45 protein-coding genes are annotated in these 45,863 nt (G+C 37.1%); 15 read left to right on the forward strand and 30 right to left on the reverse strand.

What is annotated here, in order from left to right; all coding sequences use genetic code 11:
- Nucleotides 1–328: 328 nt before the first annotated feature.
- Nucleotides 329–1,816 carry an alpha-amylase family glycosyl hydrolase gene (locus JUJ52_RS12630; protein WP_121604873.1) on the reverse strand — a complete coding sequence of 496 codons (1,488 nt, stop codon included), beginning with the start codon at nt 1,814–1,816 and terminating at the stop codon, nt 329–331.
- Nucleotides 1,817–2,242: 426 nt separating this feature from the next.
- On the reverse strand, nt 2,243–2,602 hold the full coding sequence (locus tag JUJ52_RS12635) for a YisL family protein (protein ID WP_026680623.1): 360 nt from the start codon (nt 2,600–2,602) through the stop codon (nt 2,243–2,245).
- Nucleotides 2,603–2,763: 161 nt separating this feature from the next.
- Between JUJ52_RS12635 and JUJ52_RS12640 the strand changes: the two genes are divergently transcribed.
- Nucleotides 2,764–3,960 carry an ornithine--oxo-acid transaminase gene (locus tag JUJ52_RS12640; RefSeq protein ID WP_026680622.1) on the forward strand — a complete coding sequence of 399 codons (1,197 nt, stop codon included), beginning with the start codon at nt 2,764–2,766 and terminating at the stop codon, nt 3,958–3,960.
- Nucleotides 3,961–4,218: 258 nt separating this feature from the next.
- On the opposite strand, the gene JUJ52_RS12645 is transcribed toward JUJ52_RS12640, so the two are convergent.
- Nucleotides 4,219–4,779 carry a GNAT family N-acetyltransferase gene (locus tag JUJ52_RS12645; RefSeq protein WP_026680621.1) on the reverse strand — a complete coding sequence of 187 codons (561 nt, stop codon included), beginning with the start codon at nt 4,777–4,779 and terminating at the stop codon, nt 4,219–4,221.
- A 14-nt stretch (nt 4,780–4,793) separates the two neighbouring features.
- Nucleotides 4,794–5,975 carry a DUF418 domain-containing protein gene (locus JUJ52_RS12650; RefSeq protein WP_026680620.1) on the reverse strand — a complete coding sequence of 394 codons (1,182 nt, stop codon included), beginning with the start codon at nt 5,973–5,975 and terminating at the stop codon, nt 4,794–4,796.
- Between the two features lie 118 nt (nt 5,976–6,093).
- Between JUJ52_RS12650 and JUJ52_RS12655 the strand changes: the two genes are divergently transcribed.
- The 6 genes from JUJ52_RS12655 (at nt 6,094) to JUJ52_RS12680 (ending at nt 8,019) form a co-directional block, all read left to right on the forward strand.
- Complete coding sequence (locus tag JUJ52_RS12655; RefSeq protein WP_026680619.1) at nt 6,094–6,315, forward strand: spore germination protein; 222 nt, start codon at nt 6,094–6,096, stop codon at nt 6,313–6,315.
- 2 nt (nt 6,316–6,317) lie between these two features.
- Nucleotides 6,318–6,518, forward strand: a complete 201-nt coding sequence (locus JUJ52_RS12660; RefSeq protein WP_026680618.1) for a spore germination protein GerPB — start codon at nt 6,318–6,320, stop codon at nt 6,516–6,518.
- 75 nt (nt 6,519–6,593) lie between these two features.
- A complete protein-coding gene (gerPC, locus tag JUJ52_RS12665; RefSeq protein WP_026680617.1) occupies nt 6,594–7,181 on the forward strand; it encodes a spore germination protein GerPC in 588 nt (195 codons plus the stop codon).
- Nucleotides 7,178–7,351: a hypothetical protein gene (locus JUJ52_RS12670; protein WP_026680616.1), complete on the forward strand. Its 174-nt coding sequence runs from the start codon at nt 7,178–7,180 to the stop codon at nt 7,349–7,351. The genes gerPC and JUJ52_RS12670 overlap by 4 nt, the downstream gene beginning before the upstream one ends.
- A 14-nt stretch (nt 7,352–7,365) precedes the next feature.
- Nucleotides 7,366–7,734, forward strand: coding sequence for a spore germination protein GerPE (locus JUJ52_RS12675; RefSeq protein ID WP_026680615.1), 369 nt, complete (start codon nt 7,366–7,368; stop codon nt 7,732–7,734).
- Nucleotides 7,735–7,800: 66 nt separating this feature from the next.
- Complete coding sequence (locus JUJ52_RS12680; protein WP_026680614.1) at nt 7,801–8,019, forward strand: spore germination protein; 219 nt, start codon at nt 7,801–7,803, stop codon at nt 8,017–8,019.
- Nucleotides 8,020–8,201: 182 nt separating this feature from the next.
- On the opposite strand, the gene addA is transcribed toward JUJ52_RS12680, so the two are convergent.
- The 4 genes from addA to JUJ52_RS12700 form a co-directional block, all read right to left on the reverse strand.
- Entirely contained in the window at nt 8,202–11,927 is a 3,726-nt protein-coding gene (gene addA, locus JUJ52_RS12685; RefSeq protein WP_121604872.1) for a helicase-exonuclease AddAB subunit AddA, read from the reverse strand.
- Nucleotides 11,921–15,418 carry a helicase-exonuclease AddAB subunit AddB gene (gene addB, locus JUJ52_RS12690; protein ID WP_205388406.1) on the reverse strand — a complete coding sequence of 1,166 codons (3,498 nt, stop codon included), beginning with the start codon at nt 15,416–15,418 and terminating at the stop codon, nt 11,921–11,923. Before addB ends, addA begins: the two co-directional genes overlap by 7 nt.
- A gap of 78 nt (nt 15,419–15,496) precedes the next feature.
- Nucleotides 15,497–16,048, reverse strand: a complete 552-nt coding sequence (gene lepB, locus JUJ52_RS12695; protein ID WP_121604870.1) for a signal peptidase I — start codon at nt 16,046–16,048, stop codon at nt 15,497–15,499.
- Nucleotides 16,049–16,104: 56 nt separating this feature from the next.
- A complete protein-coding gene (locus JUJ52_RS12700) occupies nt 16,105–16,761 on the reverse strand; it encodes a TVP38/TMEM64 family protein (protein ID WP_121604869.1) in 657 nt (218 codons plus the stop codon).
- Nucleotides 16,762–16,970: 209 nt separating this feature from the next.
- Here JUJ52_RS12700 and JUJ52_RS12705 point away from each other — a divergent pair, with 209 nt between their 5' ends.
- Nucleotides 16,971–17,354, forward strand: coding sequence for a YhjD family protein (locus JUJ52_RS12705; protein WP_121604868.1), 384 nt, complete (start codon nt 16,971–16,973; stop codon nt 17,352–17,354).
- Here JUJ52_RS12705 and JUJ52_RS12710 read toward each other — a convergent pair.
- The 6 genes from JUJ52_RS12710 to JUJ52_RS12735 form a co-directional block, all read right to left on the reverse strand.
- Nucleotides 17,293–17,820 carry a competence protein ComK gene (locus JUJ52_RS12710; RefSeq protein ID WP_121604867.1) on the reverse strand — a complete coding sequence of 176 codons (528 nt, stop codon included), beginning with the start codon at nt 17,818–17,820 and terminating at the stop codon, nt 17,293–17,295. The two genes, JUJ52_RS12705 and JUJ52_RS12710, sit on opposite strands and share 62 nt — an antisense overlap.
- A 99-nt stretch (nt 17,821–17,919) precedes the next feature.
- Nucleotides 17,920–18,063 carry a hypothetical protein gene (locus JUJ52_RS12715; protein WP_161629266.1) on the reverse strand — a complete coding sequence of 48 codons (144 nt, stop codon included), beginning with the start codon at nt 18,061–18,063 and terminating at the stop codon, nt 17,920–17,922.
- 265 nt (nt 18,064–18,328) lie between these two features.
- Nucleotides 18,329–19,492 carry an IS110 family RNA-guided transposase gene (locus JUJ52_RS12720; RefSeq protein ID WP_228088992.1) on the reverse strand — a complete coding sequence of 388 codons (1,164 nt, stop codon included), beginning with the start codon at nt 19,490–19,492 and terminating at the stop codon, nt 18,329–18,331.
- Between the two features lie 561 nt (nt 19,493–20,053).
- Entirely contained in the window at nt 20,054–21,589 is a 1,536-nt protein-coding gene (locus tag JUJ52_RS12725; RefSeq protein WP_026680609.1) for a fatty acid--CoA ligase family protein, read from the reverse strand.
- A 458-nt stretch (nt 21,590–22,047) separates the two neighbouring features.
- Entirely contained in the window at nt 22,048–23,043 is a 996-nt protein-coding gene (gene lplA, locus JUJ52_RS12730) for a lipoate--protein ligase (protein WP_205388405.1), read from the reverse strand.
- Nucleotides 23,044–23,127: 84 nt separating this feature from the next.
- A complete protein-coding gene (locus tag JUJ52_RS12735) occupies nt 23,128–23,859 on the reverse strand; it encodes an MBL fold metallo-hydrolase (RefSeq protein ID WP_205388404.1) in 732 nt (243 codons plus the stop codon).
- Between the two features lie 100 nt (nt 23,860–23,959).
- Between JUJ52_RS12735 and yhfH the strand changes: the two genes are divergently transcribed.
- On the forward strand, nt 23,960–24,088 hold the full coding sequence (gene yhfH, locus JUJ52_RS12740) for a protein YhfH (protein WP_080668645.1): 129 nt from the start codon (nt 23,960–23,962) through the stop codon (nt 24,086–24,088).
- A 460-nt stretch (nt 24,089–24,548) separates the two neighbouring features.
- Here yhfH and hemY read toward each other — a convergent pair whose 3' ends face one another.
- The 5 genes from hemY to JUJ52_RS12765 all read right to left on the reverse strand — a co-directional run bounded on the left by hemY (nt 24,549) and on the right by JUJ52_RS12765 (nt 30,821).
- Nucleotides 24,549–25,952, reverse strand: a complete 1,404-nt coding sequence (gene hemY, locus JUJ52_RS12745) for a protoporphyrinogen oxidase (RefSeq protein ID WP_026680606.1) — start codon at nt 25,950–25,952, stop codon at nt 24,549–24,551.
- On the reverse strand, nt 25,949–26,890 hold the full coding sequence (gene hemH, locus JUJ52_RS12750; protein WP_205388403.1) for a ferrochelatase: 942 nt from the start codon (nt 26,888–26,890) through the stop codon (nt 25,949–25,951). Before hemH ends, hemY begins: the two co-directional genes overlap by 4 nt.
- A 38-nt stretch (nt 26,891–26,928) precedes the next feature.
- The gene (hemE, locus tag JUJ52_RS12755; RefSeq protein WP_026680604.1) at nt 26,929–27,969 is read right to left on the reverse strand and encodes a uroporphyrinogen decarboxylase; all 1,041 of its coding nucleotides are present in this window, start codon (nt 27,967–27,969) and stop codon (nt 26,929–26,931) included.
- 102 nt (nt 27,970–28,071) lie between these two features.
- Nucleotides 28,072–30,243 (reverse strand): transglycosylase domain-containing protein, encoded by a 2,172-nt coding sequence (locus tag JUJ52_RS12760; protein WP_121604865.1) that lies wholly within the window; start codon nt 30,241–30,243, stop codon nt 28,072–28,074.
- 161 nt (nt 30,244–30,404) lie between these two features.
- A complete protein-coding gene (locus JUJ52_RS12765; RefSeq protein WP_026680602.1) occupies nt 30,405–30,821 on the reverse strand; it encodes a hypothetical protein in 417 nt (138 codons plus the stop codon).
- A 250-nt stretch (nt 30,822–31,071) separates the two neighbouring features.
- On the opposite strand from JUJ52_RS12765, the gene JUJ52_RS12770 reads away from it, so the two are divergent.
- A complete protein-coding gene (locus JUJ52_RS12770) occupies nt 31,072–31,566 on the forward strand; it encodes an antibiotic biosynthesis monooxygenase family protein (RefSeq protein WP_026680601.1) in 495 nt (164 codons plus the stop codon).
- Nucleotides 31,567–32,150: 584 nt separating this feature from the next.
- Here the strand turns inward: JUJ52_RS12770 and JUJ52_RS12775 are convergent.
- The 8 genes from JUJ52_RS12775 to JUJ52_RS12810 all read right to left on the reverse strand — a co-directional run bounded on the left by JUJ52_RS12775 (nt 32,151) and on the right by JUJ52_RS12810 (nt 38,354).
- Nucleotides 32,151–32,402, reverse strand: coding sequence for a hypothetical protein (locus JUJ52_RS12775; protein WP_121604864.1), 252 nt, complete (start codon nt 32,400–32,402; stop codon nt 32,151–32,153).
- A gap of 379 nt (nt 32,403–32,781) precedes the next feature.
- Nucleotides 32,782–33,261, reverse strand: coding sequence for a thioredoxin family protein (locus JUJ52_RS12780; protein ID WP_026680600.1), 480 nt, complete (start codon nt 33,259–33,261; stop codon nt 32,782–32,784).
- Nucleotides 33,262–33,696, reverse strand: a complete 435-nt coding sequence (locus JUJ52_RS12785; RefSeq protein ID WP_026680599.1) for a disulfide oxidoreductase — start codon at nt 33,694–33,696, stop codon at nt 33,262–33,264.
- A 243-nt stretch (nt 33,697–33,939) separates the two neighbouring features.
- Nucleotides 33,940–34,572, reverse strand: a complete 633-nt coding sequence (locus tag JUJ52_RS12790; RefSeq protein WP_026680598.1) for a response regulator — start codon at nt 34,570–34,572, stop codon at nt 33,940–33,942.
- Between the two features lie 15 nt (nt 34,573–34,587).
- Nucleotides 34,588–35,619, reverse strand: coding sequence for a sensor histidine kinase (locus tag JUJ52_RS12795; RefSeq protein WP_026680597.1), 1,032 nt, complete (start codon nt 35,617–35,619; stop codon nt 34,588–34,590).
- Nucleotides 35,620–35,631: 12 nt separating this feature from the next.
- Nucleotides 35,632–36,363, reverse strand: a complete 732-nt coding sequence (gene liaF / locus JUJ52_RS12800) for a cell wall-active antibiotics response protein LiaF (protein WP_026680596.1) — start codon at nt 36,361–36,363, stop codon at nt 35,632–35,634.
- 13 nt (nt 36,364–36,376) lie between these two features.
- The gene (locus JUJ52_RS12805; protein ID WP_205388401.1) at nt 36,377–37,615 is read right to left on the reverse strand and encodes an MFS transporter; all 1,239 of its coding nucleotides are present in this window, start codon (nt 37,613–37,615) and stop codon (nt 36,377–36,379) included.
- Nucleotides 37,616–37,703: 88 nt separating this feature from the next.
- Complete coding sequence (locus tag JUJ52_RS12810) at nt 37,704–38,354, reverse strand: phosphatase PAP2 family protein (protein WP_205388400.1); 651 nt, start codon at nt 38,352–38,354, stop codon at nt 37,704–37,706.
- 108 nt (nt 38,355–38,462) lie between these two features.
- Between JUJ52_RS12810 and JUJ52_RS12815 the strand changes: the two genes are divergently transcribed.
- Entirely contained in the window at nt 38,463–38,900 is a 438-nt protein-coding gene (locus JUJ52_RS12815) for a ferritin-like domain-containing protein (protein WP_026680593.1), read from the forward strand.
- 198 nt (nt 38,901–39,098) lie between these two features.
- Nucleotides 39,099–40,274, forward strand: coding sequence for an amidohydrolase (locus tag JUJ52_RS12820; RefSeq protein ID WP_304956764.1), 1,176 nt, complete (start codon nt 39,099–39,101; stop codon nt 40,272–40,274).
- Nucleotides 40,275–40,536: 262 nt separating this feature from the next.
- On the opposite strand, the gene JUJ52_RS12825 is transcribed toward JUJ52_RS12820, so the two are convergent.
- Nucleotides 40,537–41,748 (reverse strand): ABC transporter permease, encoded by a 1,212-nt coding sequence (locus tag JUJ52_RS12825; RefSeq protein WP_026680591.1) that lies wholly within the window; start codon nt 41,746–41,748, stop codon nt 40,537–40,539.
- On the reverse strand, nt 41,741–42,487 hold the full coding sequence (locus JUJ52_RS12830) for an ABC transporter ATP-binding protein (RefSeq protein ID WP_121604860.1): 747 nt from the start codon (nt 42,485–42,487) through the stop codon (nt 41,741–41,743). Before JUJ52_RS12830 ends, JUJ52_RS12825 begins: the two co-directional genes overlap by 8 nt.
- A 682-nt stretch (nt 42,488–43,169) precedes the next feature.
- On the opposite strand from JUJ52_RS12830, the gene JUJ52_RS12835 reads away from it, so the two are divergent.
- From JUJ52_RS12835 to JUJ52_RS12845, 3 genes are all read left to right on the forward strand, one after another.
- Nucleotides 43,170–43,601 carry an HIT family protein gene (locus JUJ52_RS12835; protein ID WP_121604859.1) on the forward strand — a complete coding sequence of 144 codons (432 nt, stop codon included), beginning with the start codon at nt 43,170–43,172 and terminating at the stop codon, nt 43,599–43,601.
- A gap of 153 nt (nt 43,602–43,754) precedes the next feature.
- A complete protein-coding gene (locus tag JUJ52_RS12840; protein WP_166530602.1) occupies nt 43,755–44,276 on the forward strand; it encodes a tryptophan transporter in 522 nt (173 codons plus the stop codon).
- Nucleotides 44,277–44,396: 120 nt separating this feature from the next.
- The gene (locus JUJ52_RS12845) at nt 44,397–44,756 is read left to right on the forward strand and encodes a YtxH domain-containing protein (RefSeq protein ID WP_026680587.1); all 360 of its coding nucleotides are present in this window, start codon (nt 44,397–44,399) and stop codon (nt 44,754–44,756) included.
- A gap of 133 nt (nt 44,757–44,889) precedes the next feature.
- Here JUJ52_RS12845 and JUJ52_RS12850 read toward each other — a convergent pair whose 3' ends face one another.
- Nucleotides 44,890–45,804, reverse strand: coding sequence for a glycine betaine ABC transporter substrate-binding protein (locus JUJ52_RS12850; RefSeq protein ID WP_034678821.1), 915 nt, complete (start codon nt 45,802–45,804; stop codon nt 44,890–44,892).
- Nucleotides 45,805–45,863: the final 59 nt, after the last annotated feature.

Genomic DNA, 45,863 nt, shown 5'->3' on the forward strand with positions numbered 1-45,863 from the left:
TTCAAAATAACTACTTGGCTTAACGCAGTCATTGCGCTGATATTATACTTTCTTAACTTAGAACAAAAGCGCAAGCGCCCGATTAGAAATGTAGCGACTGGAGCAAGTCAATCGATATAAAGGAATCTATGTGTGCTTGCGAGTCGTTGATAACTTATTGGGTGATTCGTGAAGTCGCCTCGTTTCTGGGCGCTGGGGCTGAACATGACTCAACACTCCATATTTATCCATGTGGGCATATTTTATAATTTCCTAGATAATTAAAAAGCTTGTAGAGAAAAATCACCCTACAAGCTTTTACGAATAACCACAAAACAAATCTCACTAGTTATTTACTTTTCCTTTGTTTTTGTTTACGACTGAGGATAATTACAGCGATAATAAATAATAAAAATACGCCAATAATAAACCCAATAAATAACCAATTATAGCCTGTATCATTTTCTACAGCGAACACTTCTGCTGTCTCTCTGGCTAAACCAATTTTGTATTCTCCCTTATCATTTTCCCGAACAGTATTATCACCAAGATATCCACGTAGCTGTTTTCCTGACTCTAAATCACTTATTGAAACCGCCCTAGAGTGTTCATCATTATTTATTGCAATATACATCGTCTCATCTTGATAGCTCCGTTTAAATACACTCATTGCTCCATCAGAGCCAACCATTTCGAAATCGCCATGCGTTAGAACAGGAAATTTATTACGTAACGATGAGATACGGTTATGAAATTCAGTCAAGTCTGGATCACCGCTATTAAATTTCACCATTTGCTGTGCTTCAGCTAAGCCTGACCCATACATTGGCAATTCGGATCCTTGATACAATACTGGTACACCAGGAATCGTATACATATAAGTTAATGCTAGTGACCATGTCGTAAGAGCGTTTCTTCCGTTCTCTGCTAAAGTCTGCGTGAACCGCTCCGTTGATTTATTATCTACAAATATCATAGACGCTTGATCAGTTTGTTGCCAAGCTCCATATATGTCAGAAACCGGCTTTCCTGCTTCGGCGAATACCTCTGTCATTCTATTATATAACGAGTAATTTTCGATAGCATCCAATAATTTATTTTCTTTTAAATGTGTTATATCTGTTTCAGGGTCGAGAATATCTGCTAGGATATAGAAATCATCGTCCTTTGCTTTAATATTCTTAGAAAGTGTATTCAGGAATTCTGAAGATGCTTGATCAGCCGCATGTAGCTTATAACCATCAATATCGGTTTCATCCATCCAATAATTAGCCACATTCAATAAGTAAGCTTGCACTTCTGGGTTGTTCTGATTAAGTTTTACTGTATTTTTAGACCAATTGGTTTGTGGCTTTTTATTCTCGATTACCCAATCCTTCTTTGCTGTATCCTGTGCAATGGGATGACTATCTGCAATATAATTGGTAACAAGCTCCATAACTACTTTTATGTTTCGTTTATGTGCCTCTTTAATTAGTGTATGTAGATCATCCATCGTACCAAATTGTTCCTCAACAGAATAAAAATCCTCAATCCAGTAACCATGATATCCGTCCGGTGCATTCGCCATAATGGGTGATAGCACCAGTGTTGTATAGCCTAATTCTTCAAAGAAATCGAGTTTGTCTATAATCCCCTTTAGGTCTCCTCCATGATATGCCATTGGATCATCTAAACGGACTTGTTTATCTCGTTCATGGTCCAGATTATTATAGCGATCCACGGTGATACTGTATAAAATCTCTTCGTTTATATTTGCACTTTCTGCTTGTATATCATTTGGCATCGCTACAAGAATAGCAAGGATAGCAAAAAAAATACTTAGGATACGTTTCATATAATTCCTCCATCTAGTAAAAGTACTCTTGTTCTATTATTGAGCTTTTATCGGAATAGTCAATATTAATCCTTACATTGTAAGAAATCATTCAAATTTTTAACCCTTGCCTCCATAGTCAGCTATAATGATAGCATAATAACCTGTTGTCGAGCTATGATAACCAACACGTTGTCAAAACAGAACAAAAGCGCAAGAGCCCGATTAGAAACGTAACGACTGAAGCGAGTCAACGGAGATAAAGGAATCACGGTGAGCTTGCGAGCCGATGATGACTTAGATTAGGGCGATTCGTGAAGACGCATCGTTTCTGGGCGTTGGAGCTGGACGTGACTTAATACGTATATTTATCCATAGGCTCAAATTTTGTAATTTCCTAGGCTATAAAAAAAGATTGCCCCAAACATAAGGACAATCTTTCTATACTTATACAGACATAGGGAGTCTAAAGAATCCCAATGCAAGTACAATAATAACGGCAATCACAAATTGGATCCACAAACCTTTAAGTGGCTTCTGCTTTCTTAACTTCACAAGCATCATTTCCATCACAGCAATAATCCAAACTCCAGCAAGTCCCTTAATGATTGCTTCAGGTAGTAATGGACTGCCATTAAAATAATACGCAATTAAATCTCCACCGGTATAAAGTATAAACAAATAGTCTAATCGCAAAATCATTTGTGTAATTTTTGCAGGCTTTTCCTTACCTTGTTTTAACATCATGTAAGCTAGAGCAAATAAAATAAAACCAAGCGCCCATGCAGTAATATGCATATGTGTCATCTCTAAACAACCTCCTGTCCAAATTCAATGACTATCGCTATCATACCATGATCACTTTAATAAATCATATAAAAAAATCATGACAAATTTTCTGTATCTATTCAGCAAGAAAAACTGTTATACTATTTTTGTAGATTATTTTTAAAATTCGGAGGGATCATATGGTACAAACGAGTCAGGAAATAATTGATCAGACACAGGAATATGGTGCGAAAAACTATCATCCTCTACCTGTTGTTATTGCAAAGGCTGAAGGAGTTTGGGTAGAAGATCCAGAAGGAAACCGCTATATGGACATGCTGAGTGCTTATTCAGCAGTAAACCAAGGACATCGTCACCCCAAAATTATTGAAGCCTTAAAAAAACAAGCTGATGCTGTAACATTAACCTCAAGAGCTTTCCACAATGATCAGCTTGGACCTTGGTACGAAAAAATATGTAAACTAACTAATAAAGAAATGGCCCTGCCAATGAATACAGGGGCTGAAGCTGTTGAAACAGCGATCAAAGCAGCTAGAAGATGGGCTTATGATGTAAAAGGTGTTGCAGAAGATAAAGCAGAAATCATTGCTTGTGAAGGAAATTTTCATGGAAGAACAATGACTGCTGTATCCCTTTCTTCAGAAGCTGAATACAAACGTGGATTTGGACCAATGCTGCCAGGAATTAAAATCATTCCTTATGGTGACATTGATGCATTAAAAAATGCTATTACAGAGAACACAGCGGGCTTTTTATTTGAACCGATTCAAGGTGAAGCTGGAATTGTAATGCCTCCAGAAGGATTCTTAAAGGAAGCTTATGCTATATGTAAGGAAAATAAGGTTTTGTATATCGCTGATGAAATACAAGCCGGACTTGCACGTAGTGGAAAAATGTTCGCTTGTGATTGGGAAGATGTAACTCCAGATGTTCTAATTCTCGGAAAAGCCTTAGGAGGAGGCGTATTTCCAATCTCCTGTGTCGTCGCTAATAAAGATATCTTGGGTGTATTTAACCCTGGATCACACGGTTCAACCTTTGGTGGAAATCCACTAGCTTGTGCAGTTTCCACAGCATCTTTAGAAGTACTAGAGGAAGAAAATTTGGCAGAACGCTCGTTAGAGCTTGGGAGCTATATGATGGCTGAACTCAATACAATTGATAATCCCAAAATAAAAGAAGTACGTGGTAAAGGTCTATTTATTGGTATGGAGTTAACAGAGGCCGCTCGCCCGTATTGTGAAGCGTTAAAAGAAAAGGGATTACTATGTAAAGAAACTCATGACAATGTAATACGCTTTGCTCCTCCACTTATTATTGATAAAACAGATCTCGATTGGGCTATTAGTCATATCCGTGAAGTGTTTAACGGTTAAGTACGAATTTTTATAATGTATACAGAAAGGCTGTCCCATAAGTCAAGCTAGACTTGTGAACAGCCTTTTTAATAGCTTTATTGCAGACTGCAGCAGTAATTCACAGCCACAGATGAAATAAATTACGTTTCTCACAATTCGTACAGATAGAAAGTAGTTTCAGTCAAATCCATGATAGTTATGGAGATGTCTTCTTGAGTCATGAAAATGGAAAACGTAGAAAGTTTGCTGACTGCCCTAACTTTCTGTAGTTTATCATTAACCTGCATCAAATTCATGATTTAAAATGGAATATAATTTTAAATCATAATGTATTCCGTTTACTTGCATGGCCATTCTCATTATTCCTTCAAAGGTCATTCCTACCTTTTCCATTACTCTTTCAGACGCAAGATTTTCTCGAAAACATCTTGCTTGGATACGTACTAAATTCATCTCTGTAAATCCATATGCTATCACTCTCATTGCAGCTTCTGTCATCATTCCTCTTCCCCAATAGTCTCTAGAAATGATATACGCTATTTCTGCCGTACGATGTTTTTTCTTCCATGATACAAAATTAATCGTTCCTATTAAATGATGTGTTTGTTTATCTTGAATTCCCCAGAAGACATAATTATTTCCTTTGTACTGATTTAATATTAGATTAAGAAATATATGGGTATCGGCCATCGATTGATGGGCATCCCAATTCACATATTTAGCTACTTCTTTATCGGAGCAATAAGCAAACATATCCGCAGCATCATCGATGGTAACCCTTCGTAATCGCATTCGCTCTGTTTCAAGTGTTGGAAAGTTATCTTTTGGAACTCGCATCACTTCTCCCCCATTCACCCTTGATTTTTCCTACGAAGATACTGTTTCTGATTATAGGTCAAGCTACGCCATATCCATTCTAATGGACCAAACCGAAAATGAATAAACCACCATTTACTATATATGATCTGTAAGAAATAAATGACAATAACCATAAGTACTCCAATTAATGGTGATATAGCTCCATATAGACCAAATCCAACCCCATAAAATAAGACAAAACATATGACAGATTGTGTAATATAATTGGTTAATGCCATTCTGCCTACATAAACTAATGGTTGGAGTATTGCAGCGCCCACCTTGGTTTGAGCTAACAGTGTAATCGATGTTAAATAAAATAGTGCTGAAAATGAGCCACCTATATTATCTTGAATCATCGAAAACCATGTCGGATTCCCAAACAAATAGGGAGCTAGCTTTAAGAGAATGAAGAGAATCAAGGAACTAAACCAAAGCCTTTTAATAATAGAATGATATTGCTTCGGTTTATGTAGCCAGCGTTTCCGTGCAATGTACATTCCAAATAGAAATAAAGGTAAAATGGTTGCAATCATTATGAAAAAAACAATTCCTCCATTACCATACATCCAATCTTGAAAGTTTTGATACCAAATGGCTTGAATAGTGGTACTTTGATAATTTTCAAGCGCTTGATTTATCATTACATCGTCATATTCATTAAGAAAATGCCTCGCATTATACAAAAATAGTGTTAACATACTAACACTTCCAACTAACAGAGTAACTCCCCAGCCAAGTAGCGTCCGATCTTTCACATCCAAGAATAAAAGTAAAAACAACCCAATTATTCCATACGACAATAAAATATCACCATGCCATATTAAAAACGCATGAATTATTCCAAATCCAATTAAAACCATGAGCCTGCGAATTAGAATCGGATAAAAGGCAATTCCTTTTACAAATAGCCCTTCCTTCATTAACTGAATGCCAAAGCCAAACAAAATTGAAAATAATGAATAGAAGCTTGCTTGAAAAAATATGTCGATAATACCTTGAACCGTATGATCCAAACTAGATGGCCACGCTACCCCTTCTCCTCCATACAAAAAATAAGGTGCACTGAAGGCGCCAATATTCACAATAAATATACCAAAAATAGCGAAGCCTCTAGCTGCATCAATCCAAACCAACCGATCTTTTTCACGAGTCGGTGTTGCCTTTATATCCATCATATACTCCCTTTCTGCTTCGTACCTCATATTATTCGATAAAAAACAAAACAATCCTGCTAAAGATCCTCAACAAAATAGAAGATTTTCATAAGCTAACAGTAAAGGAGGAGTCCAAATGCCAGCAAAAGTCGGAGCAGTCAAAGTAATTAATATATCTTCCTCCAGTATTTTTAATATTGGCGATGTGTATTCCATATCCCCAGACAGTACTGCCAAAACCTATGCTGGTGGAGGGTCTTTCAATACTGGAAGAGGTATTCGTGTAAACTTGGGGAATTCTAAAACCTATGTTTTTGATCCCGACAATTTTGATCAACCTATAATCTCGGAGGAATAAAGATGAATATCACTGTCCATCAATCCATTAGTATTTATATGATAAAAGTCGGTGCTATTACCAATTCTTCTGTATTGCAAATTGGAAGCACTGGCAGTCTACAAGCCCAATCCGATATATACAATACAGGCGGATTTACAGAAGCTGTTGAGGAGGCAGAAGCAATTAGTGAGACTACTCCTCTTGTACCTTTAGCCCCTTAATTCGCACATTTTTGTAGGTAATGCATAAACTAAGCATAGGCATTCGTCTACACTGTGCAAGGGGGGTTTATTTTCATGAACAATAATGATTGGTCAAAATATATTTATGATTTACATGAACATATGAAGCAGCAGGAGAATCTAATCCAAACATTAATGTCGAGAGTAAACCAATTGGAGGATAGTTTGCAAGCTGCTAAATCTAATAAGATTGAAAAGGTGGAATATCACTTCGACCAACTGAAGATTGAGCATTTAGACGGTACGCTTCATATCGGTTTATCCCCACAGGACTTAGCAAACCTTGAAGATACGGGTTTCCCAAACCAGCCTGACATACCAAATTATCAGCCACCACTTAAACAAACCTTACAATCAGAATTAGGAAATTATCTCCATGAAACCGGTCCCTCTATTATTCGTCAGCTCGCAAGAGAGCACAGTGTAAATTTAAACGATGGATATCCCTCCGTTCTTATACAAGATATAGAAAAACAGTTGCCTGGACGGATTGCCTTTCATGAAAATGAGGCAACACAAAATGGTAACCTTAAATCAAGAGAGGAATTGCATGCTTATATATCAGATAACATTAAAAGTGAAATTCAAAAATCGCTAGCTCATTTTATGCATACCAAAAAGAATAAAGGAGAATCATCATGAACATGGAAGTCCATAACTGGGGACTAAATGTTGAAAATGTTAATGTAGATAACGTATCTGCCTCATCCGTTTTTTTGATTGGGGACAACGATGAGATATGTCTTTCATCTTTTTTTGATACACCACCAGAGGCCTTTACTTTTGGAAATATTGTACCATTAGCCCCATAAGGAGAGAATAACTCGTGCAAAAACGAATCGCTCATGTATCCGATATGTTTACCAATTCTGTTTCCTTTAGTGGCGTTGTTTCAATTGGAGACACATTCAATGCCAATTTAAATTCCAAAGGGATTGCGGTACAAAAAGAGGGAGATTACTTCACAAAAGCAGATGAGGAATACTTTGAGGATTATCCGATTTTCACCAGAAAAGCAAACTGGCTGAAAGATGGGAAAACCGTAAATAAATCTACTTTTCATCACGACTGTTCTATTAATGTCCACCATGTTTCTTTAATTGGAGTTAGTAGTTCCTCCTTAATGCAAATCGGGAGCGTGGAAAATATAGCTGCAGATGCACGATTAAAGCATTTCCGAAAGCTCCAAGATTAAATAAGACACCAATCCTTGTTCCATCTCATAGACTGTTTTAAGAATACTATGATAGAAGGTGTTAGCATGCCCGCTATTGTTGGACCAGTAAAAATAATTAGTGTTGGCGGAGGTGTGGTTAACTTTGGTGATTCCTTTTATTTATCTCCAAAGGATACTGCAAAAACTAACGCTGGTTCTGGCTCACTTAATACAGGTGACTTCATCTGTACGAATAACGGCGTCAGTACAACCAATCCGTTTGACCCTGATTTAAACGATCAAAACATTACGGCAAACGCATAAACATTATGAAATAAGCTTGTGGAATCCTTAGTGGTTCTACAAGCTTATTATTGAGCCTTTGCTCCCACACTATATTTCGGCGGGAGTGTAAAGGATGGTTTCGTCTTTAAAAAGAGCCGTTTTAGTATGTCGCACCCCCTTGTACATAACAAAACAGAATTTTGCTTTACTCTACTATTAGCCTAGCTTTTTAATTCCTGTGGCACTTCAACAAGTTGATTTTTCGCAAAGAAATACAAATATGTTTCCTTTACAGGCTGTTTCCAAATCGTTTCAACAGCATATCGATAAAGCTTCATTTGCGTAAAATAACGGTGTAGCATTTTTTCCTTGACTTGCTCTGTCCATTCAGCATTAATGGCATCCGTTTTATAATCGATCATTATCCAACCATCTTCTTTTGGAATAAGACAATCGATTACCCCTTGTATTAGCACATTTTCTTCTGGTGCGTGCCATGTTGTATAAACTTCACTTGCTGGCAATGCAAGACTAAATGGTACCTCGCGATAGAATTTAGGTACACCCATGATAAATGCAGCAATCGGTGTATGATAAAATTGCTCAATTGCATGGATGTCAATCTGGCCTGCTTCTTGTCTTCCTATAATCTCTTTTTCTATCATTTTTTCAATTTCTTCCTCTATTTGCAAACCATTTAATACTCGTTTAATAGGTAAATGCTGCATGACTGTGTGCATTGCAGTTCCTTTTTCAGCTGAAATCATTGATTTTTCCTTTTGCATAAATACTGGTCGTTTAACAATCGGCTTTTGAAATGTAGCTACAAGCTGATCAGAACTATATTCATCCTTTATTTCCTGTTGCCTTTTAATTTCAGTTACTGTTTGTTTTGCCCTTGAGGTCGCAGCCTCTCGATAGGGATACGTAAATTGCAAACGTTGATCAACGATATATTTGAGTTCATTATCTGTTAAATCCAACGGCTTCCATTTAGAAATGTGCTCATATAATTGCACATCATTGTCCTTATTAGGTTCCGTATTATTGACCAGCTCACTTCCATGAATAATGGTCACATCCCAATGTGACGGATCATGCTCTATCGTTTCATTCGACATTTTTGAGGTATCGCCTAATCGTAACATTTCGCAGTCACGATGACGTAAGAGCGCTGGACCAACCCAATCCAGATAGGTTTTTGATTCGATGCGGAAGTACGAAGGAAGTACCCATTCATGATGCTCCCTTATTTTCTCCCATTTCTCTATTTTTTTCTCTAAAGATGGTACACTCCCTATCATGACAAGTTTTTCTTTTGCGCGAGTTAATGCAACATAAAGTACACGCATTTCCTCTGCGAGCTGCTCCCTCAATTTTTCACGCTTTAACGCTTGATAATACAGTGTTGGATAGCTAATTCGCTTAACTGGGTCGATGTATTTACTGGCAAAACCATAATCCTTATGCAATAAGTATTTCTGATTTAAATCCATCAAATTAAATTGTTTATCCATCCCCCCTAAAAGCACTACAGGGAATTCAAGTCCCTTACTTTTATGAATCGTCATAATACGTACAACGTCCTCTTGTTCACTCAGAGCCCTTGCTGCTCCAAGGTCATCCCCTCGTTCTTCCATTCGCTCGATAAAGCGTAGGAATCGAAATAATCCACGAAATGACGTTTTTTCATACGTTCGCGCTCGATCATAGAGAGCTCGGAGATTCGCCTGTCGTTGTCTGCCTCCTGGCATACCTCCAACAAAGTCGTAATACCCTGTTTCTCGAAAAATCTGCCAAATCAACTCAGATAAAGAACCTTGCCTAGATGCTAAACGGTATCTTTCCCGATTGTCAACAAAACGTTGAAGCCTTTTTGCAGTTTCATTTGTATGCTGCTTAACATAGTTTTTTAATGCATCATAAAACGAAAGATTCTTTCCTGCTAATCGAATTGCTGCCAATTCTTCTTCATTTAAACCAACTATTGGTGAACGTAATACTGACGCTAATGGGATGTCCTGTCTCGGATTATCAATCACTTTTAAAAGGCTAATCATTACCTTTATTTCAATTGCTTCAAAATAACCTGTTGATAATTCTGCATATACAGGAATACCTTGTTTTTTCAACTCATCTGTAATAGCCGGAGCCCATGTCATCGACCGAAGCAGAATGACAACATCCCGATATTGCATATCCCTTTGGGCGTTTGTTTCCTTATCAACCACTTGCAAAGGTGCTTGATCTGCTTGACCAATCCAATTTTTAATTTTTTTAGCATATACTCTAGCTTCAAGCTCTGCCTTTTCCAAATCTCGGAAGTCCACTTCCTCCATACTTTCTTCTTGTTCATCAATATGGCGATCTATAATTACCAACTCTGGATTTGGCTGACTATAAGGATATTCATCATACATTTTATTGCCATAAATTAGCTCCGCATTTTCATCATAGTTTATTTCACCAAGAGCTTCATCGATAATTTGTCGAAAGATATAATTCGTTCCAGTTAAAACTTGCTCTCTACTTCTAAAGTTTCTGGCTAAATCAATGCGTTTTCCCGAATTAGTATTAGCAGCAAATCGTTTATACTTACCAATAAACAAAGACGGCTCCGCATGTCGAAAACGGTAAATACTTTGCTTTACATCTCCTACCATAAATCGATTTCCCTTACCAATTTGATCACTTAATAAATGTAGAATGGTCTCTTGTACTAGGTTAGTATCCTGATATTCATCGATGAGTAATTCAGAAAATCGTCGTTGAAATCCAACTGCCACTTTTGATGGTGTTGGTGACTCGGTTGAATCATCTTCATTTAATAACTGTAAGCAATAATGTTCGAGGTCCGTGAAATCTACCATTGCTCGCTCCCGCTTCTCTTTTGTAAAGCGTTGTTTAAATTCCTTCACTAACTCCGTCAATTGTTTAATTACTGGCGCCATTTCACGCATATCTTCTAAATGACTAGCTAAATCTCTACTAAACCAGTCCTGCTTCATATCATTCCAACGTTTTTTATAGCTATTTCTTAGCTTTTGAACATGCTTTTTTTTCTCCTCATTTACTTCAACACGTTGACTCGATAGTTTTGAAAATGTGTAGTCTTTCATGAAATTATAAAGTTGATTCCAATCACCTTGAACTCGTTTAACTTCCTGCAACATAGCTATATCTTCTTCTATCGTATTCGCATACTGGTACGGTCCGTCATTTTCTTTTGTTATATTCATAGCAAGTAGCATTTCTTGCTGAATAGCTTCAAACTTCCCTTCCACCTCACGCTTAAGTATATTTAACCAATAAAGATCTATTTGCTCATCATTTTCTGATACATCATACGCATTTGCTAATTGATCTAGCCAGTGATCAGGCCAAGGATTCTGTACAGCAAACGAATAGAGAGAAAGGATTAAGTCTTCTACTTCAGCATCACTACGGTCACTCGAAAAACGATCTACGACTTGAAAAAATAATGCCTGGTCAGCGCCATCTGCACCATACCAATCCTCAAACAAATCATCCATTACCTCTTGTTTCATTAAATCTACTTCCATTTCATTAGCAATGCGAAATGAAGGATCAATATCTAATAAATATGCATATTGACGTACAACTTCAAGACAAAAGGAATGCAGTGTGGATATCGATGCCCGTTGTAGTAGGGATAATTGTTTCTTTAGATGTTGGGAAGATGGGTCTTCAGCCAAAGCCTTTTCAAGAGCTGCGCCAACTCGCTTACGCATTTCTTGGGCTGCAGCATTTGTAAAGGTTACTACGAGTAGAGAATCGATATCTACTGGGTTCTCTTTATTAAGGAGCTTCTGTATTATTCGTTCAACGAGTACAGCGGTCTTCCCTGAACCTGCTGCCGCTGCAACGAGTACATCGCTCCCACTGGTATATATTGCTTCCTCTTGTTCTTTTGTCCAGCTTACCATGAATCGCCCTCCTCCCTCTGAATACGGTTAAGGATATCTTCATCCTTTAAGTCGGTTAGCTTTCTGTAATCATTCGTTGCTATGGTTGAATCAAACTGACATACAGCATGGAATGGGCAATATGTACATGCAACTTGCTGCTTATGCTGATAAGGGTTTAAATCAACTCCCCCTGTAGTCATATCAATACCAGCTTTAGCCATAAGTCGATGCATATGATTTTGTAAACTAGCGAATGTTTGTTGATCTGCTATTTTGGAATAACTATAAAAGCCACCCTTTTTCTTTACACCTGCAGGAACAATTTGGCTAGCTCCAGAATCTAATGCAGTATCCATCCATTTCACAATTTCTTCGTCTGATAATAGTAATCCTTGCATTTTATATTTCTTAAACAATTCTTCCGCGATGGAGGCATCATCAAGTCTCCCTTTTCCTGTAATCATTGGATTATGGACATGGAAGTATAATACTCCTGCTGGTGTCGCTTGAACCCCTAGCCACTTTTCAGAGTGCGTTAACACCACATCTAAATACGTAAGCATTTGTAGAGCTAAACCATAATAAACTTCCATTAGGTTAAGTCCTTTGGCACTAGACTTATAATCTATAATTCGTAAAAATAGTTCATCATCCTTTATTGCTCTGTCGACACGATCAATTCTACCTCGTAGCATTAACTCAAAACCATTCTCCAACGTAATCGTTAATGGTGGCAGCTTCTGATTTTTACCAAAACCTAATTCTAACCCAACTGGAGAGAAATTACTTTGTCTTGCCTGCTCACTTAATACAAAAGCCGCTCGTGCGATAACTTCTTCCAGCTTTTGTTGAATGTATTTATAACGGTTAGAACTGTGTAGAATCTGATGCTGTAGTACTGGCGCTAAATGGCTTACAGCCTTAGACGCATAATTAGCTGCATCAGACTGGTTCAAGTGTGAAAAATCTCTACCTTCGCTTTGAACCCATTCTGTAATGGTTTTTAACGCTTCATGGAATAATTGCCCAATGTCTGGTGCATCTAACTTGTATGTTCTACGCTCTTCAAGTCCTAAACTGTATTTTGCAAAGTGCTGGTATGAACATCGATAATATGTCTCTAATCGAGAAACACTCGCCTTTACCTGTTTTGGATAAAGCTGTTCGATGGTTTCACTAGACAAGTCGGTAGGTTTATTTTGATAGAATAAACTTTGTAAAATTCGATACGTCGTATGATACTTCTTGTGATGCTCCATATACCAATTCAGTACATACCACCATATGCTCCTAACAGGGTAGCCTTTTTGATATCTAGCTAACTGAGCTGTTAAAGCAGCTCTTGTCTTCGTTGGTGTCGTTATAAATCGACCTGCATCTAATAATTCATCAGGATCCTGCAAAACCAAGTGGTCACTGGAGCTTGGAAATAGATCCTCCATACGCTTAATCAGCTGTGAAGGCATCTTTGCCTTTCCTTCATCATCACTTAAAGGATAACTAATCCACAATCTGTCTCTAGCTACCGTAAATGCTATATACATATAGAACCAATCATCAAGTAATTGGCGCTTGCTACTTTCTGCTAGCTTTAATCCATGACCAGCCAGCATTTCTCTTTCCTGTTCATTTATCAATCCATCAGTTGGTGGTTTCATTGGCCAAACGCCTTCATTTACACCGAGAAGGAAACCACATTTTATTCCACTGATTCGAGAACGATCGATAGAACCAACTATGACATGGTCCATACTTGGCGGAACATGAGCAAACGTTAACGTCTCGAAACCAGCTTCTAATGTTTTTCGAAACGTAGTTAGTGACATTTCCTCTTCTCCAGCCATCTCAACGATTTCATCAAACAATTGAATGACAGCATCCCATACCTGCTCTTGTTCCCTTCCTTTTTCAAGCTCTCCAACATTATCATAATCCGTACGTATTTCCTCTAATCGAACGGGAACTTGTAATTCCTCTAGTAATAAATAAATGGTTTCACATTTTTCCTGAACGGTTGAAGCGTCTCTCATTTGCGTATCGAAGTTTCCTAATGCCTGCGCCACTTGGTTACGATAATGATTTATTCTTGCTTGTGTATCTCTTTCCATATCTGTTTGCGCCATTTGGTCAAATCCTCGAAATCTTTGAAACACCCACTCTTCTTCTCCTAGCCAGCGCTCTCTTGATCTAATTCCATACTCTAGTACATAATTTTCTAATTCATCTATTGCGTCAGGGTTTAGCGGATATTCCTTATTTAAACTTGGAATAAAACCAGTTTTGAGTACGCGAAAAACAGCATCATATCGCCAATTTCCTTCTACCATATCTAATAAAGAACGAATCAATTCAATTAGCGCATGATTCTGCATGGTTCTTTTTTCATCAATAAAAACTGGAATGTCATAATCATTAAAGAGCGTTGCAATTAAATCATGGTACGTATCGGTTTGCCGAATAAACAGCGCAATATCACGATAACGATAGCCCTCTTCCCTAACAAGTCGAACAATCTCTTGAGCTGCTCCTTCTACTTCTGCTCGGGGATGGACTGCTTCTGCAATTTGCAGTGGAACTTGCTCATCATAGTGAGGGACAGGTCGGACATCAAAATTTTTTTCCAAATGTGCAAAGTAAGGCCGATCTCGAAATCTTCCATATTCAGGGTCAAGTTCAACGGTCTCTTCTATCATTACGTCATTCATTTCCGCAGTTTGCTTAAGTGCTTGGTAGGTTTCCGTTGTCTGGTAAAATAAATCCAATTCAGACACAGCGTCCCCCTCTGGCTGCTCCACAGTTAACGCGACAGTTACACGTTTGCATTTTTTCATAAGTGCTTCTACTACCATCATTTCTTTTGGTGTAAACCGATGAAACCCATCAACATATATCTCTGCTTCATGTAATAATTGCGACTCTTTAATCTTATCAGCAAGTAATTGCAGTTGATCCTCGCCATCTATATATTTATCTTGCAAAGCAAATAGTAATTTTTCATAGATATATACTAAATCCTCAAGCTTATTCGCTAACGCCTCTTCCCCAGGCTCCTTATGTACGTATTGACCAATTTGTTCAATTTGCGCATGCAATAGCTCTGGTGTAATGGTATATCGCTTAAACTCCGTTATCATTGTTTCTAATTGATGTAAAAAACCTTGTTTTTCCATTGCTTTTTGGAAAACATGCCACTCATCTTGTTTTTCTTCTATAATTTTGCGTAGCATCATTTGAATACCAACCGTACTAATAAACTGCTTCGTCCCGCCTCCTGTTTCCTGCAGCACCCTCCAAGCCAGCCTTGAAAAGCTTGCTACTTGAGCACGAATACTCCCGCGAATATCTTTATCATTAAACAGTGTATACTCCTGTTGAAATGTCATTTGATCTGGAACGATATAGAATATAGGTGGGCCTTGTGGTTCCTGAATTAATTTGGCTTTCATCTCATCCAATGAACGGCCGCTTTTCCCCGTTCCTGCTCGTCCAGTAATAAAACGGAGTCCCATAATGTTTCCCCCATTTCCTTCTCCAATTTAAAAAGCTCTCATCCTTTTATTTTACCAAAGATGAGAGCTACTACATAACTATTTGCCAAGGCTTAAACTCGCTTGAGAAAGCGGCCAATATTTCACATCTACTTTCCCTACAAGCTGTGTTTGTGAAATAAACCCAAACGATCTGCTGTCCAGACTATTATCACGATTATCGCCCATTACAAATAGTTTTCCTTCTGGAACCTCTGTTTTACCCGTAATTTCTTCTAAGGTAAAGTTTTCGGTGTATGGTTTTCCATTACTTGCCTGAACGAACTCACTTAAAAATCGTTCTTCTACATATTTTCCATTTATATATAAGTTATCGTCCTTATATTTTATTTCATCCCCAGGAACACCTATTACACGTTTTACATAGTCCTCCTGTTTATTAGCGTGAAACACGATGACATCAAAACGATCCACATCCGTTAGATCGTAGACGACTTTATTAACCATTAATAAGTTACCATCGTTTAATGTTGGCTGCATGGATTCTCCGTCTACAACATAACTAGCAAAAATCACAGAACGGAATACCATCGCAACTATGATCCCAAGCAATACAAGTGGAATCACTTTTCGATATTTTATTTTTTTCATGCCAAACCTTCCTCCAGAGTATGTTCTCTTTACATCATACCCTGGAGGACAGTGTCTTAACCCTTTTCAGAGCCTATTTCATCATTTTCAAGCGCCTTTTTCTGCAAACGCTTCTCGATATACTTACCAATAATCCAAAAAAGGACGATGCAACCTCCAACAATTATAGTCTTCACCGGATTTTTAGCAAATTCCATAATACTTGAGCCTACATAAGCAATGGAAAAGATCATCACCGATTTCCCCATAATTACAGCAAGAATAAACTGTTGCTTACTAATTTTCGACAAGCCTGAAACAACATTGATGACAGAGGATGGTGAAAAAGGAAAACACATTAATAAGAAAAGTGGTCCAAATCCATGTCGCTCCAACCAGGTTGTCACTTTCTTTACTTGTTTATTCCCTCGAATCGTTTTAAAAATTCGTTTATTACCAAGCTTGCGAATGACTAAAAATACTAAGACAGCGCCCAGTGCTGACCCTGCCCATGATAATAAAAAGCCTTCAAGCAACCCATATGCCGCTGCATTGGCAAATACAAATACAACCAATGGAAGAAAAGGGAGAAACGCTTCAATGAATGGCAACAATATCCCTGGTAGTGGCCCTAAATTCTCGTAATTATGAAGCAAGTGCATAATATATTCATCGAAATTGTCATTTTCAATCATTGTTTTCCAATCCGAAAGTTGGATGTCTAATAAATACATGTAGTAAAATCTCCTCAATATGTAAATGTCACTTTATCCTATTTTTAAGTCTATCTATTTTTATTTTAATGTAAACATCTAATTATGCATAGTCATATCCTTAATTTGCCACTTTCTTTTCATTTCTAATAGTTACCATTGATTAGTTTATTAATTTTTGCATATACTATGAACAAGAACAAACGTTCTTGTCAAGGAGGGAGATTGTCATGCGCTATCTAAACGAAGAAGAATTAACGATTGCTTCTCGCTTTCTGTTCCTATCGATGGCCATGGTCGTTATACAACAAGACATGCAACATTTCCAAAAAGGAGCGTTTAAAATCACAGAGCATTATATGGGACTTTTGAAAAGAATGGAGGCAGAAGCAGTCAATGAACGCAGAGTGTTACGAAGTACTATGCTTCATAAACAAATAAAGGTCGTTACATTAGAAAAAAATGATTCATTTTCTTCGTATTTATTCCTCTGCCGAGGTCGTGAGGAAAAACGGAATTATTTTAACCCTGCTATTCGAAAAAAAGTCCTAACTATTCTTGAGGAATTAATGGAAAAGGGGCAGTCCGATCAATATGCTTCTGCAAAAACCTAATACGATTATCTAAAAGATAGCGAAACTGCGCAGTTCGTTGAACCTGATTTAGCGCAGAACCATAGGAGATATCAAGAAATACACGCTTGCCATTCTTAAACAGGATTTCTGTACCATAATTAGCTGCTTTAAGAACTTGATCAATATGGGAGTGTGCAATCCATGAACATTTGGAGCTTGAAGGGGATGTAGTCGGGAAGAAATACATGCCACTAATTGGATCAATTGTGATTGGTGCTTTATGTGTAATTCCACAGATATCTTTGGTACCCTCTTGTCGACCTTTTAAACTTGCACCAAAAAACTTACAAGCATGATCGACAATTTTGCTAGGAGAAAAGCTGACTGGATATTCAGCTTCTTCTTCTAATACCATAGTAATGGGGTTATCTTTGGAATCACGTTGGGCAACAAGAGCAACAGTCAGTGGGGTGATTTCTGGTGTAGATGTATACAAATTCAACATTAAAATGCTCATCCTTTCCGAAGAAAAGAAAGTGGCTTATATATTAATTTATCAAAATTATAGAGAAAATGGAAGATAAAAACAATATCTTCACAAAATTCAACGATTGTTTTCTGCATCACCCTCATGTTTTAATTCATAATGCGATGGAGTGGTTTGCTCCTGTTTCTGAGATACATCAAACTCAGGATTTAACCATGTAAAAGTAGCAAGCTCCTTCTCTTCATCTTCGTATAAGTTCATCCCTTATCACCTCTTATCTCTATTCTCTCTCAATTTATACACAACCATACATTATTTGTTCAGTCTTATCCCACAACAAAAAAGAGGCTAACTATATAAAGTCAATATTTTTAGCGACAAAAAATGAATATTTCTTTCTTATAAATTAGGGCACGACAAATAAGCTTGATGATTTAGGAGTTTTTTTAATTAATCATCAAGCTATCTCCTTTATAGTTTAATCGTTGATGCTGATGATAACCTTCTCCTCTCTTTTTGTATTACATTAAGCACCAACTTCTTTATAAGATTCACCTGTCTGTATTAAATGGAATATGACTCTTATTAATTTCTTTGCTACATGACTTAACACGACATTAAAGTGTTTACCTTCTGCTAGCTTCTTCTCATAATATTTCTTGAATGTTGGTGAGTAGATAGAAACCAATCTTGAAGCATGATACATTGCCCATCGAAGTTGTGGTGATCCTCGTTTAACCATTTTTCCGGTTCCTTTATAGTTACCAGACTGATATATGGATGGTTCCATTCCAGCGAAGGCTAATAGCTGACCTGGATTATCAAAGTTGAGGACATCACCTATTTCTGCTATGATTATACTACCGAGTCGATAAGAAATTCCGGGAATGGTTACAATTGGTGAATCGAGTGTATCCATCATTTCTTGAATTTTTTTATCGACTTCTTTTATTTGCTTCTCATACAAATCTATCTGTTGTATGATTTGAGTTAATTCAAATTCCGTAATGGAAGAATAGCACCCAACACTATCTTTCGCTAATTGTTTAAGAAAATCAGGTTGAATGCGACTATTATTCACTCCTAGCAGTTTAGAAAGTGTTTTTTCATGAGCCATCGCAATTCTTTTGGGACTTGGATACTTTTTAAGTATTTGTATCATGTAACTCGAATAGCGAACTTGACCATACGTAGCTAATTCAGGAAAGCTTTTTTCTAAAATTCGAGTATACTGTGTTTTAAGAAGGCTTTGATGCTTTCCTAGTCTGCTTCTAAATCTCGTCAATTCTTTAAGTTCTTCGGTAATCTTATTTTGAATTTGTTCTCTTTTTTCGAAATCCCCCATTACCATTTTTGCGATGACTAAAGCATCTGTTTTATCTGTCTTTGTCTTTCTCAATGTATGAACTTTGGAAAATTCTTTAACTAGAATGGGATTATAACGATACACTTGATAATTATTTTCCCTTAAAAATTTTAAGATAGGAGCGTTATAATGACCTGTATCCTCCATTGCTAGCTTACATTTTTGACCTGTTTGATATTGAATACGACAAATGATGGTATCGAGCTTTTGAAAACCTAATCGATCATTTACTATTATGAAGTCGTCTTCATAAATTTCCCCTTCATCATCAATAATTGCTACTTGATGTTTGTGCTTGGCCACATCAATTCCCACATAAATCATTAGAATTCCTTCTCTCCATTTTATTACGCTGTGCTTTCAAGCCACGCACTCCCTGTCCTGTATCCTTGTACGAAATCAAACGTCTGGCGTTATCTAACTGATTAACAGATAAACAAAGAGCTGTGGTTAGATTCTCTAAAAACCAGTTACTTAAAAAGTACTGTAGGCTGGGTTACTAATCCACAGCGTTGCTTTAAGTATAAAATGACTATACAAAAAAAGCACTAGGAGTAGCTAACCCCTAGTACTTAATATACAAGGCTGGGACAAAACACAACTTCTTTACTCAAAATACGAATAATCATATTATCAATAGGAGTATCATCGCCGCACCGTGAAACTATATTCGTTTTCCGCGGGCACGGCCTCAGCTAACTTTGGTAAAGAAAAACACGTTAATACGTGGATCTTCGGACGCGTGCTGTTACCGCCGGAGTCTCGCTTATTTCAGGTGCTAAATGAATGATTCTGATCAAAAAACGAACGATAAGCAAAAATAATCATCGTTCGTTTTCGTTTTTAATTGTTTCTTCATTCTCTTGTCCCAGCCATTTTTTCTTCTCAATTTCGTGTATGCGATCTTAAATTTTTTCGTAATATCTTTCCTGTCGTATTTTTAGGTAATTCCTCAAGAAATTCAACAGTGGAAGGAATTTTATATTTTACTAGATAGGTAGCACAGTATTCCAATAACTCGTCCTCTGTTATAGAAGAATCATTAACCACAACGAAGCTGCATACAGCCTCTCCAGTTTGACTATCGGGAACACCGATAACAGCAACCTCGGAAACACCTGGATGGGCGTATAAAACCTCTTCCACTTCTCTTGGATATACATTATACCCACCCACAAGAATCATGTCTTTTTTCCTATCAACGATATAGAAGTACCCTTCATCATCCATTCGAGCCATATCTCCTGTATAAAGCCAACCATCCTTTAAAGCAATTGCCGATTCTTCCGGCATTTTATAATAGCCTAGCATAACGTTTGGTCCACGAACAACAAGTTCGCCTACTTCTCCCACCTGTACTTCTTCGCCAAACTCATCAACTACTTTGTTTTCCACGTGAAGGATACTTCTACCAATAGATCCTGGTTTGCGCGGACGATCCAATGGGTTAAAACAAGTTACTGGTGAGGCCTCAGATAACCCGTACCCTTCTGAAACCTTCACATGGAAGATCTCCTCAAAGGACTTTAAAAGAGCCACAGGCATAGATGCGCCGCCAGAAATACATAAACGAATCGTAGAAAAATGATCTACCATCTCTTTCCCACTTCGTACCAAGTAATTATACATTGTAGGTACACCAGCGAAAATCGTGGCTTGATATTGTTTACTAACTTGAAACACATCCGTAGGTGAAAATTTAGGCAAAATCAGTACTGTTCCACCATTCATTAATGGAGCGTTCAACGAAACCGTTAAACAAAAAACGTGAAACATAGGTAATGCAGCAATCACACGGTCTTGATTATTTATTGTTAAATAATCTGCTGTATCTTTTGCATTAGAATATAAGTTTTTATGTGAGAGCATCGCTCCCTTAGGTGTTCCTGTCGTTCCAGAGGTATATAGGATAATAGCCAAATCCTCTTGATCCAAAGAAGGGTCTATAAAGCTTGTTTCTCCAAGAGCTAAAATTTCAGTAAATGCTTTTGTTTTTTCTTGAAGAAAGAGTGGTGATGATACGTTTTTCTCGGAGTCGCAGACTATGTAATGATTAATCGCAGGTAATTGATCATCGATTGCATGAAACTTTTCCAATAATACATCCATTGTAATAACAGCCTTGACATCTCCATTCTTCACTATATATGTCATTTCACTTGATGTATATAAAGGATTAATTGGAATAATAACTAGACCAAGTCGTAACGCGCCATACAGACCAATGACATAATAAGGACTATTACCAACAACTAAGGCAACATGATCTCCTTTCTTGTATCCTAAGGATGCTAGGCCAGAGGCAAATAGCGAAACAGCATGATTCAGTTCAAAATAAGACGTTTCTTTATGTTGAAACACATATGCCGTCTTGTCAGGATACTTTTTTGCAGTAACAGCTAATTGTTCACTTAAATTCACTGCTAATCCTCCTCATGCATAATGAATGAATAATCATTCATTATGCAGCATTTTTTAATAGAAGAATACTTCCCATTACTTTGGCTATTCCTCTATCTTCAAAAACATATGAATTATTTTACTATTTTAGTATAAATTACGATTTTTATCATTTCAAGTGCAAGCGTTAACAAATTGTGAGAAATTCAAATTCTATTCCTTCACAGTAAGGAGATCACTGTGTTAAAAGCAAATTAGGCCAAAAAAAAGACATCCTTAGTTGGATTTCTTTTTTTCTCTATAAAACGAATAGACAAAGTAGATAGATAGTAATGGAGCCGTCGCCCCTGCGGAAGCAGCAACTGCTGAAGATCCCGCTAGGAGCGAGTTTGATTCCTGTAAAAGCTGCAGCTGTCCGTGAAAAGATGACGGCTCTAATTGAACTTCTAAAAAGCCCTAGGCTTAACAATTATCTTCATTTAATAAATTAAATTAATAAAATCATCTTTAGAAATTTTTCCTAAGTAATGAGATACATCAACATTTGCCAATGCTTCTTCCAGAGCTTGGCGATTATGACGAACACCTACTAACTTTTCTTCCATGACTTTTATTTCACCAATACCAAAGAAATCCCCATAAATTTTACAATTTCCAATGACACCTTTTTTAACATCTAGTCGCACATCAACAAGACCAGCAGGGAATTTATGTGATGCTTGAATGTTGAAGGATGGTGATTTCCCATAGTTCCATTCCCAATTTTGATAGCGCTCACGCGATATTTGATGGACATTTTCCCAATCTTCCTCAGTTAACTCATAGCGCGGAACATCAGCAACATCCTCTACGTCGAATACATGTCGCAGAATAATCTCTTTAAATTCATCAACGGTAATTTTTTTCTCAAGAAATTCTGAAATGTTAGCAACACGACTACGGATTGACTTAATTCCCTTTGACTCAATCTTTTCTTTTTTAACTTTTAATGCAGAAACAACATTTTCTATTTCAGAATCCAGCATAAGTGTACCATGGCTGAACATTTTCCCTTTGGTTGAATACATGGCATTCCCTGAAATTTTCCGACCTTCTGCAGTAAGGTCATTTCTCCCTTGTAGTTCAGCTGGCACACCAAGTTTATTTAAAGCATCAACCACTGGTTGTGTAAATTTAGCAAAATTTTGAAAGCTATTTCCATCATCTTTCGTTATGAAGCTAAAGTTTAAGTTACCTTCATCATGGTATACTGCTCCGCCACCTGATAATCTACGGACGACTTTAATGCCGTTATCATCTACATATTGTGTATTTATTTCTTCGATCGTATTTTGATTCCGACCGATAATAATAGATGGAGCATTCACATAAAATAGTAAATATGTATCTTTCTCACCAAAATTTTGCAATACATATTCTTCAAGTGCAAGATTAATTGATGGGTCTGTAATCCCTTTATTGTCAATAAACTTCATCGTTTATACTCCCTTCAACATAAAAATAGGTATTTAGTATAGCTTTAGTTTAATGTAAATAAGAGTAGTAATCAAAAAATAAACCTAGCGCTCCCAAACCAAACCTTCTTTTGCAATTTGTATTACACCTTGATAAATCTGTTCCGCCTCTTCTTTTAATTGATTCTTATCACCGTACTGAGGCAAATGACTTAAAATTAGCTGTTTAACATTAGCTTGTTGTGCAATTGATGCTCCTTCACTACTAGTCATATGCCCTACATTTGTCCCATCTTGTTCCGCATAAAGATTGCAATCTGTAATCAAAAGATCTGCATTCTTCGCAAAATCAATCCAGTCTATATGATAACTAGTGTCTGCTGTATATACAATAACATGTTGACCATCTGTAATACGCATTCCATAACAAGGGACTGGGTGCTTCGTTTTTAGAAAAGTAATGGTAAACGGTCCTACGCTTAAAGGCAATGCTGGGTCATATTCTATTCCCTTTGTAAATGAATGTGTCAATGAATCAAATGCGTCTCTATCCTCTGTATGTGCAAAAATGGGTAATACACGGCCTACTCCTGTTATATAATAGTTGACCAATCTTGCATACTGTAGAACTCCAATATCAGCGATATGGTCGTAATGATAATGAGACAATAGGACAACGTCCAAATCTGAAATTGCTTTAAACTGTTGCAATTTTGATAAAGCTCCACTAGCCATATCTAGCACCATGCTATAACCTCTCGTTTCTAGTAAATAGCATGAAGTTGCTCCATTTGGCGCAGGATACCCACCCCAGCAGCCAATAACAGTAAATTTCATAAGCATACACTCCTATTTTTTATTTTGTTGTAACACAGTATTGACTAATTGAATACTGTTATATTACAATGAGTTTAATTCAATCAAGAGGAGGAATCACATGATAAACGTCATGGAGTTTTTTAGAAATCTACCTAAGAAAAAGTGTAGTAAATGTGGTCATGAAATGGTTGAGAAAGCAGATTGCTACGGTAATTTATGTGACGATTGTGATCATCCAGCTAGATAATGTTATCATTTAATTCTTGATAAAGAAATAATCTTTGTAAGTGCTATTTCCATCAGTGGGGGTTTTGCCTTCACCCCCACGTATTATTTACGATACCGTCGACCTTTGTAATGTGGATAAATCAAAATCACCAGAAACCAACAGCTTTAACCTACCATAAAGTGAGTTTTTATTGCCAAGCTATAAGCTCTCTAGCCCCCAGCCAGAGGTTTTCTCCTTAAAACAAAAGCACAAGCGCCTGATTAGAAGCCTAGCGACTGGAGCGAGTCAACGGAGATAGAGCTTGCGAGCCGATGTTGACTTAGATTAGGGCGGTTCGTGAAGTCGCGTAGTTTCTAGGCGCTGGAGCTGGACGAGGCTCAACACGCCCATCTTTATCCACTTGGGCAAATTTTATAATTTCCTAGACTAAAAAAGCCGAATAGAATTTCAGCTTCTATCCGGCCCACTGTATATATGATTACTGTAAGAATGATATGACATCTTGTGCGGTTTGCTCACCTTGTTCAATACAATCGGGAATACCAGCCCCATCAAAGGAACATCCTGTTAAAAACACTCCTGGTACATGTTTATTAGCCTCATTACGCACTTCAGAAAGACGCTCCAAATGTCCTACAGTATATTGCGGTCGTGAATTCTTCCATCGAGTAATGACGCGAAACTCTGGCTTTGCTTTAATTTTCATGGTCTTATTTAAATCATTTAAAACAACATCCGTCAATTCATCGTCAGATAAGTCGACTACAGACTCGTCATTTGGTCTCCCTACATAGCACCGTAGTAAGATCTTTCCTTTAGGTGTCGTTGTTGGCCATTTCTTATGCGTCCATGTACAAGCTGTGATTTGATAATCGCTGCTTCTTGACACTAGAAAGCCTGTACCATTAATATCCTTTTTAATAGCTGACTGATCGAATGCTAAAACAACATTTGCTGTAGATGTAGATGGAACAGTAGTAAATGGTTTAAAGAAATCATACTGGCTAAAAATTTTTGGTATTGTAAAATGCGGTGTAGCCATGATGATTGCATCAGCTTTATACACATTTCCATTGCTTAGTAACAAATGGTACCCATGCTCCTTTTTTTCCACATGATCAACAGATGTTTGCAAGGAGATGATGTCGTCGTCAAGTACTTCTTCCAAACGATTCACAAGTGTTTCCAATCCATTTGTAAAGGAAAAGAATACGCCTTCTGGATTTTTCTTTTTACGCTTATCCGCCTTTGGCATCGTTTTCTGCAAGCCCTTTATTACACTACCATATTTTTGCTCCAATTGATAAAAGTTCGGATAGGTTGCCTTTAAACTCATTTGGTCAATATCCCCAGAGTGAATTCCAGATAATAATGCCTCAATTTGATTTACTAATAACTCATTTCCAAATCGACGGCGGAAAAAAGCACCTAGTGATTGATCGTCCTTTTGTTTCCCTTTAGGCAATACCAAATCAAATAACGCGCGAGCCTTACCCTTTGGTGAAATTAACTTAGAAGTGAGTAACGGTCCGATATCCTTTGGAACTCCCATAAACGTTCCTTTAGGCATCTTATGTAATCTATCATTAACCAATATATAGGATTGTCCTGTTGCATTACGGACGATTTGCTCTTGTAACCCTAATTCTTCCACAAGTTTAACAGCAGGCTGTTTTCTGACAAGAAGTGAATCCGGACCTTGTTCAATCGTAAACCCATCACGTCTCAAGGTTTTTATTTTTCCACCTAAGCGGCTATTTGCTTCAATTAGCTTAATCTCATAGGGTAGATTTTTTGCTTTTATCTCTTTTTGTAAATAGTAGGCAGCAGATAAGCCTGTTATTCCGCCACCCACAATTGCAATCGTCTTGGTTGGCTTCATTGTACTTCACGCTTTACTTTTTTCAAAACAACTTCAGACAATGTACGAATGAACTGGGGATGAACATTCGGCATTTCCGGACGATAGTATGTTGCTCCTAGCTCGTCACAAACTACTTTGCATTCATAATCATTATCAAATAGTACTTCTAAATGATCCGCAATAAAGCCGACAGGCGCATAGACAAATGTACGATGTCCCTTTTGCTCATAAAGATCTCTTGTTAGATCTTGTACATCAGGTCCAAGCCAAGGATCAGGAGTATTCCCTTCACTTTGCCAACCAATTTCATAATTACGAATACCCGTTTCTTTAGCAATTAACTTCGCTGTTTCTTCTAACTGTTGTGGGTATGGGTCACCATTTTGCAAGATTTTTTCTGGCAGGCTATGTGCTGAAACAATTAGGACTGCTTTTTCACGCTCATCCTCTGTCATTTTTTCGTAGACAGCAGATATTTGATCTGCCCAATACTTAATAAATCCTGGCTCGTCATACCAGCTTTCTACAGAAGTAATGGATGTCACGCCATGCTTAGCAGCTTCATCATTCGCTCGTTGATTATAAGATTTAACACTAAAGGTAGAATAGTGAGGAGCTAATACAATGGAAACAGCTTCCTCAATACCATCATTTGCCATTTGCTGTACAGCATCCTCAATGAATGGTTCGATATGCTTTAGACCGATGTAAGCTTTAAATTCAACTTCATCCTGTAAAGCATTTAAATTTTCTTCTAATGCCGCTGCTTGCTGCTCTGTTATTTTTGCTAATGGAGAAATTCCGCCAATTGCTTTGTAACGATCTTTTAAATCCTGTAATGCAGCTTCATCTGGTTTTCTCCCATGGCGAATATGCGTGTAATAACGTTCGATATCCTCCTCTTTATAAGGTGTTCCATAAGCCATTACTAATAATCCCAATTTTTGTTTTCCCATTACCAAGCACCTCTTCATTTAGATTTCTTGCTTAAAGATTATTTGTTCTTTCCTGTATATTCATGAATAAAGGCCGTCAGTTTTTCTAATGTAGCCGGTTTGATATCCGGCGTAACCCCGTGACCAAGGTTAAATACATGATTGCCATCTGCAAGGCCTTCATCCAGAATAGTTTTGGTTTTCGTTTTAATCATTTCCCAATTCGTTAGTAGAATCGTTGGATCAAGATTTCCTTGGACTACTTTGGTTACCCCGATTTGTCTAGCTTCAGCAATTGAGGTACGCCAATCCAAACCAATAACATCCACCGGCAAGTCATTCCATTCAAGTAATAAGTGCCGTGCACCAACCCCAAAAATGATTAGTGGTACTTGATGCTTTCTCAACTCGGAGAAAATACGCGTCATTACTGGTTTTATAAACACACGATAATCAGCAGCATTTAAGTTACCTACCCAGGAATCGAAGATTTGAATAACTCGAGCTCCCGCTTCAACCTGGGCATCCACATACGCTATCACCATATCTGATAGTTTGTCCATTAAAGCAAACCATGCATCTGCTTGCTGATACATGAATGCTTTCGTTTTATTGTAATTTTTAGAAGGTCCGCCTTCGATCATATAACTAGCTAACGTAAACGGGGCACCGCTAAATCCAATTAAAGGCACATCTAGCTGCTCTTCCGTCAATAGGCGAATTGTGTCCAACACGTATGGAACATCTGCTTTCGGATTAATTGCACCAAGCTTTTCTACATCATGAAAAGATGTAATTGGATTATGAATAACTGGACCAATTCCCGATTTAATTTCAACATCGACGCCAATAGCAGGTAATGGCGACATAATATCTTTATATAAAATCGCAGCATCCACGCCATAATTTTCAACGGGCAATCTAGTAACATAGGCACATAATTCTGGTTGATGCGTAATTTCAAATAATGAATACTTCTCCTTTAGAGCCCTGTATTCTGGTTGGGATCTCCCCGCCTGACGCATAAACCAAGCTGGTGTATAATCGGTAACTTCCCCCTTATATGCGCGAATTATCGTATCATTTATTTTCTTTGACATACCATCCATCCTTTTCACGTACTTCATTAGCCACTAATAACTATATCGATTAATAGTAAACCTGTATAGTAATGCTTACTGATTGTCATGAATTTGTCTAAATTACCACGTTAATTGTACTGATTTAGAGCGTTTACCTTCTACTTTTGTTAATGGGTTATAAGGAACAATATAATACCTTTTCGATCTAAATAATGCGTCATCGATCGTAAATTCTGTAACACCTTCAACTTCGCCAATTCGCTCATCTATGCCAGCTTTATCACGGTAAATTCGATAGATGACACGTTTATCCGTAGACCCCTCCCATGTCAGCTTACCCCTTACTAGTGATATACTCCCAAAGGAATAACTAGCTTGTAAATTCTTGATTTCAGGGAGGACTATCGGCTTCGGAACAGCTGTAACCTTTTCTGGTTTTGTAAATGACTGGACAAGTGAATCCTGTTTATCCAACTCCGTTAAAATGCTTTTTACAAGCCTTGTTGGGTATTCACTACCACCAGTTAAGTAATGCTCCTTATCCGATTTATCATATCCCATCCATAATGCCATGACGTATTCTGGTGTATAACCGGCAAACCACGCATCTTTTGTCTTTCCTTTGACTTGCAAATGTTGTGTCGACCCTGTCTTTCCAGCTAATGCTTTAGAAAAATCTCCAGCACTTGCAGTTCCACTGGCCACTGTTTCTATAAGCATCTCCGTCATGTTCCAGGCAACCTGGGAATCAAACACTTTCGTAGACTTTGGCTTAGCATGGAATAATAGCTTTTGATTACGATTATAGATACGGTCTATCGCATTCGATTCGATCACTTTTCCTTTCCGTGGAAAAACGCTATAGCTTTCCATTAGCTCAATGGGGGTTATTCCCTCCGTCAGTCCTCCTAAGGCAATTGCAAGTCCTTCATCCTTTATAGAAAGGTTTAGTTTGCTTAAATATTGCTTAGCATTTGTGATGCCAATCTCATTTAAAAGCCAAACAGCCGGTGCATTTTTTGAGTGAATGACTGCATCATAAATAGAAACAGCTCCTTCATAATTATCGTCATAATTTTTGGCCGTATAACCATCATAATCAATTTCTTGATCTGGTATAAGTGTATAAGGCTGAAATTTTTCTTTTTGCATCATAGCTGGTCCATATACTGCAATAGGCTTCATCGTCGAACCTGGTTGTCTTGATACTGTAGCACGGTTCAGGTCACCTAGTTGATAATCTCTACCTCCGATAATGGATACGATCTTTCCGGTTTTCTGCTCCATCATAGCAAAGGCTCCTTGTGTACCAGCAGTATTACCTGGGAAATAATTCTCGTTTTTAAACTGATCATATGCTACTTTTTGTGCAGTATCATTCATATTTACAATAATTCGATAGCCTCCGCGCTTCAGTTCTTCCAATGATAGATCATGCTCAGCTGCGGCTTCTTTCATGACAAAGTCAACATAGCTCGCAGCCCATGGTTTTGGATCCCATTTATTCACATCTAACCCAAGAGATCTCTGTTCCTCTTTAACGCGCTGTTCTGTAGTAATTACACCTGCATCCTCCATCGATCTTAAAACAGTATTACGTCTATCCTTAGCCTTGTCAGGGTGGTTTATTGGAGAATACCCATTTGGTGCCTTAGCAAGCCCTGCCAGCAAAGCTCCTTCGGCAATCGTTAATTCTTCAATTGGTTTGGAAAAGTAATAATTTGCAGCAGTTGCTACACCATATACCCCTTGTCCAAAATAAATTTCATTTAAGTACAATTCAAGAATGCGTTCCTTAGGAAGTGTTTGTTCTAGGTAAACAGCTGCCATCACTTCTTTCGTCTTACGTAACCATGTTTTATCATTCGTGAGAAACAGGTTCTTAGCAAGCTGTTGTGTGATGGTGCTAGCTCCTTCCACTTTACTCATTGCAATAATATCTTTGTATATCGCCCGAAACACAGAACGGAAATCGACACCAGCATGACCATAAAACCGCTTATCTTCAATCGAAATAAACGCCTCTTGAACATGCTTTGGGATATCAGCAAGTGAAGCAAGGGTGCGGTTCTCATTGTATAATCGACCTATGATTTCTCCATCCTCAGTTTCAATCGTAGTTGTAGCATTTAATAAAAATTTCTCATCATCAACTACTAGCCTACCTGCAAATACAATGGCAGCAAAACTTAAGAATCCAATAAAAATAATAAATAGACAGCTATAAAGTATTACCTTTAATTTACGAACAAGGTGGGAACGCTTGGACTTCCTTCTTTCTATTCTGCTCATTTGTTCACCTCTACACATTCACACCTACATTATACGACACAAATCTACAATCTTAAAGTTTTATACTTCATATTAATTAATAATTATTTCAAATAGATTCTAAAGAAAGATTTATGTGAATGCAAACAAAAAACAACCCCTATAGCAAAGCAGAGTTTGTTTTAATCACGATTAAAGATTAACTGATTTGTTAGATAACCATTATTTATAATTTCTTCTAAAATTTTCTCCTTCACTGATTCTTCTACTTTATATTCTGTCCAAACATTTATCTCAAGCTCTTTAGCTTGTAGTGATATTAGTTCAACAGAAATCTTAGCTTTGGAAAGATGCATGTCGATGATGGCAGTTACATCAGCTTGTGCTGCTTGAGTTATTTTCTCAATATCATATGCATCACTAATTTTTTTGTCGGCGATATTCTCACCAACATAAAACAATAATTCAGGTTCACTGACCTCATATGCAGTAGCATGATACGCTCCATGCATCACATCAAAAGAAAGTTCTTTAATAAGGAAGTTGCTATCGTATTTAGCTTCTAAATAATCCCTAAAACTAGCTTTGGCATTGGCCATCCCCCATGGTGTTCCATGAGCAACAAAAAATAAGACATATAGATAAAACCAAAAGAATGGTGACCGTAATTAACACGTTTTTAGAAAGTTTCATAGTGCTTCCACCTTTCCTAGTGTATAGCATAGCATATTTTCTAAATTGACAAATATTTATTTTCCACGTGTAAGATTTAATAAGAAAAGATATTGACTAACTAGTATCTGTATAGGGTATGATGACTATAAGAGCATTCAAGAAAGGGGAAATATAATGAAAGCTTTTATGACTAATGGAACTGCAGATTTTCTAAAGAAGCTTGAAGAAAAACATACGGATAAACAACTTTGGATCATGAGTTCAAATTCAGGATCACTTGCCTATTATGAAGATGAAAAGAAAAGCATATTTGCATCAGGAAGAGAATACGACATTCTAATCCACAAAGGAAATTTACAGGAAGAGGGATATGTCGTTATGAATAATATTCCAGTAACGGAAGAGGGGCAGCCAGTATTCGAGGATCGTTTTAAAAAACGTAAACACGAAGTAGACATGATGCCTGGCTTTCAAGCATTCCGGTTGTTAAAGCCCAAAAAAGGGAATACGTACGTTGTATTCACACAATGGAAGTCAGTACAAGATTTTGAAAACTGGAAAAACTCGGATCAGTTTAAGCAATCCCATAAAGGACAATCAACAAAACCACCGGCTTATTTCGCAGATAGACCATTCCTTACTACGTATCATATGTTAAGTGACGAATAAGGATATACTAAACTGGGGAGGTCTCAGAAGATGCATTTTCAACACAGTTGGAATAAAATACCTTTCTATGGACAGTTATTCAGCATCCTCGTGAGGTCACGAATTCCGGGGATTTTTACACGATTGCCTTTCCCATAGTAGGTTGGACATATTCTATGCCCATATGAACACTTGTAGATTCCCTCGTTATAATCCGTAATTAATGGAACTTCCTCTATGTTGTCTTTGCTTAGATACCTTTGATATTCACAACCATTATTGGGGATAAACAAAACACCTAATGATGGAAGTTTCACTTTATACAGTAATTTTCAAGAATAGTCGTTTCTGAATCCGCAGCGAATATACACTGCTTTTGTCGATACGGACCTTTCTCTAAAGTTTATAGCACATATTCTATGTACCACAAGGGTGACCTAAAAGCCTTTAAACCAATCGAACATTTACTGGCAGCCGCCCCCACTTACCTATATTGAGATTTCACCTTATTACTTGAAGTGGGGGATTACTGCCAGCTATATGTGGAATACAGCCTCTTTCTAAACCATAAGAAAAACGGAGCAAAATTCGCTCAGTCCTTATCACTAAATGCTCAGATTTACGCTTCCTCTAGTAGCTATTATGGAATAATAGCTACTGCTTGCTTGACCACCACTCCGGCTTGCCCACTTCCCTTTCCGTGGGGTTTGTCCTTCAGCTAACTTTTTTAGCAAAACCCGCTCAAAAAAGTGGATCTTCAGGTCAAACATTTCCCACAGGAGTTGAAGCGACCGGCCTTCGCTATTATCAGGCTCTACAACGCTAGCATGAAGTAACACAGCTGTTTTTATACTCACGGATAGCGATTTTCACTTTACCCATTGTAAAAAAAGTCAACCTATTTCTTATGACAAGAATTGTTGCACTTTCTCATAGCGGAGACGAATTACGTAGACTCCTGCGGGATTAGCGCGAGCCGAAAATCCACTTTGCAACGTGTTCTTCTTTGCAAAGTTAGTTGAGGCCGTGCCCGTGGAAAGCGAAGTAATTAGTCGGAGCATTGCCAATATACATCAAACATTTCAAAATAACTACTTGGCTTAACCAGTCATTGCACTGATTTTATACTTTCTTAACTTATAAGAAAAGCAAGCTAACTGTCATACAGTTGCTTGCTCTCGTTTACTAATTTTTTATAACTGTTAAACCATGATTATGAAAAAAATACATGACTTACTAGTTTTTTACATATTGATCAAAAAACGATTGAAAATTTTCTTCCCCTTTATCTCCTACAATACGAGCTACTTCTTTACCACCTTCGAAATGAATTAAGGTTGGAGTTGATTCTATTCCATACGCACTCCACTGATCATTAAATTCACGAAGATTCATTTTTTTCATATCCACGTTATTATCTTCAGCCAATGGCACAAGATAAGGCGTTGTATTCTGACAATGTACACATAATGGATCATAAAAATAGACAGTAACTGGATCGCCACTCTCCACCTTTTGACTTAAGTCATCTGGTAGAATTTGATTCCCGTAATTTGGATCATCTAACTGATCAATTGTCCCTTGATGAAGCTCCTTGTCACCATAAGGATTTTCATTTGACTCAACCGTTTTATTATTTTTATAATCAATAACAAAATATAGACCGGCAAATAATAGTACGATAACGCCAATAAATACTAGCATTTTTTTCTTCACTTATTTCATCTCCTTTTGCTCTTTCCATAAAATAAGGTGTAACACAAAAATAATGATGAATGCAGTACCTGCTAAAAACGGTATGGATACAAAACCAAAGTAGTTTACATAAGTAAGGTTACACGGAACAAGACCACAAGCTCCTCCTGTATCCTGCAATGCTGGTAACTTTTGCACCAAATAGTGGTAGGTTGAAACAAACATTCCAATTCCACTCATAATTAATCCGGGCAAAGCAATGGAAAGGTCTTTCTTTACTGCTGCAACACCATAGATAATGACTAATGGATACATTAATATGCGCTGAAACCAGCAAAGCTCACACGGTTCATAGTTCATAACTTCTGAAAAAAATAAGCTTCCTAGCAGTGCAATAAAAGCCTGAGCCCAAATAAGTAATAATAAATTCTCTGCTCTTTTAGAAATTTTCCCCATCGAAGAAGTCCTTTCTTTTTTGATAGGATCGACACCAAAATACTGTTCTTTATAAGTAAGCACCCTTTAAAAGCACAACAGTGGATAATATGCAGTCAAGGAACTATAAAGTCAGTCTTATCGCACTATCGAATACTATCCTATTAGTTTACTACATATGTATTATACAAATCTAGGGGGTGAATGACAAAAGGCTAGCTTAAAATCACTCCTATTCTGTGACAATTTTATGAAATTTGCTAGTTAATTACCTGACAAATGATTACGATGAACATACACAGCAGCTTGTGTACGATCATGGACCTCTAGTTTAGATAAAATATTACTCACATGTGTCTTTACCGTTTTAATACCAATAAATAATTTCTCACTAATTTCTTGATTGGTCATTCCATTGCCAATACATAATAACACCTCTAATTCACGTTCTGTTAATTCATCATGCCGTTTTTTTTCAACAGAACGAAAGCTCGACATCATTTTTCCAGCTACTTTCGGCTCAATCACTGTTTCACCTGCAGCAGCCTTTTTAATTGCGTCCGTAATCTCAGTAGCTGAAGATGTCTTTAATAGATAGCTAAAAGCACCTGCTTCTAGTGCTGGAAATACCTGCTCATCATCATAGTAACTTGTCAAGATAATGATCCTACATGGAGGATTCGTAGCCATGATTTTCTGTGTGGCATCAATACCAGTTCCATCCTCCATAATTAAGTCCATTAACACGACATCTGGCTTGGTTTCACGAATAAGTTCTACTCCTTCATTACCACTTGAAGCTTCCCCTACTACATCTATAGCATCGTCTGTTTGCAAATATGCAGTTAATCCCTTCCTCACGATTTCATGATCGTCTACAACAACCACTCGTATCATCGCCTCATTCCCCCTTTAACACGGAATTCGAATATCAATGTAAGTTCCTTCTTGTAAATTAGAACGAACAGAGAATGTCCCTCCTAGCTCTTCACTACGCTCTTTCATTGTTTTTAATCCATAGGATGTTTTTCTTTCATGTAATACATCAAAGCCTTTTCCGTTATCACGAACATGCATAAATAACTCATTGGATCGTTTCGCAATATCAATACGTACTTCGGTTGCATTTGCATGACGCAAGATATTTGATAATGATTCTTGAACTATTCGGAAAACTTGTTCTTCAATTGTTGAAGAAACCGATAACTGATTAGGAATACTAATATGGAATTCAATATTGCTTTTCTGTTGTAATTCATTTATTAATTTAGAAATACCATCTGACAATGACTCTCCAGAAAGGTATACGGGACGTAAGTGCAATAACAATGCACGCATTTCTGCCTGTGATTGAAGTGCGGCTTTAGACACTTCAATCATTTGTGTTTTTGCTTTTTCTGGGTGTTTGTCAAATTGCTTAATCGCCGCTTCCGATAACATCGTTAACGCAAATAGCTGTTGACTGACTGCGTCATGCAAATCTCTAGCAATTCGCTGCCTTTCCTCTATAACAGCTGCTTTATGTGCTGATTTAGCAAATTCAGACTTTTCATCCGCCATTCGTTGTAAGGAACGTACTTGATTTTGTAATTTTTCACCGAGCTCATTCATTTCATTACCAATACGCGTAATCTCGTCTCCTTCGTTAAAATAAACTTTTGTCGTATAATTACCATTAGCAAATTGGGTGATTTGTACAGAAAGATAGTCAAAACGATCCTTAACATCTCCACCAGACTTAAACCCTGCATATACCGAAATAATTAGTGCTAATCCAATATATAACGAGATAAATAAAAATATACTTGCAGCAGATAACCAATTTGGATGAAATAATACATAGATAGAGAGTAATATAGATAAAATCGTTACACATGTTAGAAACAATCCATATATATGTGAACGAATATAACTGTAACGAATACTAGCAAACCGCTGATTCATGTGGTTAACCTCCTACACATAATCTATTCGAATCGATCCAGCTTTTAATTTGATATTAAAGTCAATTTTTCGAAGGGATGTATCATAAGCTTTTGTTTCATAGGTTAAGGAACGATTAATCCCCTCTGCCGTTTGACCAATAACATTTACTTCCCCTGCCTTCACAGAAGCGTACACCTTGAACTCAACACTTTCAGGCATTAGAATTGTTACATCACCTGCGAGTGAATGAATGGTTATCGGTATTTCTTTATCTGGAATAAATGCCTTGGAAAAGTCAAAGTAGAAATCACCAGCCCAGTTACTTAGCTTCATTGGCTCTACTTTCCAATTCTGATTAATAAATTCATGACTACCAAACGAAAACATAGAGGTATGATCCCCATGATCTCCTTTATATTCAACCTTCATTTTTTTTCTACCTACAAGCATAAAGCCAATATAAATAATTAATAATGGCCATAACTTAAATATATCCCCAAATGTAAAGGAAATGATTTCGAATCGATCCAATAGAAGTAACGTTCCGAATAGGATAAAAAAGGAGCCAAAGATCCAGCTCCCCCCAATTTTTTTTAAAAAATCAAATAACCACTTTAATCCAATTACGATGAAAAATATTGGATAAATATATGACCAAGCCAAAGAAAAATTGAAATGAATTACTCCAATATTAGCTAATACGAGCATGACGCCTATTGCAATGAAAGTAATCGCAATAAAATAGCGCACCATATTTTTCATTCTGTTCACCCTTTTATGAAGAGATTAATGTTCGTAGTTTCTTGTTCTTTAAATTATATATGGCAATGAACATAACGACGATTCCACTGACGATAATAATTGTCTGTATCGACACGCCAACAGCAATTAATAATGATGTAATAACATAAGAGATTGGAACAAGTCCTGTTGATACAGTCATTAATAGACTCATCATTCTGCCAAGCATTCGTTTCTCCGTCGACTTTTGTAAAATCGTCATGATTGGTATGTTTACTAATTGTAAAAGGAATGCCAGGCTAGCAACTAAGCCAGCAGTTAGGTAAAGATAGGATGACATACCGATAGAAGTATAGATAACTCCTAATACGATTAAACTAATAATGACAGTTAATCCCTGCTTTTTTAGCTTTATCGATGCTAGGAAAATAGCACCAATCAATGCACCTATCCCCATTGCTGTTTGTACAATGGCCAAGCTAATTGCATTACCAGCAAAAATGTCCTTTACAATGATAGGCATCCCTATTGAAAATGGCCCTGTAAAAAAGAAGTTCAAGAAGAATGCAGTAAAAACAATGGACATAATCAGTTCATTTTTTCTAGCGTAGGAGAAGCCTTCCTTTAAATCCTCCAACGGTGTCTTCTTCTCCCCTGTCGCGTCCGCTTGCTTCAATCGCATAAATAATACAGTCAAAGAAGCGATAAATAACATGACAAATGCTACAGAAAAAACGCCTTTAAATCCAAGTAACGCTATTAATGTTCCACCTAGTGCAGGTCCTAAAATCGGGCTAATCTGTGTCGTCATTTGAATAAGAGAATTACCTCGCTGTAACTGCTCTTTTTCCAAGATCATTGGCGTTAATGAATTAATAACTGGGTAACTAAAAGCATCGGAAATGCCAAATAATGCAGCAAGCACAATTAAGTGCCATACGGTGACCGCATCCATAAATAAAAATAATAGTAAAACGAAAATTAAAATTGCCCTTGTAAAATCAGAAATAAATAAAATCGTACGCTTATTAAAGCGATCTGCTACTATTCCTCCAACTGTCAATAATAATAACCGTGGTACAGAGGCTGCGAAGAATAACATCCCAAAATAAAATCGATTGTCATCTAATGAGAGCATAAGCCATTCTGCACCAATTAAATAGACATAATATCCTGGTGCAGAAAACAATGATCCAATAAATAATAATATAAAATTACGATTTTTAAATATCGGTAAACCTTCTTGTTGATTTTGTTGTACTGTAGCATCCATTGAAAAAACTCCCCCTCGTCAAATTCGAACTATTCTTAGCTTACTTATATTTATAAACGAGAGAAACCTTCCAAAGGATGCTTTTAATTCAGCCTCGAGACGGATAACAGCGTTTCTTTTGTAACCACTGGTAGAGATTAATACTCACTAGTAAACAAAGAAAACCAATAAGAAACCCAGCGAGCACATCTGTTAAATAATGGACATTAATAATATAACGGCTTATTCCTATTAAAAATATGAGCATAGCAAAGAAAAATTCAATGATAAACCGCCTCTTGGACGATTGTAATCGTTGAGATAGAAAATAAGCGCATAAACCATAACAAACCATCGGTATCATGGCATGACCTGAAGGGAAACTATGACCTTCTGCATTTGCGGCAACTAATATGCTAGGTCTTTCTCTATCAACAAGATGTTTGATCGCAACGTTTATGTAATGCGTTAAGAGTGTGCCACCACTAAGTATTACAGCTGGTAACCAATCCTGATAGAGGAACCAAAATACAACTGCCATAATAATCACGAATGGAATAGTGAATGGCCAAGAGCCTAAATCTGTAAGAAAACGGAAAACCTCATAAAGTATGGAATCTTCGTCTAATCCGATGACAGGATCCCTTGTCCATTGGTCTAGATAAGGAAGTTTATGATTCATGATTTGATATATCCACCAACCGTTAATACACAGAGCTATCATTAAAAGTAGAAGGATATATTTACGGCTATACTGCATGCTTATCCCTCCTATTTCTATTTATAATACATGAAAATAGGTTTTAAAAAAACCAGATAGGGAAATGTATCTATAGAACAAACAAATTTTATAAAGGGTGAGTAATAAATGGAAAAAGAACTACAATTATTAATCGATGGACTAAATGAAGACTTATCGCATGAATATGCAGCTGTCATACAGTATACTTATAGTGCTTCCGTTGTATACGGATTATACCGCTCAGCCCTCAAGCCTTTCTTTGAAGCAGAAATCAATGATGAATTAGGTCATGCTTTATATTTGTCTGAGAAAATAAAATCACTTGGAGGTAATCCGACAACAAAAGCTGCAGATATTCCTCAGCCTACGGAAGTAAAGGATTTATTAGAAGCCACACTTCAATCAGAGGCTGCTACCATTGAACGATATGAAAAACGTAAAAAGCAAGCGGAGAATTTAGGTTATACGGAGCTAGTTGTTAAGCTTGAGGATCTAATTACTGACGAAACACAACATAAAGAGGAAATTGAGCGTCTATTAGCTGACCCTCGATTAGCATCATAAATAAACAGTTTGCTTTCGGAACAAAATTTATTAGCGATTAACCCCTACCTCAAATGAAATGGAGGTAGGGGTTTTTCTCTATATGTATTTACATATATCCGTCCATACATGAAATTATCCTCAATTTTCATGTATACATGCCTAATAAATATTTTTCAATGTTATAATAAGTGAAAAAACATCGAGGAGGTCTTTTGCTTGTTAGAAAAAGTCCATCAGTCCATTGATCAGCTCTATTCAGAAATGGTTCATATACGTAGACATTTGCATCAGTATCCAGAGGTTTCTTTTCAAGAAACAAAAACCGCTGAATTTATCGCTAATTATTATAACGAGCTAGGTATTCCTTGTGACACAAACGTAGGGGGAAACGGTGTAATCGCAACCCTGAAGGGGAAAAAGGCAGGCAAAACGATCGCGTTACGTGCTGATTTTGATGCACTCCCTATTCAAGATGAAAAGGATGTTCCCTACAAATCCAAAGTTGATGGTGTCATGCACGCTTGTGGGCATGACGGCCATACCGCTACCTTACTAATACTGGCAAAGGTTATGAAAGAATATCAAGATCAACTTCCAGGAACCATTGTATTTTTACATCAGCATGCAGAGGAATATGCACCAGGTGGAGCTAAGCCAATTATTGAATCAGGAGCCATAGATCACGTCGATGCGGTATTCGGCACCCATTTATGGGCAACAACACCTGTTGGTGTTCTGCAGACTTCCAAACAAGCATTTATGGCAGGAACGGATCGATTCGAGATTATTATTCAAGGAAAAGGTGGTCACGGGGCTTACCCACATGAAACAAAGGATGCGATTGTGATCGGCTCTCATTTAATTACTCAGCTTCAACAAATAGTAAGTAGACGTGTAGATCCATTAGATACGGCCGTTGTAACTGTAGGCGTATTTGAGGCTGGTGAGGCCTTTAATGTCATTGCAGACAAAGCAAAGATTGTTGGCACTGTACGCTATATTAATCCCGAACTCCAAGACAAGATTATTGAGGATATGAAATGCATTATAAACGGAGTATGTATAAGCAGTGAAGCAACCTACTCCTTTAACTATGTGAAAGGCTATCCTCCGCTTATTAATCATGCAAAAGAAGCTGAATTAGTTCTGCGAATTGCCGAGAAAGATATTGAGGATATTTATAAAGCAGAGGAAATTAATCCGTCTATGGCAGGAGAGGATTTCGCTTATTACCTCATGGAAAAGCCTGGAGCCTTTTTCTTTACCGGTGCGCAAAAGCATGCAGATCCTTATCCACACCATCATCCTAAATTTGATATTGATGAGAGATCCATGCCGATTGCTGCAAAAACACTCATTCAAGCCTACTTTGCTTATCAGGAACAGGAATAATTACAATTAAGGATTTTATCTCTCAAAGAGCTTGGAACGATGCCGCAACCTAAAATATAATCGTTTTCCACCGGCAGAGCCCTCTCGCTGGATACGGAAGGTTTCGGTAGTGATTCATCGCACGTAGAAAAGCGCGCCTCTTTTCCAAGGAATCTCGCATTTATTTTAATCAGAAAACAAACTATAATTAGTTTTAACTAATAACTAATTATAGTTTGTTTTTTATTGGTTCTTATTTACTTTCGTCCAAGATTCTTTTTCTTTATACTAATTTTTTCTTTACATACCCAAGAATAAATAGAAAATTAAACAAGCTTCCACTGATAAGGAAGATTACCATTCCTAAGTATTGACCTAAAGCGATAAATACAATGGAAAATATAACGGTTTGTATACCAGTTAACTGAAATAACAGTTTCATTAATGACGCTTGACGCACAGCCTTAGAAACTGGATAAAGGTCTATCCACATCACCGTTCTATGATGCTGATAAAGTGCCATCATCTGAAAACTGCTTAAGTATAAAAACAAAATAGCAAAAACTACTTTTAACCAGAATGATGGAATAAAATATATAAACAGTCCGCCTATTACAATTAGCCTTACAAACATACCTAAATAATCGCCGCTTCTAATAAAGGTAACTCGATATAGATAATCATACGTGTATTTCTGCATAAATGGCAAGCTGCTTACCAACTTTACAAGCCATTGTCGCTTGCGTACACGACTCTTTAAATGAGGTACATCAGCAAACATATTAGCAAGACGATAAAATGCTTGCATTCTATTCTGGTCTTTTTCTACGAGTAAATCCCAAACAATTCCTGGCTGCTTACGGCAAGTTTGATAAATATAGAGGAATAATGCTGTAAATAAGACAGTGCTTATACCCGCTAACAGCATATTACCATCGATTAAGAAGTAAAATACCGCTACATTTAGCACTGTTCTAACTGTAATATCTGTTCGACGTACGCCAGGTTCTCGAACCTTAAGCATCCACCAATTTGCAATTAAATTTCCTGCTTTAAATAGGAGTAGAACAGCAATGGTAATCATATAGACTTGACCTGATCGCCTATCATAGATAGTACTATACAGTGGTCCCAATGCTGCAGCAGCTAATAAAACAAGATAGAGTTGAATGATAAAGCTATAAAGCAAGGTATTCCGAAAATAAGGACCCATTTTATGTTCTGCAGCAATTAAAAATACAAGATCAGGCTCTTTAAGTAATGTGCGTACAGGACTATAGCTAGCAATCATACCGAATACTGTACCAATAATTATTGCAGCAGGGAAATTTTCTGGTATTTCTAGGAGCCACTTTTGATAATAAAACGCAAGCGCAGAAATGAAAAAAAGCAGAGCTACAGCAATATGTCCATTAAAAATGTAGCGTAGATAACGGCTTGTCTCTTTTACATGAGCAGCAAATCGATTTTTAAAGAAAGCATGTGAATCAAACATGGCTATCTTCTTCCTTTGTTAATTGAACATATAAATCATCTAATGTTGCACCTGGCATATTAAAGCTTTCACGTAATTCTTCAAGCGTACCCATTGCCCTAATTTCACCATCGTGTAATATTACAAAGCGATCACAATATCGTTCAGCAGTTGCCAATATATGTGTAGACATTAGAACACCAGAACCATTATTCTTCATTTCCTCCATAAGTTGTAAATATGACTGAATACCTAAGGGATCTAATCCAACAAACGGTTCATCTACAATGTACAATGGTGGTTCTATTAAGAAAGCACACATAATCATTACTTTCTGTCTCATACCTTTAGAAAAGTGAACCGGGAACCAATTTAGCTTTTTCTCCATTCTAAATTCTTTAAGTAATGGCTGTAATCTCTTTTCAAAAACTTCTTCTGGTATATCATAAGCCATTGCCGTTAAGCGAAGATGCTCATAAAGCGTTAATTCATCATAAAGTATTGGCATCTCAGGGATATAGGCCATTTGGTTACGATAACTTTCCGCATTTTCTTTAAACGTCTTGCCATTAACAGAGACTGTCCCCTTTTTTGCCTGCATCAAACCAATGACATGCTTAATAGTCGTACTTTTCCCTGCTCCATTTAACCCGATTAATCCAACTATTTCACCTGAATGCACGTCAAAAGATATTCCATGAAGTACATTTTTATGCGTGTATCCGCCGTATAGATTGTTAATATGTAATAATGCTTCCACGATTGGCTCCTCCTCTTCGTCTAGTGTATATTTTATCATTTGTGGAAGGGAAAACCAAAGTAAACTATATGCTTTTTTTCGACAAAACGAATAATACTAGCCTGTTTAACATTCATTGTTAAGGAATAGGTGACTCCCTCTCTAGTAGAGGGCAAATGATTTACAAAAAAATTGTATAATTTTTAAACTCGCGTAAACACTATTTAGTGAAGGGATAAGGATGTAACCAAGTTCACCAGAAACAAGTATTTTTCGTGTGATAAACACAAATGAGGTGTCAGCGATCGAGTATCTAATGTAAATTTCGTGTATTCTTACACAAATGAGGTGTTAGTGATCGATATCTAACTGAATTCGTGGATTAAACACAAAAATGAGGTGTTTGTGAACGGTAATCTAATGATATAAATCCTTTTTTTGAGCACATCTTCCATTAAGAAGATACAACAAAAAGGTTTTGTAAATGAGCGTAGCAAAAAGCTAATTGCTTTTAAGACAGTTGTTTACAATGTCCCCGCGTTAGAAGACATTCTTTCCCTTCATCAGACTAGTCCTTTGGGCTAGTCTGTTTTTGTACAGATCACTTCTATTTCAACTTTCTGTTATTTTCACAATAGAATTCTTTACAATGACGGCTATTCCTATATACAATAAAATAAAAAGCAGAGGAATGGTGATACGAATGAGTCATGAAGATTGTATTTTTTGTAAAATTATTGATGGAGAGATACCCTCCGCTAAGGTGTATGAGGATGAAGACGTCTATGCATTTCTCGATATTAGTCAAGTAGCTAAAGGCCACACATTGGTTATTCCAAAAACACATGTGAAAAATATTTACGAAACACCAGCAGAAGTAGCTTCTAAGCTATTTGAACGCGTACCCAAAATTGCGAATGCAATTAAAGATACGTATAAACCGATTGGAATGAACTTACTAAATAATAATGAGAAGGCTGCCGATCAGTCCGTATTTCACCTACATATCCATATTTTACCTCGCTACGTGGAGAATGACGGATTTTCTTCCAATTGGACAGTGCATACTGACGACTATACATCAAATGATTTACAACAAATTGCAAGCGAAATCAATAGCGCTATTAAATTGTAATAAACTGGCTAAAAATAAAGCTACGAATCTTTATATTCGATGACAAATTTGTTATAATAGCATTATACTCCTGCAGCTGACAATCAGTGTACAGTTGAGGAGCAAAGCGTTACTTGTTTAGAGCAGAGATAGCTGAGAAGAGGAGAGGTATAAATGAATACAAAAGCGCTGGTTACTTTGTCCCTATTAGTAGGTGTTGGTGCAGTACTGCATACAGTAGTTCCGCCGATAATTTTTGGAGTTAAACCCGACATGCTACTTTCTATGATGTTTTTAGGAATCCTTTTGTTTCCTACGTTAAAGTATGTAGCGATAGTAGCGATTGTAACAGGAATTGTGTCTGCATTAACGACGACAGCACCGGGAGGGCAAATCGCAAATCTTATTGATAAGCCAATTACTGCAGTTATTTTTTTACTTTTGTACCTGCTTTTGAAAAATCGCTTAAATAATTCGATTAGTGCCCCACTACTTACAGCAGTGGGTACCATGATTTCTGGTGCAATTTTCTTAAGTGTAGCTTTATTCATTATCGGTTTAATGGATGGCTCATTCTTGGCATTATTTGGGCTTGCTGTATTACCAGCTGCATTACTTAATACAATTATTATGGCTGTCGTTTTTCCGATTGTACAGCGTATTATAAAGAGGTCACAGCCACTTGTATCTACTTAATCGATATCAAATCCTCTGGCACAATGTCGGAGGATTTTTTAAAAATTACTTATTAATTACGTTTGACACTATACCCCTTAAAGGTAAATATAACTATGAGGGGAAAGGAGCGAATAAATAATGACTAACAGTAAATCATTATTATTAGGTATCCTAGTTGGAGGGAGTGTTAGTGCAGCAGTTACTTTATTAAGCACTCCATCAACAGGTAGAGACTTTCGCAGCCAAGTAAAAAGCAAAAGTCTAGAATGGAAAGACATGTTATTGAATTTAAAACAAGATGGACTTCGTTTAAAAAAACAAATTCGTGCCACTTCTCAGGAGGGTGCGACCTTAATTAAGGAGCTCACCCAAGATATGAAAAAATCTGTAGGTGATTGGAAAGCAACTGTAGAACCCCATCAAGAAAATATTCACCATTATTTAGAACAAATTGAGTCGAGTTTAAAAGATTTAGAGGAAAAAGTAAAAACACAGTAATCCCAAAAGGTTAAATCAATAGGAAAAGCACAAAAAGCTTACGCAAGGTTCCCCCTCAGTAAGCTTTTTGTGCTTTTTGAACAAATGTAGGAACTTCAGCGTCACTATCTTGCATAAGATATTCTTCTCCTACTTACTTTGACTTTGCTTGCAAGTCTTCAATCGAATCAATATCCATGTATTCTGGTACAACAAGCCCGATTTTTGCTCCTTCTAGATTTGCACCCATATCTACAAAGTCCTCCTTGAATTCATCATAGAAATCTTTGTGTGTCATAGGCATCCATGCAGCTAAGGTAGCATCTGCATCACCATTGGCAATAGCCTCAAATACAACAGCCACATCTACCGGAGTGATGGTCACATCAAATCCTTTTTGACGTAATACCTCTGCTACAACATTTGCTGATGAGCGTTCTGAATCCCATGGAGTAGACACTAACTCAATGGATACGCCATCTACATCTTCTACGCCTTCTGTCCAGGCTTTTACTTTTTCAGGATTGTCTTTTACCCATTGCTTCGCAACTTCTGCAATATCCTTACCACTTTCAGAGGCTTCATACATGATACCTTCCATGTCTTCAACGCTCCAATTGAATTGATCAATTAATTTATAAGCATTAGGCTTATCCTCTTTTAATCCTTTACGAGCTAATGATTTGATAACCTCTACATCGCCATAAATTCCTTTTGGATCTTCTAAATATTTAATATTATCAAATTTCGCAAACATCCAATGTGGATTCCAGCCAGTAACAACAATCGGCTCTTCATTTTTAATAGCATCTTCCAACTCTGTTACCATCGCAGCTGTTGATGACTGCTCTAATTCCCAGCCAGACAATGTTTCATATTCTTCAATTGCTTTTTCTGTCGTAACAGTTATACCTGCTCCTGGTTCAATACCAGTGATCGTGTAATTCACTGCTTCACTATAATTCGTTTCTTCACTAGCTTCCTTTGAACCATCTGCTTGCTTATCTTCCGATTCACTTGAACCACAAGCAGCTAATACAAATACAGATAGTAATCCAACACATAACATGGCTAACCATTTCTTATTACTCACCTAAACATCCTCTCATTAATTTATATCAATAGGAA

Origin of the sequence: Virgibacillus sp. AGTR (assembly GCF_016919725.2) — a bacterium.
Classification (GTDB): Bacteria; Bacillota; Bacilli; order Bacillales; family Amphibacillaceae; genus Virgibacillus; species Virgibacillus salarius.

Coding starts and splice junctions, on each gene's coding strand:
- JUJ52_RS12655 (WP_026680619.1), top strand. CDS start 6,094: ATGCCAGCAAAAGTCGGAGCAGTCAAAGTAATTAATATATCTTCCTCC.
- JUJ52_RS12645 (WP_026680621.1), bottom strand. CDS start 4,779: ATGCGAGTTCCAAAAGATAACTTTCCAACACTTGAAACAGAGCGAATG.
- liaF (WP_026680596.1), bottom strand. CDS start 36,363: ATGAAAAATATGGTGCGCTATTTTATTGCGATTACTTTCATTGCAATA.
- JUJ52_RS12660 (WP_026680618.1), top strand. CDS start 6,318: ATGAATATCACTGTCCATCAATCCATTAGTATTTATATGATAAAAGTC.
- JUJ52_RS12790 (WP_026680598.1), bottom strand. CDS start 34,572: ATGATACGAGTGGTTGTTGTAGACGATCATGAAATCGTGAGGAAGGGA.
- JUJ52_RS12835 (WP_121604859.1), top strand. CDS start 43,170: ATGAGTCATGAAGATTGTATTTTTTGTAAAATTATTGATGGAGAGATA.
- lepB (WP_121604870.1), bottom strand. CDS start 16,048: ATGAAAAAAATAAAATATCGAAAAGTGATTCCACTTGTATTGCTTGGG.
- hemY (WP_026680606.1), bottom strand. CDS start 25,952: ATGAAGCCAACCAAGACGATTGCAATTGTGGGTGGCGGAATAACAGGC.
- JUJ52_RS12760 (WP_121604865.1), bottom strand. CDS start 30,243: ATGAGCAGAATAGAAAGAAGGAAGTCCAAGCGTTCCCACCTTGTTCGT.
- JUJ52_RS12680 (WP_026680614.1), top strand. CDS start 7,801: ATGCCCGCTATTGTTGGACCAGTAAAAATAATTAGTGTTGGCGGAGGT.
- JUJ52_RS12640 (WP_026680622.1), top strand. CDS start 2,764: ATGGTACAAACGAGTCAGGAAATAATTGATCAGACACAGGAATATGGT.
- JUJ52_RS12785 (WP_026680599.1), bottom strand. CDS start 33,696: ATGGGGAAAATTTCTAAAAGAGCAGAGAATTTATTATTACTTATTTGG.
- JUJ52_RS12765 (WP_026680602.1), bottom strand. CDS start 30,821: ATGGCCAATGCCAAAGCTAGTTTTAGGGATTATTTAGAAGCTAAATAC.
- addA (WP_121604872.1), bottom strand. CDS start 11,927: ATGGTAAGCTGGACAAAAGAACAAGAGGAAGCAATATATACCAGTGGG.
- JUJ52_RS12805 (WP_205388401.1), bottom strand. CDS start 37,615: ATGGATGCTACAGTACAACAAAATCAACAAGAAGGTTTACCGATATTT.
- hemH (WP_205388403.1), bottom strand. CDS start 26,890: ATGGGAAAACAAAAATTGGGATTATTAGTAATGGCTTATGGAACACCT.
- JUJ52_RS12710 (WP_121604867.1), bottom strand. CDS start 17,820: ATGTTGAATTTGTATACATCTACACCAGAAATCACCCCACTGACTGTT.
- addB (WP_205388406.1), bottom strand. CDS start 15,418: ATGGGACTCCGTTTTATTACTGGACGAGCAGGAACGGGGAAAAGCGGC.
- JUJ52_RS12650 (WP_026680620.1), bottom strand. CDS start 5,975: ATGGATATAAAGGCAACACCGACTCGTGAAAAAGATCGGTTGGTTTGG.
- JUJ52_RS12705 (WP_121604868.1), top strand. CDS start 16,971: ATGCGCTATCTAAACGAAGAAGAATTAACGATTGCTTCTCGCTTTCTG.
- JUJ52_RS12720 (WP_228088992.1), bottom strand. CDS start 19,492: ATGATTTATGTGGGAATTGATGTGGCCAAGCACAAACATCAAGTAGCA.
- JUJ52_RS12715 (WP_161629266.1), bottom strand. CDS start 18,063: ATGAACTTATACGAAGATGAAGAGAAGGAGCTTGCTACTTTTACATGG.
- JUJ52_RS12795 (WP_026680597.1), bottom strand. CDS start 35,619: ATGAATCAGCGGTTTGCTAGTATTCGTTACAGTTATATTCGTTCACAT.
- JUJ52_RS12845 (WP_026680587.1), top strand. CDS start 44,397: ATGACTAACAGTAAATCATTATTATTAGGTATCCTAGTTGGAGGGAGT.
- lplA (WP_205388405.1), bottom strand. CDS start 23,043: ATGAAGTTTATTGACAATAAAGGGATTACAGACCCATCAATTAATCTT.
- gerPC (WP_026680617.1), top strand. CDS start 6,594: ATGAACAATAATGATTGGTCAAAATATATTTATGATTTACATGAACAT.
- JUJ52_RS12670 (WP_026680616.1), top strand. CDS start 7,178: ATGAACATGGAAGTCCATAACTGGGGACTAAATGTTGAAAATGTTAAT.
- yhfH (WP_080668645.1), top strand. CDS start 23,960: ATGATAAACGTCATGGAGTTTTTTAGAAATCTACCTAAGAAAAAGTGT.
- hemE (WP_026680604.1), bottom strand. CDS start 27,969: ATGTCAAAGAAAATAAATGATACGATAATTCGCGCATATAAGGGGGAA.
- JUJ52_RS12840 (WP_166530602.1), top strand. CDS start 43,755: ATGAATACAAAAGCGCTGGTTACTTTGTCCCTATTAGTAGGTGTTGGT.
- JUJ52_RS12815 (WP_026680593.1), top strand. CDS start 38,463: ATGGAAAAAGAACTACAATTATTAATCGATGGACTAAATGAAGACTTA.
- JUJ52_RS12810 (WP_205388400.1), bottom strand. CDS start 38,354: ATGCAGTATAGCCGTAAATATATCCTTCTACTTTTAATGATAGCTCTG.
- JUJ52_RS12770 (WP_026680601.1), top strand. CDS start 31,072: ATGAAAGCTTTTATGACTAATGGAACTGCAGATTTTCTAAAGAAGCTT.
- JUJ52_RS12850 (WP_034678821.1), bottom strand. CDS start 45,804: ATGTTATGTGTTGGATTACTATCTGTATTTGTATTAGCTGCTTGTGGT.
- JUJ52_RS12630 (WP_121604873.1), bottom strand. CDS start 1,816: ATGAAACGTATCCTAAGTATTTTTTTTGCTATCCTTGCTATTCTTGTA.
- JUJ52_RS12735 (WP_205388404.1), bottom strand. CDS start 23,859: ATGAAATTTACTGTTATTGGCTGCTGGGGTGGGTATCCTGCGCCAAAT.
- JUJ52_RS12700 (WP_121604869.1), bottom strand. CDS start 16,761: ATGTATTTATTAGACATCCAACTTTCGGATTGGAAAACAATGATTGAA.
- JUJ52_RS12635 (WP_026680623.1), bottom strand. CDS start 2,602: ATGACACATATGCATATTACTGCATGGGCGCTTGGTTTTATTTTATTT.
- JUJ52_RS12825 (WP_026680591.1), bottom strand. CDS start 41,748: ATGTTTGATTCACATGCTTTCTTTAAAAATCGATTTGCTGCTCATGTA.